This is a genomic window from Sporosarcina gallistercoris, from assembly GCF_050459885.1.
GTDB classification, from domain to species: domain Bacteria; phylum Bacillota; class Bacilli; order Bacillales_A; family Planococcaceae; genus Sporosarcina; species Sporosarcina gallistercoris_A.
Genome location: NZ_JBCMNO010000027.1, coordinates 1 through 57,671, shown reverse-complemented (window position 1 = coordinate 57,671; position 57,671 = coordinate 1). Strand labels below are relative to the sequence as shown.

Below are 57,671 nucleotides of genomic sequence, written 5' to 3'. Positions count from 1 at the left end.
CAATCGCAGTGTTTTTCGCAAGAATGGTAATACCACGCTCACGCTCAAGTTCGTTTGAGTCCATTGCGCGCTCATCTACGTGCTCATTGGAACGGAAAATGCCTGATTGCTTCAATAACTGGTCGACTAATGTTGTTTTACCATGGTCAACGTGGGCGATAATAGCTATATTTCTAAGATCATTTCGTGTGTTTGTCATCATTTCACTCCATCTGTCTTTATTCAGTTGATTAACTGTGTTATTATAGCACAAGATACTTCGAGAAAAAACGATTTACTTGATCAGGAGGCGTATTTTTTTGAAAAATGTCAAATGGGTGTTCGTTTTATACGCTTTAGGAGCCGTCCTATCCATGTTTATGATTGGAATCGCAGTCGGCGTAAAAAGTTTTTTATTGGCAATAGCATCGATCGTTTCCCTTGTTTTGATCATGGGAAATGGATTTAAAACAAAAAAGAAGTTGCGTGAACAAGGACTTCTTTAATAGATAAGTGGAGATCATTAGGTTAGCTAATGATACTTCACTTTTTTAATACAATGAATTCCTCAAGAAGCTGCGTGTGGATGCTCGCATTTGCGACTATGAATGTTTCTTGGTGAAGTAAACTTGGACGTACCCCACTCATCGTGGAGGAAATCGCACCTGCTTCGTGCGCAATAATCATTCCGCCTGCTACATCCCACGGCGACAACCTCATCGACATATAGGCATCTACTCTCCCAGCAGCCACATGAGTCAGTTCGAGAGCCGCAGATCCATAAGAGCGCGTCCCCCTGCACTTAGTGACAAGGTCAATCATCGGAGCATTATCCACATATCGATTTGGCGCAATCCAGCTCGCATTGACACCAATGATTGCTTGTTCAATTGTTGTCTCCTTCAGATTCGGAAGTCGGATGTCATTCAGAAATGCACCTTCGTCTTTCATTGCGGAGTATAGATCATCTGCCATGACATCATAAACATAACCGAGCATCCCTATTCCGTCTATGTAAATACCTAGGGAAATAGCGAAATTCCGTTTTTGATGGACAAAATTCATGGTTCCATCGATGGGGTCTAAAAACCAGATGATTCCATCCAGCGATCGGATGTCGTCTCCAAAACCTTCTTCCCCCATAATTCGGTGATCCGGGAAATCACGTCGAATGCGTTCAATGAAAAATTGTTCAATTTCGCGATCAATGTTCGTAACAAGATCATTGGCCGAGGACTTCGAGCTGATTTCAATTTCGGTAAAAAATGAATGTTTTATGTGATGACCCGCTTCTTTTATCAATGATTTCACATAACGGTCAAGTGCACCCCAGTTCATCTCAAATCCCTCCACTTCATCTCCTTCAAGTATAGCATAGCTGTACGGAGCCAAAACAAAAAAGGCTCCTGTGCATGATCTCCCTGAAGAGAACAATGACCAACAGCCTTTCCTAATAATCGCCTATAATGATTCCTTTAAAAGCCATTCAGCTTCTCCAGTTCACTGTGAATTTCAGACAACCTCTTTTTGCTCTTCGCAATTTGCTTGGAGTCCTCTTCATTCAATGCATCATGAAGGGTCGCTAGTTCATAGTCCAGCTCCAGGTTCAAAACTTTAAGGAATTCTTTTTCAACATCTGCTTTACGAATAACATGGACGACTTGTTTCATCGAAAACACCCCTTTTTTTGAAAGTATGTGCAATTTCCTGTTACCATAAGATATGCGGGAATCAGTCGGACAGCTAGATGTTTTGTCCGTTTGTCTCAATTATTCCCCAAAGTACATCCCTATAAACGTAGATAAAAGAGAGGGGTCACAAAATTGACAAAAACATTTTGGACAGAGAACGATTTTTCTGTTTTTGAAGTAGATGGATTGGACGCACGGATGACTGCGTTACAAGAAAGGATTCAGCCTAAGTTCACGAAATTAGGTGACTTATTCACGCCTTTGCTGTCTGCTCATGGTAAAGGAGAATTTTTTCCTCACGTTGCCAAGCACGCGAGACGAACAGTCAATCCGCCTTCAGATAGTTGGGTTGCATTTGCACCTGCGAAAAGAGGGTATAAAGCGCTTCCTCACTTTCAGATTGGTCTTTGGGGCACACATTTATTCATCGTTCTTGCAATTATTTACGAAAATCCGGATAAGAAAGGAATTTCAGAGCGGTTGCTGAAGGATCTGCCCCTTCTAACAGCACTTCCGGAGGATTATGTTGTATCTGGAGATCACATGAAACCGGAAGCAAAATCGATTCAAGAGATCGGCAGTGAAGAGTTGACCGCTCTTCTGGATCGTCTGCATGATGTGAAGAAAGCGGAATTTCTTGTTGGACGTCACTTGAAAAGAAATCAAGCGACTGCAATGTCAGAAAAGGAATTTTTAGCATACGTAGAAGAATCGTTCGAAAAACTTTTACCCGTTTACGATCGAGTAATTGGTTGATAACAGACAAAAAATGATTCCAGTGGATCGTCTTTCATGCGACCCATTGGAATCATCTTTTTATAAAAGTTCGATATGCATAGAACGAGCCCCGACTTCAAATACGCATTTGTCTACCCTTTAATTACCTCTCCAGTCACACCATCTTTTGAACGTTTCACCACTTTATAGCATTCATAACTGCTGGCTTCCTTAAACTCCTTGAACAAAGTCTTTTCTTCAGCCATGGAAGGAACAACTTTCTTAAACGCATTATATGCTTCTAGCAATTCATCTCGTCCGATCCCTTGCTCAAAAGCCTTTTCGACACATGTGAAAAATCCAGTTACAATCATAATTTCTTCTGTTGACCAATCTGCACGCAGCGGATAACTATACTCCATCTCTTTCCCTCCTATTTCTAGTTAGTTTGTACACAAAGGAAAAAACCTATCCGACGGAACGCCAGATAGGATTTCCTTCTTCATTATTTAGAAAGAATATGAATCGGTTTACCGAGGGCTACTTCAGCAGCTTCCATTGAAATTTCTCCCAATGTCGGGTGTGCATGAATTGTCATGGAAACATCTTCTAATGTCATTCCGCTTTCAATGGCAACTGCCATTTCCGCGATCATATCAGACGCATTCTCTCCAGCAATTTGAGCTCCAAGCAATAATCCATCTTCTTTACGCGCAACAAGTTTCACGAAGCCATCCGGAGCATTGAGTGCAAGCGCCCGTCCATTCGCACCGAACGGGAATTTACCGACTGCTACTTCAAAACCTTCTTCTTTCGCTTGACTCTCATTAAGTCCGACAGTGGCCAGTTCAGGATCTGTGAAGCAGACTGCAGGAATTGCCAAGTAATCGACTTCGGATTTTTCTCCGGCAATCGCTTCTGCAGCAATCTTGCCTTCATAAGATGCTTTATGTGCAAGCTGTAATCCAGGAACAATATCCCCGATTGCGTAAATATTTGAGATGCTTGTACGACATTGCTTGTCGACACCTATTAGACCACGTTCTTCAAACTTAACGCCGAGTTCTTCAAGGCCCATCTCATCTGTATTAGGACGGCGCCCTACAGTTACAAGCACGTAGTCAGCTTCAACGGTTTTCTCTTCACCTTTAACTTCATACGAAACTTTTACGCCTGTTTCAGTTTCTTCAGCACCTTTAGCCGTTGCTTTAACAACAACCTCAACGCCTTTTTTCTTCAATCCTTTTTTCACTAATTGCGTCATCTGCTTTTCGAAACCTGTAAGAATATCATCTGCGCCTTCGATAATCGTCACTTCAGAACCTAAGTTTGCATAGGCAGAACCAAGTTCAGTACCGATATATCCTCCGCCAATGACAACCAATTTCTTCGGTAACTCTTTCAACTCAAGGGCCCCGGTAGAATTGATCACACGTTTAGAGAATTTGAAATTCGGAATCTCAACCGGACGTGCACCTGTTGCTATAATCACATTCTTGAATTTATACGTTTGTGCAGACGTGTCGTCCATCACACGAGCAGTATTGGCATCCACAAAGTATGCTTCGCCTTTGACGATTTCGACTTTGTTCCCTTTCAGGAGTCCTTCTACGCCGCCTGTGAGCTTCTTCACAACGCTCTCTTTAAATGCCATCGCTTTAGAGAAATCGAGTTTCACGTCAGTTGCAGTAATACCCATATCGTCAGCATTTTGTGCACTTACAAAACGATGTCCGACAGAGATCAGTGCTTTTGAAGGAATACAACCTACATTCAGACAAACCCCACCAATCGTATTCTTTTCTACAATTGTTACTTTCTGTCCGAGTTGTGCAGCACGGATTGCTGCTACGTATCCTCCGGGACCTGAACCGACTACGAGCGTATCTGTTTCAATTGGAAAGTCTCCTACTACCATCGTTTACGCCTCCATTAATAAAAGTTCTGGATTTCCTAGCAAGTGTTTAAGGTGATTCAACGCTTGTTGCCCCGTTGCCCCATCGATTACTCGATGATCAAACACTAAGGATAATGCTAACATAGGTGCAGCAACGATTTCACCATTTTTTACTATTGGTTTTTCAGAAATACGACCAATACCTAGAATGGCTACTTCCGGATGATTAATAATCGGCGTGAACCATTGTCCGCCAGCTGAACCAATGTTCGTAATCGAACAAGATGCGCCTTTCATTTCAGAAGCAGCCAGTTTACCGTCCCTAGCTTTACCTCCGAGATCCGATATTTCTTTGGAAATGGCAAACATCGATTTACGATCTGCATGCTTAATGACAGGTACAAGAAGTCCTCGATCCGTATCAGCTGCAATCCCGATATTATAATAATGCTTCTGGATCAATTCTTCCGTCGCATCGTCAAGTGAAGTGTTCAATTCTGGGAATTTACGTAATGTCGAAACGAGTGCTTTCACTACGTAAGGCAAATATGTCAATTTAATATCTTGTTCAGCAGCGATTTCTTTGAATTTCTTGCGGTGTGCAACTAATTCAGTAACATCCACCTCATCCAAAAGTGTCACATGCGGCGCTGTGTGTTTAGAGTTCACCATCGCTTTAGCAATTACTTTACGGATATTCGAGAGCTTCTCGCGAGTCTCTGGGAAGTCGCCCTCAGGAGCAGCGAATGCAGCAGGTTCCTGTTGTTTCCCCTGCTGTTCTTCCTGAAATGCAGATGGAGCGCTCTCTTTTTGGGTTTCAGGTTGCATTTTTTCATTGCCGCCCGATTTAAATGATTCGATATCTTCCTTCATGACACGACCATGTTTACCCGAACCTGCAACTTGGCGGATGTCGACGCCTTCTTCTCGTGCAAATTTACGGACTGAAGGCATCGCAATGACGCGACGATTAGGATCCACGTCCTTGCTCGCTACTTCTCCTTCAGAATCAGGAGTTGCGTCAACTGCAGCGCCTTCTGAATCTTTCAGTGCTTCTTTCTTATCTACCGGCTGACCTTTTTCAGCAGTGGCTTGAACCTGGGATTCGACTTCGGATGAAGTTTCCTGTTTCTCTTCAACAGAAGGCTCTTCCTCTTCTTGCTCATCCTCATGATCCGGAGCATCAATTCGTATCAATTTATCTCCTACTACTGCTACTGTGCCTTCTTGGACAAGTATTTTTTCTATAGTCCCTGACACGGGTGAAGGGATTTCCACGACGGATTTGTCGTTTTGCACTTCAAGAAGTGTATCGTCTTCGTTAATGGTATCGCCTTCAGCAACGAACCACTTTACGATTTCGCCTTCATGAATTCCTTCTCCGATATCTGGTAAACGGAAATGATATGCCACGTGATTCATCCTCTCCTCAGTCGATTAGACTGGCTATTAAAATTCAAGTACTTTTTTTGCAGTTGCAACTATGTCATCCGCTTTTGGAAGCCAAGCGTTTTCGCCTTGTGCGAATGGATAGATCGTATCCGGTGCTGTCACACGAAGTACAGGTGCCTCGAGACTTAAAACTGCGCGCTCCATAATTTCTGAAACGACATTGGCAGCAATTCCAGCTTGGCGCTGTGCTTCTTGTACAACGATTGCGCGACTCGTTTTTTCCACTGAAGCAATAATTGTTTCAACGTCTAGCGGCTGGATTGTACGCAAGTCGATGACTTCAACCGAATGTCCTTCTTTTTCAAGTGCTTCCGCTGCTTTCAAGCTCTCTTGAACCATCGCACCGTAAGTGATGATGGATAAGTCATTCCCTTCACGTTTCACGTCTGCTTTACCTAAAGGTATTGTATATTCCTCTTCTGGAACTTCTTGACGGAACGAGCGATACAATTTCATATGCTCTAAGAATATAACCGGGTTATCATCTTTGATGGCAGAGATCAGAAGACCTTTTGCGTCATATGGTGTGGAAGGGATGACTACTTTTATTCCAGGTTGTGCAGCGACAAGTCCTTCAAGGCTGTCTGCGTGCATCTCCGGTGTAGCAACCCCGCCTCCGAATGGTGAGCGGATCGTAATCGGTGCATTCAATTTCCCCGCACTTCTGAACTTCATCCGAGCTGCCTGTCCGCTGACCGAGTCCATCACTTCAAACAGGAAACCGAAAAATTGTAATTCCATTACAGGACGGTAGCCTGTCAGTGCAAGACCGATTGCAAGGCCGCCAATACCTGATTCAGCAAGTGGTGTGTCGAATACCCGTTCTTCTCCGAATTCCTTTTGAAGACCTTCAGTCGCTCGGAAAACGCCGCCGTTTTTACCGACGTCCTCACCGAACACGAGCACGTTTTCATCATTTTTCAGCTCCGTGCGCATTGCGTCGGTAATAGCTTGGATCATCGTCATTTGTGCCATCGGTTATTTCGACTCCTTTTCCGTATAGATATCAAACTGTTCTTGTACGTTATAAGGCATATCGCCCGCATACATAATGTTAAGGAAATCAGTCACTTTTTGTTTAGGAGCCTGATCCGCTTGTTTGATAGCATCTTTGATTTCTTGTTTTGCGCGTTCAATCACTTCATTTTCTTTTTCTTCGTTCCATAGTTTTTTTCCTTCTAAATACGTTCGGAAACGGACAATCGGGTCACGCTTCTCCCATTCACTGTCAATGTCAGATGTCCGGTAGCGGGTTGGATCGTCTCCTGCCATTGTATGAGGTCCATAACGGTAACACATTGTTTCAATAAGTGTCGGTCCGTCACCGTTCACCGCGCGTTCACGTGCATCTTTTGTAACCGCGTAAACTGCTAATGGATCCATGCCATCTACAAGGACACTTGGAATCCCTGCTGCGATTCCTTTTTGTGCAAGTGTTTTTGCAGCTGTTTGTACTTCACGCGGAGTTGAAATCGCAAATTGGTTGTTTTGAACAACAAAAATAGCTGGTGAACGGAATGCACCTGCGAAGTTAAGTCCTTCGTAGAAATCCCCTTGGGATGTCCCGCCGTCACCTGTATAGGTCATGACAACTGACTTGGTTCCACGTTTTTGAAAACCAAGTGCCACGCCAGCGGCTTGTACATATTGCGCCCCAATAATGATTTGTGGCGGGAAGATGTTAAGTCCATCAGGAATTTCACTTCCAAGGAAGTGACCACGTGACCAAAGGAACGCCATATGTAGTGGCAAACCATGGAAAATCAGCTGAGGAACATCACGGTAACCCGGTAAAATGAAATCATCTTTTTCCAGAGCAAAATGAGAGGCAAGTTGTGACGCCTCTTGACCAGCTGTAGGCGCGTAGAAGCCCAGTCGGCCTTGACGATTCAGCGCAATCGAGCGCTGATCAAGGATACGCGTATAGACCATGCGCTCCATCAACTCCGTCAACTCTTCGTCCGATAGCTTAGGCTCTAATTCCTTATTAACAATTTTTCCTTCTTCATTTAGGATCTGGAACATCTCAAACTTTTCTTCGATCTCGTGCAACACGCCTGTCGGATCGAACTGCTTGTTCTTTTCTGCAGCCATTTCGGCAACTCTCCTTCTTCTTAACTGTATTAGGCAAATCACTACATTCCAATGATACAAGAACTCTTTCACACTCAGTATACTGAAAGGTCAAGGAACGGTCAATGCATGAAGCATATAGATAATATGCGCCCCCATAAATGTTGTTCTGACACCTGACCGCTGTATTAGTACAACTGCTAATCTGTATTATAATAGAAGACTTTGAAATTTCTCATTCCGTTTCTGTCTGTTGTGTTTCCTTCAGCGCACTGTTAACTTCCAATGTGGATTGGTTGAACACTCGGATCGCGTCTTCAAGTTTAGTTCGTTGTTTATTGACCGCACCTGCTGCCTCTTCCAATTCTACCCGTTTTACATTCTCCTCAATCAGCAGTTCATATAAGGCGCTCTGTCTGTTCAGCAGCTCTTCATACAATTCAATGACTTCCGTGTGAAGCTCATACCTCTTCACAAGGGCCGTCTTCAACTTTGCGACCGACTTTGCGCCCTCATCGCCTGTTCCCTCTTGAAGATCTGTAAGTCGTTCAACGCTCCCCTTCGCTTCAGCAACCGCATCTTGCTCCACTACTATCAGCTGCCGCCTTTCCTCGAGGTAGGTTTCAAGTTTGGAAACCCCACTTTCAACAAGTTCGCGCTCTTCTATACCGAAATCCACCGTCTTTCCAAAAAGGATCTGCTCTTTCTTCTCCAGACTTGCCAATTGGTTTTCAGACTCCGACACTTTTTTTTCGTAAGTTTGAATGTCAGCTAAAATACTTCCTAACTCTTTTTGCATCTGGTCTTTCTCCCCTGTACAACCACTTGCAAAAAGCAGAATACACATCGGAATTATCAAAAATATCTTTTGCACCCTGTCCCTCCTGTCATTTTTCTAAAGAGCAGCATTAAATACTTTCACCTGTTTCACACTTCCATTATACTAAGTTCAGGCAATAAAACGAAAAGGAGACACCTATCATGATTTTAATGCACGATATTATACGCGAAGGCCATCCAACTCTTCGAGAACGCTCTGAGGAGGTCACATTCCCTTTATCTGGAGATGATAAACTGCTCGCTTCTGAATTACTAGAATATGTTATCAATAGTCAGGACGATGCCATTGCAGAAAAATATGGATTGCGTGCTGGAATCGGATTGGCCGCTCCACAAGTGAATCAGCCTAAGCGAATGTTCGCTTTGCATATTGAACAAGAGAATGAGAAAGATCTTAGTTTCGTAGCGATCAATCCTAGAATCGTCAGTCACTCAGTAGAGCAAACCTATTTATCCACAGGTGAAGGATGTCTGTCTGTCGATCGCGAAGTGGAAGGGTTCGTACCTAGATATGCACGCATTACAATAAAAGCATTCGACGCTGAAGGCAACGAATTCAAAAAGCGGTTAAAGGGATTACCAGCAATTGCATTCCAACATGAGCTTGATCATTTGAATGGGGTAATGTTTTACGATCACATTGATACGAAAGATCCATATAAAGAAATTCCGGGTGCCTTCCCTTTTGAATAGAGAGTGATTCCCACTTGACAGAAAGTTCAAAATACGATACACTCTTCTAACAAGGAGTGATATCGCCATGTACAGGCGCCTGAAACGTAAATTGTTGAAACGGCTGAATGGCATCCTCGGGAAAAAGTCAATCGCATAACGTTGATACGCCCACCCTTCATAAGGTGGGCTTTTCTTTATTTTCCACGAATGACGTGGTACTATTAAAAGTATCAGTCCAAAAATCGAACGTTTAAAAAAAGGAGAGCACAACATGATCTTTAAAGTTTATTACCAAGAAACAAAGGTACAAGTACCGGTCCGCGAAAATACAAAGACGATGTACGTAGAAGCAGAAACTCAGCGCGAAGTGCGTAAAAAGTTGCAAGATCGCAACTACAACATCGAATTCATCCAGCAACTTGAAGGGGAGCATCTCGAATACGAGCAGGCTTCTGAGTACTTCGAGCTTGAGCAGGTGTAATTCATGAAATCTATAAAAAATAATGAAACTGCTGTTTTTGCCTTAGGCGGACTAGGTGAAATCGGTAAGAATACGTATGCCGTTCAATTCCAGGATGAAATCATCTTGATTGACGCAGGCATCAAATTCCCAGAAGATGATTTACTTGGAATCGACTATGTCATCCCTGATTACACATACTTAAAACGCAATGCCGATAAAATTAAAGGGCTGTTCATCACGCATGGTCACGAAGACCATATCGGCGGTATCCCTTACTTATTGAAACAAGTGAATATGCCGGTTTACGGTGGTAAATTGGCTCTTGGCTTGTTACGCAACAAGCTGGAAGAACATGGTCTTGTCCGTTCGACTAAGCTTATCGAGTACGGTGAAGACGATGTTTTCAAATTCCGAAAAACATCGGTTTCCTTTTTCCGGACAACACACAGTATTCCTGATGCATATGGTGTCGTTGTTAAGACCCCTTCGGGTAATATCGTACACACAGGTGATTTCAAATTCGACTTCACCCCTGTCGGAGAACCTGCTAATCTAGCTAAAATGGCGAAAATCGGCAGCGAAGGTGTCCTTTGCCTCCTCTCTGATAGTACAAATGCTGAAGTTCCAAACTTCACGATGTCTGAACGTAAAGTCGGAGATAGTCTGAACGAAATCTTCAGAAAAGTGGACGGACGTGTTATTTTCGCAACTTTCGCGTCGAATATCCACCGTTTGCAGCAAGTGATAGAAGCTGCACAAATCCACGGTCGGAAAGTCGCTGTCTTTGGACGAAGCATGGATAACGCAATTACAATCGGCCGTGAACTTGGCTACATTGATGCACCAAAAGATCTTTTCGTTGATACTCAGAGCATTAATCGTCTGCCAGCAAACGAAGTGATGATTTTGTGTACAGGCAGTCAAGGTGAACCGATGGCTGCATTATCCAGAATCGCTAACGGTACCCATCGTCAAGTTCAGATCCAACCGGGCGATACGGTGATTTTCTCGTCTTCTCCTATCCCAGGTAATACGTTAAGCGTCAATAAGACGATTAACGCTTTGTTCCGCGCAGGAGCTGAAGTCATTCACGGCGCTCTTAACAATATCCATACATCTGGTCACGGATCACAGGAAGAACAAAAACTGATGCTGCGTCTGATTCAGCCGAAATTCTTCATGCCGATCCACGGTGAATACCGAATGCTGAAAATGCATGAAGAACTTGCCATCGCCTGTGATGTCGAGCCGGATAATGTCTTCATTATGTCTAACGGCGATGTCCTGGCACTTACTGAAGACACTGCACGCCCTGCAGGACGTGTTCCTTCAGGTGACATTTACATTGATGGAAGCGGGATCGGTGATATTGGAAATGTCGTTCTCCGTGATCGCAAAAACCTTTCTGAAGACGGCCTGGTCATTGTTGTCGCAACGATTGACAAGAAACGTAATCGCGTAGTTTCAGGTCCGGATCTGATTTCACGAGGATTTGTCTACATGCGGGAATCCGGTGCAATGATCAATGAAGCACAATACATGCTCACGCGCCAAATGCATCGCAAACTGTCGACTGGTCCAGCTGATATCGGCATACTGAAAAGCGAAATCATCGATTCACTCAGCTCTTATCTATACGATAAGACAAAGCGTCGTCCTATGATTCTGCCGGTCATTTTGGAAGTATAAAAAAACAGCCTCGCCGATTGCGTGAAACAATCGGCGAAGGCTGTTTTTATTAATGGAGTACTTTTTTCTCAAAACGATGAATATCAACATCCGACCCAATAACTATCAAGACATCGTTCAATTGAATCTCTTCTATAGCTTGAGGTGAAACTAAAATATGATCTTCCCGCTTAATCGCAACAATATTGACTCCGTATTTTGCACGGATATCCAAGTCGATCAGCGTTGCACCGGACAGTTTTTGATTGGCTCGAATTTCCACGATTGAATACTCATCGGATAGTTCCAAGTAATCGAGAATATCGTTCGATACCATTCGATTCGCAATACGACGTCCCATATCACGCTCCGGATGAATGACGTGGTCTGCTCCGATTTTACGCAAGACTTTTTCATGATAATCATTTTGAGCTTTCACAGTAATCGTCTGTACACCGAGTTCTTTCAGGATCAATGTTGTTAAAATACTGGCTTGGATATTCTCTCCGATCGCCACGACAACATGTTCGAAATTCCGAATCCCAAGTGATCGTAAAGACGATTCGTCAGTTGTATCCGCCGCTACCGCTTGTGTTGCGATTTGAGCAAATTCATCCACTCTGTCCTGAGATTTATCAATCGCCATAACCGAAGCATCTAATTCAATTAGTTCGTTCACGATACTCCCGCCAAAGCGGCCAAGGCCGATGACGACAAATTCCTGTTTCATTTCTCATCTCTCCGATTCACGTAAGAATGCGTTAAGTTTACCACAGCAATGGAACTCTCTCAAATATGGAGAAAACCCGACGCTCCTCGTAAAGGACGCCGGGTTTTAACAGTTACTTCTTCATTTCATCGAGAACGCGATTCACGCGCTTTTCAAGCATTTTCATACCGCTGCCGCCAGCTTGGAAGTGGCGAAGCTGACCATCTTTATCGAAAACGTAATAAGCAGGAACGTATTGGTTTTCGAACGCATCATTCAGTTTAAGCTCGCTATCCACGTAAATCGGCTGTGTGATATCGTGCTCTGCAGCCACTGCTTTAATATTCTCCAAATCCACGTCATCTTCTGATCGTGGCATGTGGACAGCGACAACATTCAATTCATCTTTGTACTTATCACGGAACGCGTTCACATCAGGCATCGCTTCTTTACACATATGACAGCTCACTGACCAAAAGTGAATGAGTGTCGGTTTTTCTCCGACCAGTTCAGTTTTAGTAACCTCACCGTTCAACCATGCAGTAGCGCCAGTTAATTCCGGCATCTGATCTCGTAATTTCATGCGTGAGTTCCTCCTCTTGGATAAAAATCCCCGCTGCTGAAACTTAGCGGGGAACTTCAATCGATTTTCAGTATATGGGATTACAGAGTTTCTTGACCGGGACGCCAGTTCGCTGGGCAAAGACCGCCAGTCTGGAGCGCTTGAAGTACACGAAGTGTTTCGTCTACATCACGGCCGATGTTGTTGTGGAATACTGTTTGGTATTGCATTTCGCCTTCTGGGTTGATGATGAAAAGACCACGTAAAGCAATCCCTTCTTCTTCAATCAAAACGCCATAGTTTCGAGCAACTTCATGGTTTGTATCAGCAGCGAGCGGATAGTTCAGATCCCCAAGACCATTGTCTTTACGATCTGTGTTGATCCAAGCTTTATGAGTGTGGACCGTATCTGTAGATACTCCGATAACTTCTGCATCGAGGTCTTCAAATTCTTCATACCGATCGGACATTGCAGTGATCTCTGTAGGACACACGAATGTGAAGTCCATTGGATAGAAGAACAATACCGTCCATTTATCGTTTTTCATGTTTTCTTCAAGGCTTACTTTACCGAATGACTTGTCCGTCATTACAGCTTCCATTTCGAATCTTGGCGCTTGTTTACCAACCATGCGTTCTACCATTCAAAATCCCTCCAATTATCTTCTAGGCGGAATTCTCATCCGCTCAATTCCTCTTTAGCTTATCAAATGCTCATCAGAATATCAATTGGAATGACTCATAGATAAGAATCATTATTGAAAAATGTCATGTAATTGAGAAGAGATCGATTATCACTCTTCATTCCCTGTACACATGGACGGTTTTAAAGGTCTGTCGCCACAATAGTCGCAAGATGGATCTTCACAGGATGCTTCCCGCCATTCATCACAGGCAGCGCAGTAGACGGAATCGAATTCTTCATTATAGACGAGTGAGCCCATGCAACGCACGCAGTGATCCGCCATTTCCTCCCATTCGATCATCGTTTCATTATTATATAAAAATACACGGGAACTGCCATCCGTTACCGTTTTCATCTCATTATTTTGTGCAGTCTTCATCAAATTATTCCAGTGCCGGTCTTCCGGGTCAAAATAAAACAGCATTTTCTCGCCCAATCGGAGTCCCCCATTTCTTTGGTATTATTCTACTACGCAATAGAAGATAACACAATGAAAGCCCGTTATCTATCACTAGTAAATGCTCGTTCAGGACAGAGTTCAACCGCTTAAGATAAGACGCAAAAGTAACCCTTGATTTCCTGTCATGGTTTTGTATAATGAAAGATGCTAAAAGTAAACTTGAAGTTCAGTTATACTAAACTTTCATGAGAGTAGGATGACACATGCAGATCGGCAGCAAAATCAAACGGCTGCGTCTACAAAGCGGGCTCACTCAAGAAGAGCTTGGTGAACGCACCGATTTGACGAAAGGCTACATTTCTCAATTAGAAAGGGATTTGAATTCCCCTTCTATCGAAACGCTTTTCTCCTTGCTCGAAGTTCTCGGTACAACTCCAAAAGATTTTTTTGACGAAACAAAGAAGAGTGATCCCGTCGTTTATTCACCTGAAGACCAAACAACGTACATAAACGATGAGTTACATTACAAACTCCGCTGGCTCATTCCTAGATCCAATGAAAACGAAATGGAACCCGTACATATTACGTTCTCTCAAAAAGGAGAGCTGAAACAGTTCGCCCCTTCCCTTTCTGAGACTTTCATCTATGTTTTAGCAGGAACCGTTGAAATAGAGATCGGGACACATATTTATACAGCTAGTGAAGGGGATGCTGTGTATTATTCTGCAGAAGACCAGCACCGTATCTCAAATGCACACGAAGGAATCAGCGAGCTCTTACTCGTCGCTACAGAATCTTACTTATAAAAAAGGGGGACCTTCATTGTCCACGCAACCAATCATTCGATTTGAGAATGTCAGCAAACGCTTCGGCGAAGACACAACTGTTTTAGATGGTGTTTCTTTTGAAATGGAACGCGGAAAATTCTATACACTTCTCGGCCCTTCCGGCTGTGGGAAAACCACAATCCTGCGACTGATCGCTGGTTTTTCAGAGCCTTCTGAAGGGACGATTTACTTTAACGGAAAATCCGTCAACCAAACACCTGCCAACGAACGACAAGTGAACACCGTTTTCCAGGATTACGCACTGTTCCCACATTTGAATGTCTATGAAAATGTCGCGTTCGGTTTACGCATCAAGAAAGTGAAAAAACCTGAAGTCGATCGTCGTGTAAAAGAAGCGCTCAAATTCGTCAACCTGGATGGGTATGAAAACCGGGAGATCACAGAGATGTCAGGTGGTCAGCGCCAACGCGTGGCAATCGCACGCGCGATCATCAACGATCCAGAGGTCATTTTGCTGGATGAACCTCTTTCTGCACTGGACTTGAAATTGCGTTCCGCAATGCAATATGAACTGCGTGAGCTGCAACAACGGCTTGGTAAGACATTCATTTTTGTCACCCATGACCAGGAAGAAGCACTGGCGATGTCCGACGAAATCTTCGTCATGAATTCCGGCCAGATTCAGCAATCCGGCACTCCAATCGATATATATGATGAACCCATCAACCGGTTCGTAGCTGATTTCATAGGTGAATCCAATATCGTCTCTGGCGTCATGATTGAAGACTATCTCGTAGAATTCAACGGTAAACGTTTTGAATGCGCGGATGCCGGACTGCAGCCCAATGAGAAAGTTGACATCGTACTTCGTCCTGAAGACATTGAAATCACTCCGGTGAATTCCGGTAAACTGACAGTAACTGTAGACACTTCCCTTTTCCGGGGTGTCCACTATGAAATTTCAACCTATGACCAAGATGGCAACGAATGGCTCGTCCATTCAACGAAAAAAGCTGAGGTTGGTATGCAGATCGGACTGGATTTCATACCGGAAAATATTCACGTCATGCGTCTGAACGAATCAGAGGAAGACTACGATGCACGTCTTGAAGCTTATGGTGCGGCGGATGAAGACTAATCGCACTGGGCTTCGTCTATCTATGGTCCCTTACTCCCTTTGGATACTGCTCTTCGTCATCGCACCGATCGGACTGATCGTGTACTACTCATTTTTTGATCTGAGCGGCGATTTCACTTTGGATAATTATAAGAACTTTTTCACTTCCGTCTATTTGAAACTGACTGTGAGCTCATTCTGGTATGCGTTTCTCATTACATTCTTCTCGTTGCTGATATCTTATCCGACAGCTTATTTCTTAACGAAATTGAAACATAAGCAATTATGGCTGTTACTGATCATCATCCCTTCGTGGATTAACCTTTTACTGAAGACCTATGCATTCATCGGTCTAATGGGGTTGTATGGACCGGTTAATGCTTTGCTTGAAACAGTAGGCATAGGAAAGCAGCAGATTTTGTTCACAGATTTCAGTTTCGTGTTCGTATCTGTTTATATCTTCATTCCATTTATGATTTTACCGATTTTCAATGCTCTTGATAAATTGAATCCTGCACTGACAGACGCCTCACGTGATTTAGGTGCAAATGCTTGGACGACTTTTAGACGTGTTATCTGGCCACTTACATTGAATGGAGTGAAGTCAGGGGTTCAAGTCGTATTCATCCCTGCTCTTTCATTGTTCATGATCACTCGACTCATTGCAGGTAACAAAGTCATTACACTCGGTACAGCAATTGAGCAGCAGTTCCTCGTTACACAAAACTGGGGCATGGGCTCGACGATTGCAGTATTCCTGATCCTATTCATGGTAATCATTTTGCTTCTTACGACTGCGAACGAAAGGGGGATGGCTGTAAGTGGAAAGAAACGGTAAACTCCCAAAAATCTATTTGACAGCTGTCTTTCTTGTATTGTACGCACCGATTTTCTACTTGATTTTTTACTCGTTCAATTCCGGTGGCACGATGTCCCATTTCGAGTCGTTTACGTGGGAGCATTATGCTGCTGTATTTGAAGATAAGCGACTCATTGTTATCTTACTCAATACTGTGGTCGTCGCTTTACTCTCTGCCTTGATATCTACTGCTATCGGTGTAATGGGAGCGATCACGATCCATTATATGAAGAACAAAGCGATGCGGAACGCCATGCTTTCCATGAATAGTATTCTTATGGTAAGTCCTGACGTCATCATCGGTGCTTCATTCCTCATATTGTTCACGTTAGTCGGCATTAAACTCGGGTTCGCCTCTGTCCTTCTTTCTCATATTGCGTTCAGTATTCCCATTGTTGTCATTATGGTGCTGCCGAAATTGCAAGAGATGAGTCCGACGCTGATCGATGCTGCACTCGACCTAGGTGCCACTCGAAAAGAAATCATGTCGCGTGTTATTTTGCCGTTCATCAAACCAGGGATTTTTGCAGGATTCTTCCTTGCACTCACGTATTCACTGGATGACTTTGCGGTGACGTTCTTTGTAACGGGGAATGGATTCTCCACACTCTCTGTTGAAATCTATTCGATGGCCAGAACTGGTGTCACGTTAACGATCAATGCATTATCCGGTCTCATCTTTGTAATTACAGCAGGTCTGATTTTAGGCTATTACTTTATTACAAACCGGCCGAAAACACCTGCAGCGGGGGTGAAACGATGAAATCACTAGTACGCGGAGCTATCTTGATAGCAGCAACAGCAGCCATTCTGATGATCCTGAATGCACAGCTGGCTAAAAGCGGGGCACAATCCGGAGGGAATACGCTAACCGTTTACAATTGGGGGGAGTACATTGACCCCGACCTCATCAAGCAGTTTGAAAAAGAAACAGGTATCAATGTCGTCTATGAGACCTTCGATTCCAATGAAGGGATGATGGGGAAAATCGAGCAGGGCGGTACTTCTTATGACATTTCGGTTCCATCGGAGTATACGGTGGAAATGATGCGAGAAAAGGACTTACTGGTCCCTCTCGATTACGACAAGATTCCGAACATCAAAAATATCGACCCTTATTTCATGGATTTGCCATTTGATCCTGGCAATAGGTATTCCATCCCCTATTTTTGGGGTACCGTGGGGATCGCTTATAATCCTACTTTGTTGGATGGCCAGACGTTTGAAAGCTGGGATGATCTATGGGACCCTTCACTTAAACAAGAGGCTGTTCTTGTAGATAGTGCACGCGAAGTGATGGGTATGAGCTTGAATTCACTTGGCTATTCCCTCAACTCAACAAACGTTGACGAACTTCGTGAAGCTACAGATAAACTGAAAAAGTTGAGCCCGAACATTAAGGCGGTCATCGGAGATGAAGTGACACAGATGATGGTGAACAACGAAGCAGCCGTATCACTCATCTGGTCTGGTCAAGCTGCAGATATGATGTACGAAAACGAAGACATTACGTATGTAGTTCCTAAGGAAGGCTCGAACTTGTGGTTTGATAACATCGTGATTCCGAAGACTGTGAAAAACCTCGACGGGGCTTACGAATTCATCAACTTCATGCTGCGTCCTGAAGTCGCTGCACAAAATGCGGATTATGTCGGTTATTCAACACCAAATAAGGAAGCATTGAGTCTCTTAGATCCCGAAGTGGTTTCGGATGAGCGGTATTATCCTGATGAAGAAGCCAGGGACCACTTGGAAGTGTATAGAGATTTAGGGTTGGAGATGCTCGGTACGTACAATGAATTGTTTTTAGAATTCAAGATGAATATGAAGTAATCGGATATGTTGCAGCAGAAGCGGATCGACGCTTCTGCTTTTTTATTGGAATGGAGTCTTTGGTTAGTCGCGTGGCGATGATGGAGGGATTCGAAAGTTTTGCTCGGAGGAGGTTCTAAATAAGAGGAAGCGGTGGTTATGTATTATGATCGCTTTTCTCTCATTATGATCACCTTCCTCGCTTTATGAGCGTTTTTCTTCCGTTATGATCACTTTCCTCGCTTTATGAGCGTTTTTCTTCCGTTATGATCACTTTCCTCGCTTTATGAGCGTTTTTCTTCCGTTATGATCACTTCCCTCGCTTTATGGACGTTTTTCTCTCGTTATGATCACTTTTCCTCTGTTATGAGCGCCTCCCCAAGGCTAGTTCTCATCTATGGACAAGCCAGATCATTGCTCCTTCATATCTAATGATCAAAAGGAAAAATTATTGTTGCTTGAATTGTCGAGTTGTTCGAACACATTTGAGACATGCCGTATGCTAAACTTAGGCGAAGATACAACTGAATAAGAAGGAGGAACACGCGTGGCTACTAAAACGACATCATTTGCGATCTACATTCTGATGTTCAATATGTTCATCACCATGTCCGGGATCGGACTCATCATCCCGATCATGCCTGATTATTTAGGAACCTTCGGTGTTGCGGGTACTGCCCTCGGTGCACTCATTGCTGTGTTCTCATTTGCCCAATTCATATTTTCACCGGTTTCAGGTTCTCTTTCTGATAAGCATGGTCGAAAGAATATCATCATTTTCGGACTTATTCTCTATGGAGTTTCTCAACTCGCCTTCGGTCTTTCCACCGAACTCTGGATGCTCTTCGTGGCTCGATTCTTCTCAGGTATCGGCTCCGCATTCCTAATTCCCCCGATGATGGCTTTCGTTGCGGATATTACCACATTCGAAGAACGCGGCCGCGGTATGGGCTTACTCGGTGCCTCGATGTCACTCGGTTTCATGATCGGACCTGGCATCGGAGGGTTTCTTTCTAAATTCGGACTGCAGTTCCCATTCTACTTTGCTGCAGGTGCAGCGTTATTCGCTGCAGTGATGTCGATTTATATTTTGCCTAATCCCACACCCAGCACGGCTGCTGCAAACGAAGCGCGACAAACAGAGAATTTGTTTCAACAAATTGCACGCTCAACTAAAACTTCCTATTTCGTCGTCCTGCTGGTCATGTTTGTCTTTTCGTTTGGTCTTGCAAACTTCCAATCGACCATTTCTTTATATGTAGGTATTAAATACAATTACACACCACTTATGATTGCAGTGGTCATCACGGTCGGTGGATTCGTAGGCGTCATCATCCAGACGTTTGTCATCAATCGATTGTTCAAGCGCTTCGGTGAAATGCGCGTCATCCTCATTAACTTAGTCATTGCAGCGGCGGCAATGCTCAGTATTACATTTGTCAATATGTTCTGGTCAATCTTGCTGGTTGCTACGATTTTTTCAACAGCTACGGCCTTATTGAGACCCGCTGTAAATACGTTGGTTTCAAAACTCGCTGGCAACGAACAAGGATATGCAGCTGGAATGATGAATGCCTACATGAGTTTAGGGAATATGGTGGGACCTGCATTAGCAGGCTTTGTTTTCGACTGGAAAATGACAGCTCCGTATTTTCTCGGAACTGCTATACTTCTCTCCTGTTTTTTACTGGCTGCCACATGGGCAAAGAGAAATTCAGATATATTATTAACTACACGTTCATGAACTTCAAAAAATCCCAAAGTCGCAGACAACTGCACTTTGGGATTTTAATGTACCTCTATCTTTTTCTTTTTTGTTTTAGAAGTTCGGAAACACTTGTCTGTCCCGGCGACTCTTTTTTCGCCACAATTGACTTCTTTCTCACTACCGGCACAAATCTGCTGAAACGGCGCAATGTGATATCTGCAAAGAATAGGAGTAAAGATCCGAACAACAGCCAGTTGGTTATGAGTTTCAGCTCTTCTCCCCGATTCGGGAGAGACCGGAATGCTTCTTTCGGATCTTTCAATACTCGACCGCCCGTTTTTTCAGCAATAGCTGCTAACAAATCTTCGTTCGTTTCTTTCGGGCTGTATTCCTCCCCATAGGGAATCGTGACTCCTGTTTCGAAGAGTCTGTTTTGGTCATCCGTTACACTGAGGTAAACGAGACCTGAAGCGGATTCGAGGGTAATATCCGTTTTACCGGGCGCCTTCTGATCTTCGATAACTTCTATTTCTTCTCCCGTTTCTGTCACAGCAGAAACTTCGAGAAATGCTGATTCCCCACTTGTATCTGTAATCGTGAATTTCCCGCCAGCCCCTTGGGTCACTACATAGGGTGCTGAACTGTATGAAGGTAAAATCCTGGTCATTGCCGTATTCCAAAAGTCAGGATACTTTTCCCATGCAGCCAGTTCGCCAGACCACATACCTGATGAATCCGAAGTGAATGCAACGGTACGGCCAAGACCGTATTTCCATTCAGCGATGATCGGATCTTCTTTAGGGCTAGTTGCAGCAACATTAGCTGTTTGTTTAGCAGTCGTAGCGATGTAGGCATTCATCTGCGGGACACCTTCTGCAAATAAGTGATTCCATTCCTCAACATTGCCGAGTTTCATGTGGAATGGTTCGTCTTCAATATATGTCCGGGTCATCGTAATGGTTTCACGCGAAAGGATTGCAGGTACGGTGGATTCGTCAGAAACGCCATAATAGCGCCCTCCGCCTGCTTCCGCCATCCTTTCCAACAAAGATTGGTCGGCATCTGATCCGATTCCCACTGTGGATAACGTTGTATTATTATGTTTGGCTTCTTCAATAATGTCGAGATATCCACCAGGCATCGGTGATTGTCCATCCGTTAAGAGAATGACATGTTTCCGCTGGAGAGATAGCTCTGACAGATCCTCATATGCTTTTGCAACCGAAGGGAAAATATTTGTCCCGCCTGCAGATGGGACTGATAGAATTTTCTCAATAACCCCTTTTTTATCGACAAGAGGACCTACCGGAACCACTTCCCAAATACTATCATCAAAAGCAGTGAATCCGAACGTGTCTTTTTCCCGAAGCAAATCGACTGACCGAGCTGCGGCTTCGCGGGCAAGCAATAATTTCGAACCACTCATACTTCCCGATCGGTCCATAACGATAATAAGACCAAGTGATGGGAGCTCTTCTTTACCTTTCACTTCCATTTCAACAGGTAAGAGTGTTTCAATCGGTGTTTTAAAATAACCACCTAGGCCGAAACTGTCGGTCCCTCCAGTCATCATGAAACCCGTTCCGAAATTTTTCACTGACTGTTCAATCATAGCCATTTTTTCTTCTCCTACTAGCGTACCCGGCACATTATCGAAAATGATCGCCTGGTAAGGTAAATAGCCTGACAGCGTTGAAGGTAAGTCTTGCGCTTGAAGTGTTGTCACGTTCAATGTGTTCTGATCCAACAAACCTGGGATGACCGATGGATGATCTTCCGTCTCGACAACTAATACGGATGGTTGACCTTGCACAGTCACCGCCGCAAACATTCGATTATTCTCTAAAAAATGATCATTTTCAACTACGAGTTTGGCTTCATATTTCACCAATCCCGTATCGGATACAGGGAATGGATAGGTGAACTGATTTTCACCTGGGATCAGTTCGATGTTTTCTTCACTGAGCAGTCGATCATTTTGATACAAATAGAGAGTCCCTGAGGTACGTTCAGATGCATTCACTTCAATCGTCATGCGCTGCTGCTGCCCTGCGTAAGCGGTCCTTGGAATGTCTAATTTGGTCAACGCGGCATCCGGCAACGTTCGATGGCTTAGCTGCGCAATATCGATCTGCACACGGTTATCCGTAAATTTCTGCAGATAGCTCAATGCATCTCCGCGGGTTTGCAAACCATCTGACAGCAAAACGATTCGCGTTGAAGATTCTTTAGAACCGATCGAGTTCGCTAAGGTAAATGCCTTTTCAATATCTGTTTCGCCTGTTTCTTCCAATAATTCAATTTCGGGTATGCGTACGTGCTCTTTGGTCAAAGAAACATCCGTTCTGAAATCACCTGCAAATGAATAGAGTCCTGTCGCTTGGTCCACTTTTTTGGCCACTAGACTTTGCTCTATGAAGGCATTCATCTCTTCTTCTTTTCCAGAGGTGGAGGCTGAGCGATCGGCCAGGAACAAAATCTGTTCCTCGTCATTATAAAGTACTAGAAATGGGGACACTAATGCAGCAATCAAGAACAGGATGGACACACTTCGAAAAACAAAAAGAAGCACAGTCCTAGTTGTTTTCCGTTCCACTGAGCGCCATGTGAAAATCAGATAGACAACGACAGGCACTAAAACGAGTAACCATAATGGATGTTCAATACGGATATCCACGTCGTCTTTGCACCTCCCATTCTACGAGCAACAATAGCAAGAGCGGCAGAAGAAATGGCCAAATGACTGGTACCTTTTGCTCTTTACTTTGATTTGTTGCTGTAAGGCTTCCAGTTGAATAAGCATCCCCTATCGCTACACTTCTCTCAGAGGCATCAAGCTGAACAGCAAATAATTTGTCAGTCATTCCATCTGTTGCTTTGTAAATACCCGGTATTGCCGGGGCCTGTAATGTATTCGCGGACTCCGTAGTGTACAAGTAAGAGCCGGATAACTCATATACATCTGCAACTTCCGTCATCAAGACAGACTTACGTTGAAGCGGCGTGAAGACTCCTAGCGTTTCAGCATCATCCGACAAGGAGTTTAGGACACTCCAAACGAATAGTGGAAATGTAGGTTGTAACGGCCAGTCAGTTGCTTCCAAGTCAGCAAGAAAAATAATATCTCCTCTAGGCGACCGCTGGATTAGGGGATCTTCCCCGATTTTTGCGAGTACATCAAAGTCTTCAAAAGGTGGATAAATTTCTTCAACATACATATCTTTTGGCGAAGCGATTGAAAACAATGGATCATTTGTTACGGAAACTTCCCCTTTTGCTTTAGTAGACTTAACCTTTTGTCGACCGACTAAGAAAATCGGACGGTTCCCTTTGTTGATAAAATCTTCTGAATCCGTTATCCGTAAAATGGCACCTTCATCAAATTCTTCTCCGCTATCGATCGTAATCTCATCTATTGCCTGAGCAGCTTTTTTCAATAATTCATGAAGTCCAGCATCGACGACAACTTTCGTACGATCAGTGGCGAGCAACGCATAACCAGCGTTATCTGCACGATAATCATCCATACCATTCAGTTCAACGAGAAGCGCAGAAACGTCCGTCTTGATCTTTCTGAATGAAATCAATTCTTCACTTCCTGGTTCACCATGATAAGACTGCTCTGCTAGCACTTTCCCAGTGTCGGCTTCTTTTAATTGGATGGAGCCTGGCTGCGCTTTTTCCGTATCATGATGCAATTTCACAATGGCTGTTACCCCTTCTTCAAGTCGATTTGCTCCGAACCGGACGATGGAATGGTTGCTTAATTTTTGGTCATTTGTATGTACGTGCCAACGCATGTTAGTCCCCTCGTAATCCAAGGCAGTCCGATTCAATGCGTCCGTGAAGATATGAACTTCCGCTCCGTTTTCACTATATATCGATTTCACAAGCTCAATGGAAGTATCCATATGATTTTGTTCGTAACGAACGGTCAGTCCTTCTATCGCCTGCATAGCTTCAAGGGAATCGCTGTCCTGTATCGCGAATTCCGGTTCCTTCCCTGTGATCACGATGGAGACAGGGCGCCCCACTTCAGAAACCAATATTTTTTTCATCTCCACTAGACTCATCTCGAAGAGGGTGGAATCCTTAGGGGTTGCTAGCATCGTAGCAGAACTATCGATAATGAATACGAGGGGGACCCCTTCATTTTGAGTTTGCTTGGTGAATGGCCCGAGGAGCATCCATACAAACAAAAACAATGCCATCAATTGTAAGTAGAATAGAGCATTGCGTTGCAAATTACGTATGAATGGTGAGACATTCTCTTCACGGCGATCATCATCCCAAAAAAGTGTGGAAGAGATTGTTTTTGGTTCAAACCGTTTTCTGAATAGATAATAGATAACTACTGTTAAGGGAAACACAAGTGTCCACAAGTTCACCAAGCTAGTAAACCCCATCTTTCCTCCTCCTCTCTAGCGCACCCAGCCTTGTCTACGCATTTGCATCATGAATACATCTTCAGGTCCTGTTAGGGGTGTCGTCATGAGGACACCAATTCCATATTTCGCTGCACTTTCCATCATAAGCAGTTGATGTTTTTTCTGTTGAAGCTGGTAAGCGGTTTCGACTGAGTGCATCATAGTCACTTCTGAAATCCGTTCACTTTCACTATCAATGAATCGTATATCTCCCTGGTAGGAAGGGAGAAGTTCTGTTTTCGATCGGATGGCAACTACCCGCACATCCCGACATCTCGTTGAAAGCTGCTTAAACAATTTGTCTAGATTCTCATTCGGTTCCAATGCATCTGTCACCACGAATAACAACGTCGTCCCCTTAGGAACCGCATAGATCCCTTCTAATAGACCGGTTGTTTCGGACGGTTGTTCAAAACGGCTGATATACGTCGTCCAAGAACTTGCCTGTCGAGCACCTTTACGTGTGAATAGTTGTTTCTTTCCGCTAAACATTCGGCTGATGGATACCGTATCCCCGTTCTTCAATGCAATTTGTCCGAGCCCAATCGCAATTTGTTGAGCAAACTTCCATTTATTTTCAAAATCCATGGATCTGCTTGTATCCATAACTATATGGACGCGCATTTCTTGTTCATCCAAAAACTGTTTGATGAAATATGAATCCGTTCGAGCATACACGTTCCAGTCAATGTGACGGATGTCATCACCTGGATGGTATTCCTTAAAATCCGAGAACTCCAAGGAAGCGCCTGTTTTTTTAGCTACATGGCTCCCTTTATGATGACCTAAACGCCCACCATGCTGCACAAATGAGAGTCTGCCGAGACGGGCAGATAAGCTCGCTGGAAAGAAAGAAGTCATTAACCAACTGCCTCCCTCCGCATGCTAGCAAGAACCTGATCAAGGAACGTATCATTTGTAATGCCTTCCGCTTCCGCTTCATAGTTCAACTGAATACGGTGGAGCAGAGCAGGTTTCGCAACTGCACGGATGTCTCCAATAGATACGTGAATACGACCTGAAAGGAAGGCTCTCGCTTTTGCAAGACGGATCATCGCCTGTAAGCCACGCGGACCGCTTCCGAATTGGATATAATGAGACCATTCGTTCACTTTTTCCGCTTCAGCATGGGTCATGGAGATGAGTTGAATCGCATAGTCTATCATTTCTTCTGCGATAACGATTTCGCGGACAAGCCGCTGCGCTTGCAGCAGTTCATCCCGACTGATCACCTTCTGAATGGAGATGACAGCAGTTCCCGTTGTACGTTTTACAATTTCTTTCATTTCACTTGAAGAGGGATGTAGTAAATTGATTTTGCATAGGAACCGGTCCAGCTGTGCTTCAGGTAAAGGGTATGTACCTTCCATGTCAATCGGGTTTTGGGTTGCAAGTACAAAAAACGGCTTTTCCATTGGATGTGTCTTTCCCAACACGGTTACGGTCTTCTCTCCCATCGCTTCCAGTAAGGCACTTTGGGTTTTAGGAGTAGCACGATTGATTTCATCCGCCAATACGAGCTGGCTGAATAAAGGGCCTTCGTTGAAAGTGAATCTTTGACGCCCTTCTACGTCCCTTTCCAGTAAGGTTGTACCTGTAATATCCGAAGGCATAAGGTCTGGCGTGAATTGGATACGCTTGAAAGAGAGGTCCAATGCTTCACTAATCGTGCGGATCAACATTGTTTTCCCAAGTCCCGGGGCTCCTTCCAGAAGCGCGTGCCCATCCGCAAGTATAGAAAGCAGTGTGTATTCAATAGCTTGCTCCTGTCCTACGATGAACTTTTCGATTTCAGTTCGGACATCACTCAGTTTCTGGCTCATCTCTTCAAACGGCTGCAGCAGATCGCTCATAGTAAGTTCTCCTTCCAAATTGAATTATTCAATGGATGAAAAGTAATCCGTTAAAATCTTTTCAAGTTCCGGGGATAAAGGCATCTGTTCAGTACGCTTTAAATAAGCATCCTTATATTGACCAACTACTTCCTCATAAGGCCGAATCGTCCCTCGTTCATTGGTGGTCTGCTTATCTTTGGAATCGATTGCATTGCCATTTCCAAGCTTTCCATTGTCTTTAACTGCGTCTGCAGCATGACCAAGACGACTATTCGGAATGGACAACAAGTTTCTACCGCCTTGACCTTGCCCTCCTTGACCTTGACCTTGTCCTTGGCCTTGGCCCTTGCCTTGGCCCTTGCCTTGTCCTTGGCCTTGTCCTTGGCCTTGGCCTTGTCCTTGGCCTTGTCCTTGGCCTTGACCTTGGCCTCCAGGCGGTTTGGCTGATTCGGAAGAGGGTTTTCCTGTAGCAGGGTTTTGTCCAGTCGTCGCGTTTTCCTCTCCATCAGCAGATGTAGTTGCTTCTGATTCATGTCTGCCACCATTAGACTGACCAGTTGCCAATTGAGGAGTGGAAGGTGCCTTGCCTATACTGGTTAAATCCTTATAAGCTTGATCGGCTTGTTCAGCAAGAGGACTTGAAAGCTTCTCCAACTCTTCCAACTGCCGCTTTTCTTTGGAAGACAGTCCCGCTTTAGCGGCGCCACTCTCTTGGTTTTTTTTCGTCTCAAGCAGCTGCATTTGTTGCAATTTCAATTCTTTTTGAGCTTTTACGAATTCCTTTAACGCTTTTTCGGACCCTTCCGCTTTTTTCAAATCCACTGCAAGCTGTTCCAGTTTCTTTTTTACAGAAGGGGATTTTGAACGCAACAACTGTTTCTTCGTTTCTTTTACAAGATTCTTCACGACTTCTTTTTCTTTCACGATAGTTTGTGCTTCTTGTTGTGCGGGAGAGGGTACTAAAAAAAGGACAGTCAACACCATTGCTGCTGAAATTCCTGCAGCGATGACCTTCCATTCTACCGGTTTCTTTTTACGCGATGAAAACAACTTTTCTGCGGCTGGGAGTCGAGTTCCGACACGTTCCAGTAAAATTCCACTATAGGGTGAGGTTTGGATCTCTTCGTCTAAAACTGTCAGGAGCAGGTTATCCGGTATATACCGATCCAACGTGCGAATTGCTTGGGCACGCTTCACACGTTTTTTCAAAAACAATCCGGCGGTAACGAGCACTACAAGTGAAGCAGTGCTCCATGCATACACCTCGTAATATGGGAGGACAAACAATCTGGATATCGCCATCAATAGCGCTGCAGCACCAATCGCGATTGCAGCGCCACGAATAGCAAAAACAATCGCTTGCTCAAATAGCAGACTTCTTTCCACTTTATTTATTGCCCGCTTGATCAATTGCAAATATCCAGATTGTGTTCCCATAGTTGCCCGCCTCCTTATTTAGGTTTGTTCATATTCACTCGCAATCGTTTTGTAGCGATCCAGATGGACACGATGGTGACCAATCCATAAAACAGTAAGTATCCGATCCAAAGAGGAAATGTCACTAACGTCATGTCTTGCACAGACCTAGCAATTTCTGGTGCGAGCAAAGAAGCAAAGAAAATTTCAGGATTGATCGACGCCAGAATATGTCCCACAAACGATTTGGTTGCAGTTCCACTCATTGTACTATATTGATTCACCTGGATAATGATCAAAAATAAAAACGGAACGATAGCTGTGAAAAACAACATACTTCCATACGTTGCAATCATCGATACCGTTGTTCTCCGAATCAACGTTGAAAACAAGATACCCAGGCTCCCTATAGCAAGCAGTGTAACAAACAAGAATAGAAGGGACTTCAAAAATAATATAGGTGAAATACCTCCAAACAGAAATACCATACTGTATACCGGTAATCCTGCAACGATTAGAAGAGCTAAAAATAAAACGGATGACAACAGCTTTCCTGAAACGATTTGGAACGAACTTTGCGAAGTTGTCAACAGCATTGGCAATGTTTGACGCTCGCGCTCTCCACTAATTGTTCCAGCGGTCAAACCAGGGGTAATGAAGAGTACGAGCCCTAATTGGATAAATGTTAAAAAACTAAACAATACGACACTTTCCGAAGGTTTGAAATAGATAGTTCCAGCCAAACTGGTAGTTACATAGATAAAACCGAAAACAAAAATACACATGGCAAGCAAATAGAGCAATATACCAGTAAAACTTTTAGAGCTTCTAAACCGGAGCTTCACTTCTTTAGCAAGAACAGGATTATTGAGTCTGCTTTTCATCAAGCTCCACTCCCTTCGTAATCTCCATGAATACATCCTCAAGATTCACGGAATTCTCCGCAAACGAAACAATTTGAATACCTGATAGGACAGCTTCTTTTAACAATTGATGTTGCTGATCGTCATTTCCTTTGAACGTAAATGACAGCACCCCTGCATGGATATCTTCAGAAATCGCGGAGACAAATGGACTTTCTTCAAAGTACGCAATCGCTTCACTACTACCTCCAGCAATTCTTACAGAAATCATTTTATCCCCTAGTAATTGAGCCTGAATTTCCAAAACAGAACCGTGAGCGATCAATTTGCCATTATCAATCACACCGATTTCATCACACATCTCCGCTAGTTCTGGTAAAATGTGCGATGAAATCAAGATTGTTTTCCCAAGATTTTTCAAAGAACGCAGGATGTCTCGCATTTCAACACGTGCTCGAGGATCCAGCCCGGATGCAGGTTCGTCTAATATAAGGACTTTAGGGTCATGTATAAGACTTCTTGCAAGGCATAACCGCTGTTTCATGCCTCGGGAAAGGGAGTCTACGTATGCATCCCGTTTGTCCGTTAAGTTGACTAGTTCCAAAAGTTCCGAAATGAGTTGTTTTCTTTTTTCTACGGGTATTCCATAGCTCGCTCCGTAGAAGTCTAAATACTCATGTGCTTTCAACTGATCATAGATACCAAAAAAGTCAGGCATGTAACCAATGAGTTTTCTGATTTCTTCAGGTTTCTTAGTAATATCGACACCATTGATGATGACGGTTCCAGAAGTAGGCTGTAAGAGAGTGGCTAATATGAGAAAAGTCGTCGACTTCCCTGCGCCGTTCGCTCCTACAAATCCAAAGACGGTTCCTTCCTCAAGGGACAATGTCAACTGATCCAGAGCTTTAAATTGACCATACTTTTTTGTCAGATTGGAGATTTCTATCATTTTGCAACCTCCCCTGTTAAACGGAGTTCTGGCGGATGGACCGAATCTCCCATTGGTGAATTCGTGAAATTCAGCTTGATTGTTACTTTACCATCTTTCGATACATAATCACTTGCTGGTTCAACAGTTAATGACGATTTCCCTTCCAATGATTCATAACTACCTGTTTTCGTATTGAGAAGGCTTACGTCATACCAGTTAACATCCGCTCCAAACAATTGGAGTTTTGTCCAGTTGCCAACTTCTTCAGTAAAGTCTTTTGGCAATTGCCACGTTTGACTGTATTCTTTTTCTGAGAAGATATACTCTTTACTCACTTTATCCAATTCTTCAGCAGGATTTCCTGATGATGAGATAAGTTGCATTTCCATCAAGTCGTCATCGACAGTAATCGTTCCTTTTAGCTTCGCCACAATATCGATCGGTTGAAGCAGCATCGTGAGAGGAGAGTTTTCAGCTTTCCGATCCTTCAATGATAATTCCATAATTTGTGTATCGGCAGTCGCTGATAACGTCGGTTTCAGCGAATCATTCATATGAATAGAGGAAAAGTTTGAAAGGCCTTCCTTTCTCATTTTTATAAGGTCTTCATGATTGTTCGCCACGGGATTCATATATCCATATTGAGAAGAATTCCGTGCTCCCAAGGCAGTTGCTTTCACTTCTTTTTTTACGGTTAAAGTTTCTCCAGCACGGATCGAACCAAGTTCAATAGTTTTACTTCCCGACAAAATGGATACATCATTCACTGAAAAGGGGAAGTTATTCGTGATGGTTCCAGTCAATTGCTTATCTTCAAGCTTCAGGTTTGTGTCAAAACTACCAACCGCTTCAAGTTCTGTTTGACCAAAGATCGATGCAACATTCCAAAACCCTAAATTTCTGAATGTCAACACTTCTTCTGTTGCCCCTTTTTCTAAAACAGCATTTTCGTGTGCCGGAATCGTACTTCCGAAAATCGGATTCATCGTTGAATTCGTAGTGACTGTTGTCGGCTTTTGAATTGAAAAAGCAAATTCACCCGACTTGTCGGTTAGGAGGGATTCAGCGAAATAACCCGATAGTGAATTGTCGGGTGCAATGAGATAGACAGCGGAATGCTGTAACTGGGAATTCCCCAAACGGTCCTTTCCTCCATAAGCAAAAATTGCGAAAGAGACGACTACCGCAATTACAGGAATGATCCACCATGCGTGTTCCCTCTTATCTTTCTTCCTCAATAGGAAATAGAGAATTGGGATCACTAAAATAATGTAAACAATAATTATGCCGAACAACAGAGGTGTAAATACTCGAAAGGATGGGAAAATTTCATTTGTTTCACCGACAGTAAATAGTAAATCCTGCGTCGGAGGAGTGTAATACATTGGAGTAGTCCGCTGGTTCAATTCCTGTCCACTCTTGTTCAACAAATCTGTCCAAAATGCTTTAACACCCGTAGAAGTCCGGAACGATTCACTTCCTATGGAGAAGGATGTCTGCAGAACCATACCTGAGCCTACACGACGAGTGGCCGCTAGAATAGTGTCCTCATGCTGTAGCAGAATGTTCCCTTCGGGTAACAGTTCCGCTTTGAATCCGGGTACAGAATCCTTGAATTTGTCATTGAATAACGACGGTTTAAACTCTTTACTTTCCTTCATATCGAGGGGAAGCAGTGAACTGAAATTGCCTGCTTCTGCTGATACATTCTGAGATCCCCCAATTAATAATGTCCCTCCTGCTTGAACCCATTCCAGCACAGCTTCTTGCTGTTTTTGAGAGAGATCAGCAATGGAGAACCCATCGACAGCGATAATATCCACTGCATCCCATCCCCCTTTTTCAGCAGGTAATGGAGGCTGATCTTGCTTCGTTAAGTTGAGAAGTTGCGTTCCTTCTTGGCCTTTTAAGTTTAGATCTTTGAATGAAGACAACCGATCGATATTATCCGCCAGTCCTGCAATGAAAAGAGTTTGCTCTGGTAAAGTTGCTGATGTAATGAGCTGCGTTCCGGAATGCTTGATTTCTTCTCCCGATCTCCATCCATTTTCGTAGAAAAAGATGTTTTTTTTGACAGGATAGCCATACATCGCAGGATCTTGGAACGAGTCGACAATCATGGTAACTGTCTGTCTCTCTCCTTCGCCGACTGCTAGTGAGATAGACTGTCCAAGGCCACCGGATTGACCTTCCGCAGTATTCACAATCAGGTCTCCCGTAAAAGCAGTTCCTTTGTTTTCAACTGTAAAAACGATAGGTGCACCTTTTCCCTCTTTAGTTTTTTGGTCCAACCCCGTTTTAACGGACACATGCAAGTCAGGTGCAGCAAACGAAGTTGTCATCGGCCAAAGCATAATGATTCCGACAAGTACTGCGAACGTTGCAAATGACTTCCACAATGTTTTTTTCAAATAGCCCGCCTCGCTTTCTGAATTGTTTTTCTTTTGATATCGATAATTAGTACGTTTTAGTTTCTAGAAAGTTCCATCATTCAAGTAATCTGGAATCATTCTTCAAAGTCAACGCATGGGCTTCAATCACTTTTGAAAAGGCATCCACTTGCTTCAGTTCAAAGCTGGACTCATAACCGATCAAGTAAGTATCTCTCGTCAATTCAAATTCCGCTTCACTATTCAGCAATGGAATCTTGTTCACTTGCTCATCCCCGCGTAAAGTGATTGAAGGTAAGATGGCATAACCAATACCATTCAAGACCAGCTGGCGGCATGTTTCCATCTGGTCCACCGTCAGTTGTCTCCCTGGATTTTTGGAAAAGTGTTTCTGCCACCATTGTTGAATTTCCGTGTAATAATTGGAATCACTTTTAAATTGTATGTAAGGTCGTTCCGTATCTTTCAATTGCTCAAGTGAAGTGATTTCCTTATCCACTAAATACAGCTGGTCCCGGAATAAATAGGTGCGTCTGCTGTTCCATTCGACTTCTCCTCTTACAATCCCGACATGCGCTTCCCCTTCGTAGAGCGCTTTCAAGATTTCCGATGTCCAGCCTGTCATAAGTGAAATTTTAGCGTCGGGATATAGTTTTACGTAATCTTTGAGGACTTCCGGGAGCCACGTTTGTCCAACTATGGATGCACATGCGATTTTAAGAGTTCCGTGCACCCTGTCCGCAAGTCCTGCAATTTGCTCGATGGTTTCTTCTTTCCGCTGGACCGTTTCTTTAGCAAACTCGATCACCAGTTCTCCAGCAGCAGTAGGGACAAGCCCTTTCTGCGATCGGACAAATAATTTAGCTCCCCAGGCTTTTTCAATGGATTGAAGTCTTTGTGACAATGCGGGCTGGGAGATGAATAACCGGTCTGCCGCTTTTCTCATATTTCCTTCTTCCGCTAAAACTTTCATTATTTCCGTTGTGTTCATAGAAGTTTATCCACATCCTTATCAAGAAGCCATTGCTTCGTCACTTGTTGTTCTGTTTTTATCTAAAAAGAAAGAGACTCTTATAAAGAGCCTCTTCATTTCTGTTAATAGCTAACTCACCTGGAACTATATACATATTTCTTAAACTGTTTCAACATCACACGACGTGTTAAAATTCCAGCAAAGGTACCTTCTTCATCCGTCACACATAAAAACGTATGGTTAATGAGTAAATCCAATCCTTTCTGAAAACGGTCCGTCGTTCTGATTATTGGTAAGTCCGTTTGCATGATCTCATCTACCTTCAGATCCGATAGACGTTCGTACTCGATTCTCTCCAACCCTAGGATTGCATCTGTAATCATTCCAATGCCTAACAAACCTCTTAGTTTATATTTTGCATCGAGGACAGGAATTGCTGAATACCCGGTCTTTGTAAGAACGAGTAAAGCATGCTCCGCATTATTTCCAACCTGTACATGCGCAACTTTCTCAGAAGAAATCAGATAGTCGGATATTGGCATGACTAGAAAGTCATTATTATTCAAAGCAACCAATTTAAATCGCTCCTCCAGCAGCAATTTACTTCAAGCTATGCTGCACTTCTACTATATCATAGAGCAACCAATAAAATGAAGAACCCGTGAATGAATCCTTTAAATATTCCCAGTTCCATAAAAAAACCTCTTTCTCATGAGAAAGAGGCCCAGTAATAAAAAATAACGATTAAAGTGAAGACAGCTGATACGAGAATGACCCACAAAATCGGATTTAGCGTGAACGGATGATCTTCAATCGGCTCCGCTATACTTCGATCCTGTCTGTTGAGTACTCCATCGGGGTTATAATCCGGCTTTTTTCGAATCGATAGTATGCCGATTATAACGATAACTGCAACAACAACTCCAATTGGAATCGCCCAAATATCAAACAATTTTCACCCTCCTCAACAGGCTTCTATTTTTTTGCTGCCTGTTGAAGTAGGATGTGCATGTTTGGAACAAACTAACCGTTAAAATGGATATTGGTTCAGCCATTGACCGCCATCTAACGTAACGATTTCCCCATTCATGTAGGAAGCTTTATCAGACATGATGAATGCTGCAAGTTCAGCGATTTCTTCGGGTTTCCCTACACGGCCAAGTGGTACGGATTGAATCGTACGCTGAACTGCTTTCTCCGATTGGAACAACTTTTCTGCTCCACCTGTACGTTCAATAGGACCCGGAGCGATTCCGTTTACACGCACCCCATACTTCCTACCCCATTCAACAGCAAGCGTCCTTGTTAGCGACATGACACCCGCTTTCGCAGCAGCAGAGTGGACTACACCAGGACCAGCATCCCATGCATATGTTGCTAACATATTCAATATCGCACCTTTTTGCTGCTTTTCTTTCCAGTAGTTCATAACTGCACTTGAACAGTAGAACGTTCCATTTAACACGATATCGATCACTGACTTCCAACCATTTGGAGATAGGTCTTCTGCCTGAACAATGAAGTTACCTGCCGCATTATTGACCAGTCCATCAATCTTGCCGAATGTTTTGTCTGCATAGTGAATAAGTGCTTCGATGGTTTCAATCTCACGCACGTCCATTTGAAACGGATACGCATTTTCTCCAATTTCCTCTTTGGCTGCATTCAACTTCTCCAAATCTCTTCCTGTAATAATTACATTTGCCCCGTCTTGAGCAAATTTCTTCGCCATATATTTCCCCATACCATTCGAACCGCCTGTAACGATAATGACCTTTTTCCCGTCCATTTTGTTTTCCCCCTTGTAAAATGAATGAATACTCATTCAAAATTGTATCATAACTCTGATAATTTTACATCCTCTTCTTCTATCTGTGTATTAAATCCAGACGTGGCAACAACTAGTTTCTAAGTCTTTATCGGTTTTGGTGTACTTATTTCACATTTACTAGTACAATACTGTCAAATTGATGTTTTTCAAAATAGATGGGAGGTTTGCGAATTGGCAGAAGCCAAGTCACTGCGGGAACTAGCAATAGCCATTTACACCGTTAACCGGCATGCAAAAACGGCTCCGGATAATCGACTACTTTATCAACTGAAGAAAGTAGCAATCGCGAAACTTCTCGAAACGGGTGGTGCAGAAAAAGTCGGTCTGCATTTTGTAGAAAATCCAAGACATAGCAAACAGCATTCCACAGTCCTCGTACGTTGTGGGGAATTCCTCTTTCACACTCTCCCTGAAAAAGAAGACTTCGCACAGTTGCCTCATCTAGGCGAGCAAGATATGGAGTTCAGGAATCCCCAAGAACGAATGAGTTTAAAGGCCGCTCGTGATCTCCTAACTAACTTCACGGGGATTCTGCAAGAGAACACTCCGAAGCCTCCAGTAAAAAAAACTCAACAGACCAAGACTAGAAGGGTTTCAAATACTGAAGTTTTTCGTTCTTCCTATTTGGATGGTAAACATTAAATGGACAGGCCACTTTTCTGGCCTGTCCATTTTTTATTGATAGTGTTTGAACAAGACTTGGGTACCTTTGTCTCCGTATCCTTTATCCATTAAATCTTCGTATAGGCGCATCGCTAATTGTAACCCTGGCAAATCCAAGTTCATCCTTCGTGCCTCATCAAGTGCAATTCGAAGATCCTTAAGGAAATGCTTTGTATAAAAACCAGGCTCGAAATTTCCAGCCAACATACGGGGACCAAGATTTGAAAGCGACCAAGAACCTGCAGCGCCCGGAGAAATGGACTCCAATACGCGTTCAGGATCCAATCCTGCCTGTTCAGCATAGGAGAGCGCTTCACATACACCGATCATGTTGGTTGCAATGGCGAGCTGATTACTCATTTTTGTATGTTGGCCTGCCCCCGCACCGCCCTGACGGACAATGCGGCTTCCGAATATCGAGAAAATCGGTCTGACTTTTTCGAATATGGATTCTTCTCCGCCACACATGATGGAGAGGGTGCCGTTTTTAGCTCCTACATCTCCACCGGAAACGGGTGCATCAAGCGCAGCCATTCCTTTTTCGGAAGCAGCTTTTTCAATTTCCTTTGCAAGTGCCGGACTGGAAGTTGTCATATCCACTACGATTTGTCCGTTCGTTCCGTTAGCGAGAATTCCGTTATCATTCAAATAGATTTCTTTGACATCAGCAGGCATTCCGACCATCGTAAAGATCAGATCCGCTTTCTGTACAGCCTCAGCGACCGAAGGAGCCCACTTAGCTCCTTCAGTAAGCAATGGTTCCGCTTTTTCTTTTGTGCGCGTATAGACTGTTACTGGGTACCCAGCTTGAAGCAGATGACTGACGATACTCGCCCCCATCACACCTGTACCGATAAATGAAATAGTTTTCACCTTTACATTCCCCCCTGAAAAATTCAGTTCTCCACTTATATAATACCCTAAAACTCTCTATGCCCCTTCTTAAAACAAAAAAGAGACGGCCCTGGGAAAGGACCGTCTTCAAAAGGGGGAAATGAGAATGTTGCTGTGTTCAATCATAATATGCCCCTTTTTCAGAGTTCTAAACATATTCAGCCAAATTTTTTATTTTTTATTTCTACAGTTTTTTCAAAGTAATCCTTTTCTATTTCGGAGCCTGTTTCGTCATACGCATATATATTCAACAAATGATCCAATTCCACACTCAATTTGACCGTCTCATTGGAGGACATGCCTCTTTCTTCCGCAGTCTTCAAGAGTTCCTTGCGAATGTGTTCAATTTTATATTCCAAATTATCCATGGACAGCCCTCCCGACGTTTTTTTCAAATCTTAATATATAGTATCATAAAGTATTCGCATATGTGTCAAAACCTTTCGACAATTCACGACAAATACCTGTCAAACAATAATCATTTGTACATTCTTTCATTTCATGATACTTTACCTGTATTGCTTTTCTTAAGTATACTAGTTTTAAACAGTTTCAGGAGGAGTTGAATCATATGGAAGAAATGGAAGAGTTGAATATCGCAGAAGTTGGAACCATCATTGAATTCAGAGACGGGTTACAAGGAATTGTAGAAAAAGTGAACGATAACTCTGTTATTGTAAACTTGACGTATATGGAAAACTTTGAGGATCTGGGTCTTGAAGAAAAAACAGTCGTCAACCATAAACGCTATACGATTGTTCATAAAAAAGAAAATTGAAACTTTTCTTTTATGACTTTCGTCAAATTGAACAAGGAGGAGATTGACGTATGAAAAACAGAAAATTACTTTACACTGCACTATCTGCCTCACTATTACTAGCCGCTTGTGGAACTGATACTAGCGATGAGGACAACGGCAAGCAGCCGGTTGAAAATACTGACCAAGCTGGAGAACCCAACACAGAGGGTTCAGATGCCACTGAAAGCGAGACGGATAGCACAGAAGGTACAGACACTAAGGATGAGGGTACTACAAAAGAAGAAGATGGTACAAACGAACAGGCAACAGAAGAGGATACTACGAATGATACCGAATCTGAAGCTGACGGCGCTGAAACTGAAGACGCGAGTGAACTGGAGGGCGCAGTTGAAACGGAAAGCGATGAGCAAGACTTCAAAATCCAAGTGCTCCCTGGTTATGAATTGACGAGCGAAGAACCAGGCCGTGACATTCTCTATCTAAAAGAACATGAGGATAAGTATATGGTCATCGGAACAATGCAAGCTTCTGAAACTAATTTTGACGATGCTGTCGGTAATATGAAAGAAACTCTTGCAGCGACTAGTACAGGCGCAACTCCGGTTGAATTGACAGATTCGGGACAACTTCCCACTGACAAAGATTTAGAAAAGTTACAAGCCTATCGTGTAACGAATGATGGCGGTCCGATTACAGCAATGATCTTTCAAAAAGGCGATATGGTTGTACGCGTCATGATGTACGACGATAACGAGGAAAGTTATTATGAAGAGTTCTTGAAGATGGCTGAAACGATCGAAACAAAATAATCACAAAAAAGACTGAACAGCGTAATGATGCTGTTCAGTCTTTTTTCAGGATAAATCTCTTATTGAGACACCTAACTTTTGAAGTAATCGAGTCGCCTGTTCCTGCTCCTCACAAGTTAAAGAAGAAAGCAAATTTTTAATATTTTCCGCATGGCCAGGAAACAAGGAATCCATTAACTCTGTACCCTGTGTCGTAATTTCAACATATGTTACCCGTTTGTCGATAGAATTGACTTCGCGCTGTAAATAACCGTTCGACTCCAATTTGTTAATGACATACGTCATCGAACCGCTCCGCATAAGAATCTTTTCTCCTATTTTCTGGATAGGCTGTTTCCCTTTATGGTACAACAACTCGAGAACCGCAAACTCTGTCGGATTTAATCCTTTAGATGAGATTAGTCGATTCGTCTCTTCATGCAGCACTTTATTTGCTCTTGATAGGACAACGAATAACTTAAGTGCCCGTTCGCTTGCATTCCTCATAATCATTCACCTGCTGTTTTCCAATTTGATCTATGAAGTTAGTATAATCGGTTCACTAACAATCCGTCAAAAAAAAACTGAATGATTTAAGATTAGTTAGCAGAATATTGCTCAGTCATCGCACAGCTCCCTAAATAATGCTGTGGGAATACTAAAGTGAATGTTGTTCCTACACCATACTCACTTGACACGGCTACAGTCCCACCTAAATCCTCCATTGTTTTCAGCACGAAGGGAAGTCCTAAGCCGGTCCCTTCAGGCTTTGATGTGAAAAAAGGCATAAACATATTTTTTATTTGCAAGGGTGACATGCCCTTTCCTGTATCCGTCACAGAAAGAGTAAAAGATGTCCCTTCCGCCTTCTCCAGTTTCAAAGTCAAGTTTCCTCCAGGTCCCATCGCTTCGAAAGCATTCTTGAAAATATTCAAGAGGACTTGTTTAATCTTATCCGAATTGGAATAGATCATTGAATTGCAAAAGGAAGCATCATGCCAGTCAATATGAATCGATTCGAACATTGCTTTCGGTTTCATAATCTCCAGCACTTTTGTTATTAAGACACCTAATGAGAATTCAGAGATTTTTTCTTCCGATGGTTTCGACAGCATAAGCATTTCGTTCAGTATGGCTTCCATCCGCTGCAGTTCATCGTCCACTACGGATAAATATTTCGCAGTATCCCCTGTCGCAGTCACTTCCATCAGCTGTACAAACCCTTTTAATGTTGTCATCGGATTCCGGATTTCATGAGCAATACTCGCAGCCATCTGCCCCACTGTGGATAATGACCCGGAGTGATCCAGCTTCCTCCGCAGCATTTCCATTTCAGTACAATCCCGTATTTCAACGATATACAAATCACTTTCACGACTATAGTTCACACAAATTTCTAAAAACTGGATATTATTCGGTTCATTCTCGAACCGTTCGGTTATTTTAAGTTCCCCATATGTTTTCAGTGTGCTCATATGTGCTTCAAATTGAGCTTCGCTATTGCTTTTTTGGGTATTGAATTTCCTATACAATGATTGAATATGCTTGCCTATGACTGCACTTCTTGTAAGGTTGAATAAATCGCTCACTCGATTATTGACATCTATGATATGGCCGTCGTTGTTTACAATCATCGTCAACTTCGAGGCATGCATAAAACAATCTGCATAAGCAGGCAATGGAAGTGGAAGATCGGTACATGCTGCCGGCATCACGAAAGTCAGGACAGCTTGTTTGGTTTCTTCCGAATAAAAAACATGCACTTTACTTAAGCACTCGATATTCCCTTCCGAAATCATCACAAGATTGTCCAGCAAACCCACTTTTGTTTCTGTACAGCCTTTCTTGAAGTCATTCCAGCTGCGTAAACCATTTCTTTTAAGCAGCGATAAAAAGTTGTCATTCTCCCCCAACGAAAACTTTTTAGAGAATAAGAAATTTGCCTGAGCAATGACACCATCCATATTGACCAAAATACAAGGGCGACTATTATCGGAAACGAAAAGTGATTTATAATCATTCCCATTTTCTAATTGTTCAATCATCCTTTACCCTCCCAAGACTGTTTAGACAAGATATGAGATAGCACCATATGTTATAACTTCAATAAATTAACGATTCACTCTATACAATTCAGATTATTCCATATCCGCGAGATATCTTATATAGGTCTTAGGAATCATATTATTAAAATTTTCTTCCATTAGTGATTTTCCAATGAAAGAAATAACCATTATACAGAAAGTTCGAAATTTTATCTGACACTAAACTAATACGGGTTATCCAATAATTACACGTTCTTTCGGATAACGGAACGACGTCTTATTCACTTTCCCCCCTAATGTAAATAAGAAAGAAATTAGTCCCACTCGACCGATGAACATAAGTGCCATGATAATGATCTTTCCAGGGATGGATAAATCCGAAGTTATTCCAAGTGACATACCGCACGTACCAAATGCAGAAGTGATTTCAAATAATAAGGAGACTGCGGGAACTCCTGGCTCCGTCACTAACAAGATAAGAAGAGCCGTCATAACCATAAACCCAGCTAGTAAAATGACCGCGTATGAGCGAAAAATGTCGACAAGTTTGATACGGCGTTTAAAAATGTGAATAACATCTTTTCCTTTTGCAAAATTAATGAGAAAGAGAACCGCAATTGCAAATGTCGTTGTCCGAATTCCCCCGCCTACAGAACTAGGGGAAGCTCCGATAAACATTAGCGAGCTGATCACAATATCTGTTGCATCACTGAAGCTCGTAATATCATAAGTCGTTAACCCTGCAGATCTTGCTGAAACTGAGTGAAATAGAGATGAAAAGATCTTTTCATGCCAGACCATCCCTTTGAAGGAATTAAAAGACTCTAATACATAGATGAGCAACGCCCCAACAACTAACAGAATCCCGAAAGTGGCAGTCGTGATTTTGGTGAATAATGAAAAACGGAAATGTGGAACTTTTTTTGAAAAGAAACTTTTCACTTCAACAAGAACCGGAAAACCGATGGCACCTAGTATAATAAGGACCATGATGACAGATTGAACAAAGTAATCATTGAAATAAGGAAGCAAGGATGCATCCGTAATATCAAAGCCGGCATTCGTAGTTGCAGAAACTGATAAAAACATACCATTTAAAAGGGCTTCTGAAAATGTATCATATAAAGGCATAATATAAATTGTCAAAATGATTCCGCCTATTAGTTCAATCAGGAAAATGATTCGTACAATTTGCTTGATGAGCTGTACGACACCTGCTAATGTGTACTGATTGTGATCCACCATAATCAGCTGCCGTTCCCGGAGACCAATCCGTTTCTTCACAAGCAGCCAAAAAAATGTCCCTATCGACATGATTCCGATTCCGCCTAGTTGCAGGACCAGCATAAGCATACATAATCCGAATACGGAATACGTCCCCGCAATACTGATGGGAGTGAGTCCAGTTACACTCACTGCACTGACTGAAGTGAATAAACTGTCGATAAATGAAATTTCCACACCTGGCTTGTAAACACCTGGCAAGTTCAATAATAAAAAAGAGAATGCGATGGCTAGAAAATAGTAAAACACGATTAATTGGGCAGGTGTGAACTTGCGTAATGTGTCACGGTTAAGTTTCATGTAGTATCCGATCCTTTCTTTCAGGAGGACATAATCATACCATATCCGAAATTGTCCTGTCAGAGAATTTCTGCACCTTCCTAGCATCGTCACTGAATTCCAGTTCCAATCTTCAGAATATCAATTTGCAGTCAGGCTGAGCAACCAAATGAGCATCCCATTAAGCAAAAAAAACGCCCAGTGCGAGGTACGTGATTCGCGCTGGACAGTTTTAAAAGTTATTTCGAAGTTTTCCTTTGGCTTGAAATTCCTGTCAAATACCCGCCAATTGCAATCGAAGCGAGGACCACCCAGAAAATAAGCTTCCATGTAAGCGAGTGCGGAAATTCTGTATCGATAATTTGCACATTTGGATGAGCGAGCGTCAACACAGCTAGCTTTACACCTACCCAGCCCACAATCAGGAACGCAGCCGTTTCAAGTGATGGGAATTTCGCAAGCAAGGTCACAAATTGACGTGCAGCGAAACGCATGATGATAAGACCGATAATACCACCTGCTAGCATAACTGTGAATTGACCTCCGTTAATGCCGCCAATGTGGAAGTTACCTAGTTCGGGGAGTGTGACTGCCAATGCTACAGCTGCAAGCATCGAATCCAAGGCAAATGCGATATCTGCCAGTTCCACTTTCAATACAGTGAACCAGAAACCGGACTCTTTGCGTTTTTTCTTCTTCGAGTCATCACTCTTATGATGTTTTTGGTCGTAAATATTTTTAATCGAAATATACAATAGATAGATCGCACCTAATGCTTGAATCTGCCAATAGTTGACAAGATACGTGATGAAGAATAGGGCGGTAAATCGGAAAACAAAAGCTCCTAACAGCCCATAGAACAACGCTTTCTGCTGTTGCACTTTCGGTAAGTGCTTCACCATGACCGCCATAACTACTGCGTTATCTGCTGCGAGTAACCCTTCCAGTATGATAAGTACAAGCAGGACCCACGCGTATTCCAAGAAAATCGTTTCCAAAAAAATTCCTCCTTTTTTTCAATCAAAAAAACCCTCACCTAATAAAAGGCAAAGGTCTCGCTAAGTCGGAATTTGTAAAAAAATCCAGCTATCATAACCGATGGCGCTGTATCACCATGTATTGACGACTATGAAATAGGTTTCCCTATAGCTACTCCCCTTTGACAAACGTCAAAGACATTCAGTTGTTGGGTACTTTCTCCCTTTATTATACTAATCAACAGCTGTTCTGTAAACTAAACATCCAATTATTTTAACACGTTCCATCCGGATGTTTCAGTTTCGTCACATTCCGAACCATTCAGGAGAATCCCATGGAGCATCCGCTGTCTTTTTCATAACAAACATTCCTTTGCAGATACTCACACTATATGAAAAAGCAGTGCATGCTATGAATGATTGTCCTAAACGAATCCTGCAAAAAAAGCAGAGGGGTCGTCCCTCTGCTTTTTGAGTATTGAATAGGGGTCGAATTAGTTATCAACAGTATTTTTCGGCCGAGCCCGCCTTCTTGTTTCTTTATCGAACAAGCTATAAATGATAGGGACGATGAAGAGAGTCAAGAATGTTGAGCTGATCAATCCGCCAATGACGGCAATCCCCATTGGTTGGTTAATTTCCGTCCCTTCCCCGATACCGAGAGCCAGTGGCAACAAGCCGAGTATTGTTGTAAGGGCGGTCATGAGAATTGGACGTACCCGGTTTTTCACGGATATGACGATTGCGTCATAGGAGCTCATACCTTTTTCCTTTTGCTGATTAATATAATCAACGAGGACAATTCCATTGTTAACTACGATCCCTACTAATACGAGAATCCCGATGATCGAGGTAACACTAATCGGTGTACTTGTCGCGAACAACCCTATTGCTACCCCAATTATCATCAATGGAACTGAGAACATGATAACGAATGGGTATTTAAACGACTCGAACTGTGCGGCCATTACAATGTAAACGAGAACGACTGCAAGTATGAGGGCCAATAACATATCGTTTGCTGCGCTCTCAAAGAGTTCCCGGTCCCCGCTGTAGGACATCTTCACATCATCCGGCAACTTGAGGTCGTCAATGGTGCTGTTTACGGATTTCGTAATTTCGCCAAGTGATTTGTCATTTTCGTACTTCACATCATAGGAAACGGAGTGCGCCTGGTCGACACGTTGAATAGCGACTGGCCCTTCCGCAATATCGATTTTCGCTATCTGCCCGAGTTTAACAAATTGTCCTGTAGGCGTACGGAGCTTAATCTTCCGAAGCGCACCGGTATCCTCATAGAACTTTTTGTCATACTGGACGTTCACTGTTAACACTTGATCATTTTCATCGACAATCTGAGTCGCAAACGTGCCTCGTGTAACGTCAGTAATGGTTTGTGCTACTTGATATGGTGCTAATCCGAAATCAGCAGCTAGTTTTTGGTCGACGGTCACTTGGACTTCTTCGACCGTATCCATGAGGTTATTGGACACTTCAGTAACTCCATCCAACTTTCCAAGTGCCTCATCTATTTTTTCTGTCGCTTCATTTAGACGCTTTTCGTTTGTATCCTCTATTGAAAATGATAGCGTATTAGGACTGGAACCTGCAGCGGCTTGAACATTGAAGCTGACTTCCGCAGTATCCCCAATCGCTTTGTTCACTTTCGGTTTCACATCATCCATGAAGTCGAACACAGAACGATTTCGATCCTCCAGTGGTTTCAGCTTCACATACATCTCCGCTGTATCCGCTTGGGATCCCCCTTGAGCCATGGACTGTTGGGTTCCTCCAACGAGACTGACGTAAACTTCTACATCTTTTTGGTCTTTCAACACATCTTCTACCTTTTTCACAGCAGCATTTGTCGTTTCTAGTGAAGAACCATTCGGAAGCTCTACGTTGATGCTGAAGAACCCTTCATCTGTAGAGGGTAAAAATTCCGTTCCCACTTTAAACAGTCCAAATGCACTGACGCCAAGCAACACTACTGTCATGGCGAGAATGAGGAATCGATGTGCCAATGACCATTTTATCGACTTTTCAAATGTATTGAGTGTTTTCGAGCGACGACGACGGGCTTCTACATTGCGGCGAGGTTTACGGAGCATTCGGCTCGCCATCATCGGCACCACAGTTAAAGCGACCACTAAGGAGGCAAATAAGCTGAACGAGATGGTCAACGCAAATTGAGTAAAGATTTGGCCGATCAACCCCGAGATGAAAATAACAGGAACAAAGACGGCCAGTGTCGTCAATGTGGATGCAATGATGGCTCCACTGACTTCTTTCGCCCCTTCGCTAGCTGCAACTTTCCGATCTTTCCCCATAGCAAGGTGCCGTTCAATGTTTTCAATAACGACAATCGCATTATCGACAAGCATCCCGATTCCGAGTGCCAAGGCACCTAACGTCATGATATTGAGGGAAAAGTCAGCGAAGAACATGAGAACAAATGTGACAATCACTGAATAAGGAATGGCAACCCCTATTATAATTGGACTTCTTATCCCCTTCAGGAAGAAGAACAATACGATCATGGCGAAGATACCGCCAAGAATGAGCGATTGGCCGATGTTATTAATGGCCAATTTTACGTAATCGCCTTGGTCGAACAATATGTCTGCATCTACGCCTTTAAATTGTTTCTCGTCCAATAGACGATCTAAAGATTGTTTAAAAGACTTGGAAACTTCAGCGGTATTCGCGCCTGATTCCTGGAGGACGGAGAGCAATACAGCTTGTTGGTCATTTGCCCGAGTGAGCGTACCGCTATCGGCTTCTGCGAGGTTGACCTTCGCAACGTCTTTTACAAACAACCGTTTACCAGTCACAGGATTCGGACCGATAATGACGTTTTTCACGTCGTCCGCTGAATTGAGCGTGCTGATAATTCTTGTGGTCAGCTGTTTGCCACCTGATGCACTCACGGGCTCACCAGGCATGGTGACGTTTGAAGCTTGGACTGCTTGTAATACGTCCGCTTGGGTCAGTCCGTTCTTTTCCAGCTTACTTTCGTCCAAAACGATTTGAATTTCTTCAACTAGTTTACCGGAAACACTAACACTAGCAACGCCTTCTGTCTGACGCAATTCAGTTTCCAACTCTTCTGCAATTTTCCGGATATCGATATCTTCCGAAGCCGTTTTAAGAGAAAGTTGAATAACTGGGAATTGGGAAGGGTCAAACTTCATGAAGCGAGGCTTGTCCGCTCCCTCAGGTACAGGTACTTGATCAATCCGCTGTAAAATATCGAGCTGGACGTCGTCGATATTAGCTGACCAGTCAAACATCATGAAGACAAGTGTTGCGCCTTCTTGAGAAGTCGATTGCAAAGACTTCAATCCAGGTGCTGTGGATAAGCTCTCTTCCAATGGCTTTGTCAGTTTTTCACTGACTTCCGTTGGGGAAGCGCCTCCATAATTCGCTACTACTACCGCTACTGGAGGATTCAAGTCCGGAATAAGTGTTACGGGTATCTTAAAAAAAGATACGGCTCCAAGTATGATGATTAAAAACATCGTGACGATCGTGAATACTGGGCGTTTAATCGAAAAATCGCTAATTTTCATGTGTACGTCCCCTTTGTCTGAATTACAGTACTTTCATCATATGCAATGCAACGCTTGAGTTCAAACAGAACGTTTGCAAATTTTGAGATAGTAAAAAAACCCGTACACAAATATGTAACGGGTTTTTGAAATAATCTCTTTCCTTATAACAAACTGTATAATCTGATATCAGGGAACTTGTCGCCGAACCAACGCATTGCAAAATCGTTTTCAAAAAGGAACACGAAGTTATCAAAACGGTCTTTCACGAGCATTGAACGCGGCCCTGTCATAGATTCTTTAACATCCGATTCGTTTTCGATCCAGCGTGCAACTTTTGAACCGATATGCTGCATTTGGACTTCCACATTGTACTCGTTTTTCATCCGATGCTCAAATACTTCAAATTGCAATTGACCTACTGCACCCAGAATTACTTCTTCTGTATGAAGCGTTTTGTAATACTGGATAGCCCCTTCTTGGACCAACTGCAAGATCCCCTTGTGGAAGTGCTTCGACTTCATGACGTTTTTCGCAGTCACTTTAACGAATAATTCTGGATTGAACTGCGGCAACGCTTCAAATTGGTAGGTGGATTTGCCTCCAACGACAGTATCCCCAATTTGGTAGTTTCCTGTATCATACAACCCTATGATATCTCCAGCTACTGCTTCATTTACCGTTTCGCGATCATCTGCAAGGAACTGGGTAGTCTGAGATAGCTTAACCGTTTTGCCAATACGAGGAATGTTAACAGTCATCCCTCTTTCAAATGCCCCAGATACAATTCGTACGAATGCAATACGATCCCGGTGTGCAGGGTTCATATTCGCTTGGATCTTGAAGATGAATCCCGAGAATTCCTCCATCATTGGATCCACATATTGTTCGTTCTCTGTAATACGCGGTTGCGGAGACGGAGCAAAGTTTAAAAACGTCTCCAAAAATGTCTGAACACCAAAGTTCGTCAAAGCACTGCCGAAGAAAACAGGTGTCAGTTCCCCCTTAGAAATACGGGCTTCATCAAAAGAATTCCCTGCCTCTTCCAATAGCAGAGCATCTTCCACCGCTTGCTTATAATAAGACGTTTCCGTCATAGGATGTGGATTGACCAATTCACCATTGTCATCCAGTTCAAGAAACTTATGCTCCCCATCCACTCTCGCTTGTTCGATGCGATTGTTATAGCGATCGTAAATTCCGATGAATTCTTTCCCCATTCCGATCGGCCAGTTCATTGCATAGGATTGGATGCCGAGTACTTCTTCAAGTTCTTCCATCAACTCAAGCGGCTCTTTACCTTGCCGGTCCATTTTGTTAATGAATGTGAAAATAGGAATACCGCGCATGCGACATACTTTGAAGAGCTTGATGGTTTGGGGCTCAATTCCTTTAGCCGAGTCGACCATCATGACTGCTGCATCTACCGCCATCAATGTACGGTACGTGTCTTCACTGAAGTCTTCATGCCCTGGTGTATCCAGTATATTGACCCGTTTCCCATCGTAATCGAACTGCAAAACAGATGAAGTGACGGAGATACCCCGTTGCTTTTCAATTTCCATCCAGTCGGACGTTGCGTATTTCCCGCTTTTCTTCCCTTTGACCGTTCCAGCATCACGTATAGCCCCACCGAAATAGAGGAGTTTTTCTGTCATCGTCGTCTTCCCGGCATCCGGGTGAGAAATGATGGCGAATGTTCGTCGCGAAGCAATTTCATCTTGCATATTTTTAGTCATTTCCTTATTCTCCTTCGTATACGAGCCGGCATTCAGTTGCCGATCAAGCCTTTGCCAAATTTCTTTTCCGCTTCATCCAAAGCAATCACTGCATCTGAATGTGGATATTTTGTTGAACCGATAATTTGAAAGTCTTCATGCCCTTTGCCTGCAAATATGATGATATCCCCTTCGTCCGCAACTTCGACAGCGTGCCGTACAGCCGCATCCCGATCCCCGATACAAGCAAACCGTTTGTGCGTCATACCTGCCGCAAGTTCTGAAGTAATGGAATCGTATGGCTCATCACGCGGGTCATCTGTTGTTAGAATCACATAGTCTGCAGCGGATGCTTTTTCAGCCATAACAGGCCGTTTTTTCCGATCCCTGTTTCCTCCAGTCCCGATGACAAAGATAAGCTTGGAATCTGCCGACTTATATGGAAGAACAGCATCAATCGCTTTCTCAATCGCATCTGCTGAATGGGCATAATCCACGTAAATTGTCAGCGGCAGTTCCGTTTCCACTCGTTCCATACGTCCCTTAATAGGTGCAAGATAACGGAGTGGGGCTAAAATGTCAGGCATAGCAAGTCCTTTTGCATACAATGCGGTAATCGCTGCGAGCGCATTCGAGACACTAAACTCACCGATCATACGCATTTCCACGTCCCATTCCCCTTCAGGAGAGAGAAGTTTAAACGAGGTGCCATCTGTTCTAAGATCGATATCTACAGCTGTAAACATTGCATCCGTATGGATTCCATAAGTTAGGACAGGATAAGATGTCATCTCTTTCATTTTAGTATGCCATGGATCATCCGCGTTCAGCACTGCCACTTTTTGTTGTTGCAAGTCTTGGCCAAGCTGGGCGAAAAGCAGGCCTTTCGCATTTCCGTAATTCTCCATCGTACCATGGAAATCCAGATGGTCATGCGTCAAGTTCGTAAAGATCGCGATGTCGAATTCCGTTCCAGCTAACCGTCCTTCAATGAGACCGTGAGAAGAAACTTCCATTGTCATCGTTTCGCATCCTTCTTCTGCTGCACGGGCAATCATTTTCTGGGTGGTCAACACGTCTGGGGTCGTATTTTCAGTTTCATACAATACACCATCCAAGTTGAATCCGATTGTACCCGAAACAGCGGAGCGTTCCCCCGCGCCCATTAAAATTCCATGAATGACATTACTGACACTCGTTTTTCCATTCGTCCCAGTGACGCCAATCATCTTCATCTTTTTCGATGGATAGCCACACCAGGCAGAAGCAAGCAATCTGATTGCTCTTGAAGTGCTTTCCACGTAAACAACTGCCACTTTTTCCAAGTCCACATCGATAGGTTTAGATGCAATGATGACGCGAGCGCCAGACTCAACTGCGGATTTGACATATCTATGCCCATCTACAGTATATCCTTCGATACAGACAAAAAGTCCTCCTGCACTGATCGCGCGCGAGTCCGATGCCAAATCTGTTACTTCTTCAGGTAGTTCGCCTAGCACACGTTTAACTGGCAAAGACGCCAATAATTGATTTGTATTCATTAGTACTCCTCCGTTCAGCCGTACCTTACAGCGGTTCCGTTTTTCTGCTCAACCTGCTGCTGTTTTTTAGGCAATACATTCATTATACTTTTTTTTCAGGGCTACGTCATGGTTGAATTGACGATTCAATAGAAAAACCGCTGATTTAACGAATCAGCGGTTTGATGAATTTAAGCTTATTGCCATATGGAGGAAAAGCGGCCCGCATCGGAATTGTCGTACTGCGATTCATCATCGCTTTTTCATGGGTGAATACATCAAAGCTTGCTTTCCCATGATAATTCCCTTGTCCAGAGCTCCCCACCCCGCCAAACGGCAAGTGTATATTGCCTACATGAGAGATCGTGTCATTGATACATCCGCCGCCAAATGGAAGATGGTCTGTGAAGTATTCTGCAGCCTCTTCATTTTCAGTGAACATATATCCGGCAAGCGGTTTCGGCATTTTGCGGATTTGATGTAAGAGAGTACCTAGGTTTCCGTATTCCAATACAGGCAAAATCGGTCCGAATAATTCATCCTCCATAGAAGGGCTATCAAAACGAATTCCATCCAATACAGTCGGTTCGATGAATAAGTCCGCTTTGTTCGTGCTTCCTCCTGAACGGATAGCATGTTGTTCCTTATCAAGAATTCCTTGAAGACGATCGAATTGTTTTTCATTGATAATCCGGCCATAATCTTTGCTGGAAAAAGCATCCTTTCCGTAAAATCGTCGAATTGCTTTTTCAATCTCTATTAATAGAGGTTCCTTAATGGTTCTGTGTGCAACTACATAGTCAGGTGCGACACACGTTTGACCTGCATTCGAGAATTTCCCCCACACAATCCGTTCGGCAGCGATTTTCAAATTAGCCGTCTGATCGACAATTGCAGGACTCTTACCACCTAGTTCGAGCGTAACCGGCGTCAGACGGTCAGAGGCCGCTTTCATAACAATTTTGCCTACCGCTACACTGCCCGTAAAGAATATCGAATCAAACGGAGCATGAATCAGTGCTGAGGTTTCTTCCTTCGCACCTTCAACGACACGGACGTATTCCGGCGGGAACTGTTCTTCTAGAATTTTCCTAACAACGGCAGCCGTATTCGGGGCAGCTTCAGATGGTTTTGCGACGATACAGTTTCCTGCCGCTATTGCTCCAACAATTGGTTCCATGACCAATTGAAATGGATAATTGAACGGCCCAATCACTAATACCGATCCAAATGGCTCCCGGATGACATAACTTTTCCCCGGTTGCAAATAGAGTGGCGTTTTAGCTGTTTGCGGCTCCATCCATTCATCTATATGCTTTAACATATGACCAATACTTGAAAGAACAAAGCCGATTTCAGTGACATATGACTCAAAAGGATTTTTCCGCAAATCCCGGTAGAGAGCTTCTTCTATTTCTTGCTCATGTTTTTGAATCGCTTCTTTCAAGCGGACGAGCATTTCTTTCCTGAATTCAACAGAACGCGTTGCCCCTGAAAAGTAAAAATCATGTTGTCGCTCAATCATTGTTTCTACGTCTTTAGGTGTAAAGTTCATAAGCGTTCCTCCTCTTAGGCGGTTTCTTCTATCTTAACGGCCTTGCGAGTGATACGCAAAAATCCAAACCGGTCATTATCAAAAAGCCGATAAAATGTCAATCACCCAAAAGGATCTGTTTTTGCAGCCATTAATTCCGACAAAGTACGCAGGTTAGCAACTGCTGTCGAATCATATACTAACTTCATCGGGCAGTTCTTCAAAACCGGAATACCGCGACAGGACTATCGAAGCCTTTTTTCAGATCTACGTTTTACGCCAAACAAGGTTAGGGTAAAGAGTGTATAACAAGCAAGCAACCACATTCTTTAAGGGAGGATTTATCATGACAACAACTGATACTTGGTGGGAGACAATTTTTGAAGGCAATTTGGCAGCAGGGTTGAATAAGGAACGAATGAGGGAATTGGATGAAGAACACTTCCTATATTTTAAAGACGAAGAAATGGCCCAAGAGGTCATCAACTGATTTTGAAAACGCATCATATCCCACGAACTTTTCCAAATGGCATTGATACATAAAACAGCTTTTCTTTTGCGGACCGCGAAAAGAAAAGCTGTTTTTGTTCGCCTAAAATTGGGCTCTCCTGTCACTTCCATAATCCTCATAACTCTCCGATTTCACTAAAAAACTCTATATTTCTAATAACTTTATCGAGCAAATTAGTAATCATTTTACACCCATTTAATGGGTAGTGCAACATGTTCGCTCAATAATCCAGATAGATAAGAACCTTTTGTGACATACTCACTTCACCATTGTAATCTTGTTTTCACGGTACTATCATAAAGTTCGCAAGGCAGTTGTTTTACATTTTCTTGAAAATAACAGACCGTTTTAAATTATTAGAATATAATTTAACGGCTAATCTAAATAACTGCTCCTGTTGACAATACACCTTTGAGAGGAGTTCTAACATGAAGAAAAAGTGGATAGCTTTAACGCTGTTTTCTCTTACAGCCATTTTACTAGCCGGCTGTGATAACCCACTGCTCATATTCGATCCAAAAGGTCCGCAAGCTAAGATTTTATCGGATACTATCCTGTTCTCTATTGCGATAATGGCAGGCATCCTTTTCGTCGTTTACGTGCTATATACTGTTGTTCTAGTGAAGTACCGCGCTTCAAAGCTGGATGATGATTACGAACCGCCACATGAAGAAGGCAACAAATGGTTAGAAATTATTTGGACAGCAATACCAGTTATCATCGTCATTGTCCTATCTGTGGTTACTGTATCCTCCACTAGTAAAGTGGAGCAAAAATCTGTCGCCTACGCAGATCAAAAACCTCTCGTAATATATGCTTCTTCATCCAACTGGAAATGGCATTTCAGCTATCCGGAAGAAGGAATCGAGACAGTCAATTATGTGAATTTCCCTGCCAACCGGCCGATTGAATTCCGGCTTTACTCATATGGTCCGATTACAAGTTTCTGGATTCCGCAATTAGCTGGCCAAAAATATGCAATGAGTGACATGGTCACAGCCATTCATATGTCTGCAGACGTCCCCGGTTCGTTCATGGGGAAAAACTCGAATTTCAGTGGTGAAGGTTTTGCCAAAATGGAATTTGAAGCTCAATCGCTGTCAGATGCCGATTATAAAGAATGGATAAATGACGTAAAAGCTACCGCTCCAAAACTTACAGAAGATGAGTTTGACGAATTGTTAAAAGCGGAACACGTGGGTCGCAAAACCTATTCTTCTAACCACCTTGAATTCAAACCTGCTCCTGAAGGGGAGAACAGCGGCCATCATCACGGTGGCTCTACAGAAACCGAAGATCAGCATGAAGGACACGAAGATATGGATATGGATATGGATATGGATCATGATTCGCACTAAAAGTCCGTCTTACAAAACCACTCTTCCCTTCACATACTTAACAAACGAAAGGAGTTCAACGATATGAAATGGGATGAATTTTTCGTAACCGGGGAACCGATGATCTACGCGGCGATGGCAAGCATTGTTGTGGTATCTCTCGCAATTCCGATTGCGCTCACATACTTTAAAAAATGGAACTGGCTTTGGACGAACTGGTTAACTACGGTTGACCATAAGAAAATCGGAGTCATGTACATTCTTGCTGCCCTCCTCATGCTCTTCCGCGGAGGCGTCGATGCACTCTTAATGCGTGCTCAGACAGCGATTCCTGATAACGGATTGCTGGATGGTCAGCATTACAATGAAATCTTTACAACACACGGGGTCATTATGATTCTGTTCATGGCCATGCCATTCATTATCGGATTAATGAACGTTGTAATTCCGCTGCAAATCGGAGCACGCGATGTTGCGTTCCCACGCTTGAACGCAGTCAGCTTCTGGTTATTTTTCGCAGGTGCGATGCTGTTCAATATCTCATTCGTCATCGGTGGTTCTCCGGATGCAGGATGGTCTGCGTACTTCCCGCTGGCGAGTTTGGAATTCAGTCCAACAGTCGGGAATAACTATTATGCCATCGCTCTCCAAATTGCCGGGATCGGTACTTTATTGACGGGGATCAACTTCCTAGTCACGATTTTAAAAATGCGCGCACCTGGCATGACACTTATGAAAATGCCGATGTTCACTTGGTCTGTCTTGATCACTAACGTCATTATCGTATTTGCTTTCCCTGTATTGACAGTGGCTCTTGCATTGATGACACTCGATCGACAATTCGGCACTCAATTCTTTGCCATGCAAAATGGCGGGATGGACATGCTTTGGGCGAACCTGTTCTGGGTTTGGGGTCACCCTGAAGTATATATCGTGATTTTGCCGGCCTTCGGGATATACAGCGAAATCATTTCTGCTTTCGCCCGGAAAAATCTGTACGGCTATAAATCCATGGTCGTCAGTATGGTCGCGATTTCACTTCTTTCGTTCGTTGTATGGGTTCACCACTTCTATACAATGGGCCATGGAGTTATGGTCAACAGTGTCTTCTCCATTACCACGATGGCCATCGCGATTCCAACCGGTGTGAAAATATTCAACTGGCTGTTCACTTTGCGTAAGGGGAAAATCAGCTTTACGACGCCGATGATGTATGCCCTGGCATTCATTCCGATCTTCACAATCGGCGGTGTGACAGGTGTCATGCTCGCAATGGCGAGTGCCGATTACCAGTATCACAATACGATGTTCTTAGTTGCCCACTTCCACTATGTACTGATTCCGGGTACGGTGTTTGCGGTCATAGCAGGGTTCCACTTCTGGTTCCCGAAAGTGTTCGGTTTCCGTCTGAACGAAAGACTCGGAAAGTGGGCATTCTGGTTTATTGCAGTCAGCTTTAACGTCACGTTCTTCCCGCTATTCATTCTTGGACTGAACGGAATGACACGACGTATGTATACGTATTCGGAAAGTACAGGATACGGAGCGCTGAATATGTTGTCCATGGTAGGTGCAATTGGATTGACAGTCGGGTTCATCATTCTCGTCTACAACATTTACTACAGCGTGCGTTACAGCCCACGCGATACAAATGGCGATCCTTGGGATGCACGTTCACTTGAATGGAGCACTCACAGTCCAGTTCCTGAGTACAACTTTGCGTTGATCCCTACTGTGGATCGTTTGGACGCTCACTGGTTCTCCAAGAAAGAAGGAAAGCCGCTAACGTCTGGTAAGTATGAACCGATCCACATGCCGAATAACAGCGGTGTACCAGTAATCATGGGAGCTGCATTCTTCTTCTGGGGCTTCTTCATGGTATTCAGCTGGTGGATTCCAGCTATCGTTTTCGGAGTTGTGATTTTAGGTACGTTGGCTTACCGCACATTCGAGAAAGACCATGGTCACTACATTTCTGTGGAAGAAATAGAGCAAACAGAAAATGCATTGCGAGGTGAACAGCATGAAAATTGATCACTCAGTACCTATGGAATATAGTACAGACGAAAATAAGATGAAGATCCTTGGATTCTGGATCTTCTTGGGGGCGGAAATCGCCCTCTTCTCCACTTTGTTTGCCGTGTACTTCACACTGCAAAACAATACAAAAGTGGGACCTACAGCTTCGGATCTCTTCCATCTGACGCCGGTCATGATTGAGACAATCCTTTTACTTTCAAGCAGTTTCACGATTGGATTAGGAATTCACGCAATGCGTCTTGGTTTGAAGAAACCGATGATGACATTCTTCGGGATTACGTTGGCGCTTGGCGCTGCATTCCTCGGGGTGGAAGTATATGAATTCGTCACATATGTAGGCGAAGGAGCAACGATACAGACGAGCGGGTTCCTTTCTGCGCTCTTCACTCTTCTAGGGACTCACGGATTGCACGTTACGTTCGGTCTACTGTGGGGCGGCGCGATTTTACTACAAATCAAAAAGCGCGGCTTCACACCGGAAACTGCAAATAAGTCGTTCATCTTCTCTTTGTATTGGCACTTTCTTGACGTGGTTTGGATTTTCATCTTCAGCTTCGTCTACTTGAAAGGATTGATGTAAGATGAAACAACTTTTCCCAGCTCAGCACGTCATGGGATTCTTGTTCTCCCTGCTGCTTTCACTAGTGGCGCTCGTTGCGGTCCTTTTTGACTTATCATTTGCTGCCGGTATGACGATTCTAATCGTCACCGCTTTGGTACAAGCTGGTCTGCAGCTGTTCCTATTCATGCACGTGAAGGAAAACGCAGAGAGCAAGACCTTGTATTTGAATATCCTCTATGCCTTGTTCGTAGGACTTGTCACGATTTTCGGGACGTTGTTCGCGATGCAGTGGGGATATATGTGAAATAAGTTGGTACAAAACACGAAGCAGCCTCAAGGTCATCCTATGACCCTTGAGGCTGCTTTTTATATTCGGCAATTCTAAGTGAGACGGTTCACTGTTACGACTTGCTTCTTGATTGCACATTGGAACTTCCATTATTTGTATAACAAGCAATTCATCTTTCCCTTTTAAAAAGCAAGTCTGAATTGATTTCTTGAATAGTACGAACGCCTGCTAACGCCATGGAGATTTCAAGTTCGTGAAGGATCTTATGAACTACGTTGATTACTCCTTCAGTTCCATTTGCAGCTAAGCCATATATAAGGGGTCTTCCTAGCAATACCGCATCTGCACCAAGTGCCAGTGCTTTAAATACATCGACGCCCGTTCTGATACCACTATCCAGTAAAATAGGTATACGATCTTGAACGATATTTTTAATATCCGGTAAAGCATCTAATGAAGCAATACAGTGATCCAACTGTCGCCCGCCATGATTGGAAATGATGATACCATCCATATTGTTCTCAAGCGCTAACTTGGCATCTTCAGGATGCAAGATCCCTTTCAATAAAATAGGTAAACTCGTCATCTCACGAACTTTTTTCAGCGCGTTCCAATCGAGTCCCGGCTGGTCGATGATGTCTATTTGTTTTTGTAATGCCGCTTTCCTGTCTTCTTCAGGAGAATGATCGAGTAATGATAAGAACGCTGGATCCCCTAGGTAATTCCCACACCCATCCCCTTCTTCAAGCGGGGAATACTGATTGCGCGCATCAGTTTCCCTGATTCCTAGTACCGGGGTATCTACCGTGATGACGATTGCTGAATAGCCGTTTGCTTCAGCACGTTCCACTAAACTCTTGGTCACCGTTTCCTCAAGCGAACAATACAATTGAAACCATCGTGGACTGTTTCCTAATTCATTCGCAATTTCTTCCATTGAATAGGAGGATGCGCTACTCACTATGAGCGGGACATTCACTTTTTCAGCTGCTCTGGCGGTAGCCAGTTCCCCATCTGGATGAGCAATCCGCTGTACACCAATCGGAGCGAAAAAGAGCGGCGTTGGAAGTTTCAGCTTGAACAACGTACTAGTCATGTCAATATGGGCGACATTCCGCAAGACGCGAGGACGAATCTTCCATCTTGAAAAAGCAAAAAGATTTTCTTGCATCGTCGCTTCGCTGCCTGCACCTCTTGCAATATAATCGAAGGCCTCTCGCCTCATTTTTTCGAATGCCCTTTTCTCTAATAAACTTTCAAAATTGGGTTGTATACGTGCTTCGGTGATCATTTTCCTTTCCTCCCTATGAGCAAAAAAGTAAAAAGCTTTACCAACCTCAGCATCTATTTCTGACTGGGCTGATAAAGCTCTTTTTTCAGTTAAAAACGAATAGATGGGCAATCAATACGATAATCGGCAGTGTAATAATTGTCCGTTGAATAAAGATGATAAATAACTCCACGAATGACACAGGTATATTGGAACGTAAAATCAGAATTCCAATTTCAGACATATAGACTAGCTGTGTCAATGAGAGCGCCGCCACAACAAACCGGGTGATTTCTGCGTCAATCGTTCCACCAATCACTGCTGGTAAGAACATATCAGCAAACCCTACCAACATTGTCGGTGCAGCCTCCGCAGCTTGCGGCAGCTGCATTAGTTCAAGCAATGGAACGAGTGGATACGAAATGATGTTGAACACGGGCGTAAATTCTGCAACGATGAGTGCAAGTGCACCTAGACTCATGACAAGAGGAATCAGTCCTAACCATATGTCCATCACGGTCTCGACACCCTCTTTTATCAATCCCATTGGACTCTTTGCAGTGCTCGCCTTATCCAGCGCTTGTTTCCACCCCCATTGGAGATTGGATACGCCGTCCGGCTGAATCTCATCGATTCGTTGACCGACTGGTTCGTAATAGGTGTCAGCTTTGCGTGACAATGGCGGAATTCGAGGCATAATGATCGCCGCAACCACACTTGCAATAGATACAGTAATATAAAACGGAACGAACAAATGTCCGACATTCGCAACGTTTGCAACAACTAGCGAAAAAGCTACTGAAGCAATTGAAAACGTCGTAGCAATGACAGCAGCTTCCCGTTTCGTATAGTACCCTTCATCGTATTGCTTCATGGTGACTA

Annotated in this window: 56 protein-coding genes (1 of these 56 running past the window's edge); 19 read left to right on the top strand and 37 right to left on the bottom strand. The window is 43.4% G+C overall.

Features of this window, described 5'->3' with window-relative positions; all coding sequences use genetic code 11:
- A protein-coding gene (gene typA / locus ABE021_RS15005; RefSeq protein ID WP_430289775.1) for a translational GTPase TypA crosses the window boundary here: on the bottom strand, positions 1–199 show its 5' portion. 1,634 nt of this gene lie to the left of the window's left edge; the window shows 199 of its 1,833 coding nt (coding positions 1–199); the start codon lies at positions 197–199; the stop codon falls past the left edge of the window.
- 100 nt (positions 200–299) lie between these two features.
- Here typA and ABE021_RS15000 point away from each other — a divergent pair, with 100 nt between their 5' ends.
- Entirely contained in the window at positions 300–485 is a 186-nt protein-coding gene (locus ABE021_RS15000) for a YlaF family protein (protein ID WP_430289774.1), read from the top strand.
- Between the two features lie 37 nt (positions 486–522).
- On the opposite strand, the gene ABE021_RS14995 is transcribed toward ABE021_RS15000, so the two are convergent.
- The gene (locus ABE021_RS14995) at positions 523–1,317 is read right to left on the bottom strand and encodes an inositol monophosphatase family protein (RefSeq protein WP_430289772.1); all 795 of its coding nucleotides are present in this window, start codon (positions 1,315–1,317) and stop codon (positions 523–525) included.
- A gap of 137 nt (positions 1,318–1,454) precedes the next feature.
- Positions 1,455–1,649 (bottom strand): hypothetical protein, encoded by a 195-nt coding sequence (locus ABE021_RS14990; RefSeq protein ID WP_191688411.1) that lies wholly within the window; start codon positions 1,647–1,649, stop codon positions 1,455–1,457.
- A 153-nt stretch (positions 1,650–1,802) separates the two neighbouring features.
- Here ABE021_RS14990 and ABE021_RS14985 point away from each other — a divergent pair, with 153 nt between their 5' ends.
- Complete coding sequence (locus ABE021_RS14985; RefSeq protein WP_430289770.1) at positions 1,803–2,426, top strand: YktB family protein; 624 nt, start codon at positions 1,803–1,805, stop codon at positions 2,424–2,426.
- Positions 2,427–2,539: 113 nt separating this feature from the next.
- On the opposite strand, the gene ABE021_RS14980 is transcribed toward ABE021_RS14985, so the two are convergent.
- The 6 genes from ABE021_RS14980 to ABE021_RS14955 all read right to left on the bottom strand — a co-directional run bounded on the left by ABE021_RS14980 (position 2,540) and on the right by ABE021_RS14955 (position 8,683).
- Positions 2,540–2,809: a UPF0223 family protein gene (locus ABE021_RS14980; RefSeq protein WP_430289769.1), complete on the bottom strand. Its 270-nt coding sequence runs from the start codon at positions 2,807–2,809 to the stop codon at positions 2,540–2,542.
- An 83-nt stretch (positions 2,810–2,892) separates the two neighbouring features.
- A complete protein-coding gene (gene lpdA / locus ABE021_RS14975; protein ID WP_430289768.1) occupies positions 2,893–4,305 on the bottom strand; it encodes a dihydrolipoyl dehydrogenase in 1,413 nt (470 codons plus the stop codon).
- Between the two features lie 3 nt (positions 4,306–4,308).
- The gene (locus tag ABE021_RS14970) at positions 4,309–5,697 is read right to left on the bottom strand and encodes a dihydrolipoamide acetyltransferase family protein (RefSeq protein ID WP_430289826.1); all 1,389 of its coding nucleotides are present in this window, start codon (positions 5,695–5,697) and stop codon (positions 4,309–4,311) included.
- 36 nt (positions 5,698–5,733) lie between these two features.
- Entirely contained in the window at positions 5,734–6,711 is a 978-nt protein-coding gene (locus ABE021_RS14965) for an alpha-ketoacid dehydrogenase subunit beta (protein ID WP_430289767.1), read from the bottom strand.
- Between the two features lie 3 nt (positions 6,712–6,714).
- Positions 6,715–7,830, bottom strand: coding sequence for a pyruvate dehydrogenase (acetyl-transferring) E1 component subunit alpha (gene pdhA, locus ABE021_RS14960; RefSeq protein ID WP_430289765.1), 1,116 nt, complete (start codon positions 7,828–7,830; stop codon positions 6,715–6,717).
- 214 nt (positions 7,831–8,044) lie between these two features.
- A complete protein-coding gene (locus ABE021_RS14955) occupies positions 8,045–8,683 on the bottom strand; it encodes a YkyA family protein (protein ID WP_430289763.1) in 639 nt (212 codons plus the stop codon).
- Positions 8,684–8,790: 107 nt separating this feature from the next.
- Between ABE021_RS14955 and def the strand changes: the two genes are divergently transcribed.
- The 3 genes from def (at position 8,791) to rnjA (ending at position 11,476) form a co-directional block, all read left to right on the top strand.
- Positions 8,791–9,342, top strand: a complete 552-nt coding sequence (def, locus tag ABE021_RS14950; protein ID WP_430289762.1) for a peptide deformylase — start codon at positions 8,791–8,793, stop codon at positions 9,340–9,342.
- 253 nt (positions 9,343–9,595) lie between these two features.
- A complete protein-coding gene (locus tag ABE021_RS14945) occupies positions 9,596–9,805 on the top strand; it encodes a DNA-dependent RNA polymerase subunit epsilon (protein ID WP_430289759.1) in 210 nt (69 codons plus the stop codon).
- A gap of 3 nt (positions 9,806–9,808) precedes the next feature.
- Positions 9,809–11,476: a ribonuclease J1 gene (gene rnjA / locus ABE021_RS14940; RefSeq protein ID WP_430289758.1), complete on the top strand. Its 1,668-nt coding sequence runs from the start codon at positions 9,809–9,811 to the stop codon at positions 11,474–11,476.
- 49 nt (positions 11,477–11,525) lie between these two features.
- Here the strand turns inward: rnjA and ABE021_RS14935 are convergent, their stop codons facing one another.
- From ABE021_RS14935 to ABE021_RS14920, 4 genes are all read right to left on the bottom strand, one after another.
- Entirely contained in the window at positions 11,526–12,185 is a 660-nt protein-coding gene (locus ABE021_RS14935; protein ID WP_191688421.1) for a potassium channel family protein, read from the bottom strand.
- 112 nt (positions 12,186–12,297) lie between these two features.
- Positions 12,298–12,747 carry a redoxin domain-containing protein gene (locus ABE021_RS14930; RefSeq protein ID WP_430289756.1) on the bottom strand — a complete coding sequence of 150 codons (450 nt, stop codon included), beginning with the start codon at positions 12,745–12,747 and terminating at the stop codon, positions 12,298–12,300.
- A gap of 80 nt (positions 12,748–12,827) precedes the next feature.
- Positions 12,828–13,370 carry a peroxiredoxin gene (locus ABE021_RS14925; protein ID WP_430289753.1) on the bottom strand — a complete coding sequence of 181 codons (543 nt, stop codon included), beginning with the start codon at positions 13,368–13,370 and terminating at the stop codon, positions 12,828–12,830.
- 150 nt (positions 13,371–13,520) lie between these two features.
- Entirely contained in the window at positions 13,521–13,847 is a 327-nt protein-coding gene (locus tag ABE021_RS14920) for a hypothetical protein (protein WP_430289752.1), read from the bottom strand.
- A gap of 227 nt (positions 13,848–14,074) precedes the next feature.
- Here ABE021_RS14920 and ABE021_RS14915 point away from each other — a divergent pair, with 227 nt between their 5' ends.
- The 6 genes from ABE021_RS14915 to ABE021_RS14890 all read left to right on the top strand — a co-directional run bounded on the left by ABE021_RS14915 (position 14,075) and on the right by ABE021_RS14890 (position 20,131).
- On the top strand, positions 14,075–14,617 hold the full coding sequence (locus tag ABE021_RS14915; RefSeq protein WP_430289750.1) for a helix-turn-helix domain-containing protein: 543 nt from the start codon (positions 14,075–14,077) through the stop codon (positions 14,615–14,617).
- A 16-nt stretch (positions 14,618–14,633) separates the two neighbouring features.
- A complete protein-coding gene (locus tag ABE021_RS14910; RefSeq protein WP_191688426.1) occupies positions 14,634–15,737 on the top strand; it encodes an ABC transporter ATP-binding protein in 1,104 nt (367 codons plus the stop codon).
- On the top strand, positions 15,727–16,554 hold the full coding sequence (locus ABE021_RS14905) for an ABC transporter permease (RefSeq protein WP_430289748.1): 828 nt from the start codon (positions 15,727–15,729) through the stop codon (positions 16,552–16,554). Before ABE021_RS14910 ends, ABE021_RS14905 begins: the two co-directional genes overlap by 11 nt.
- A complete protein-coding gene (locus tag ABE021_RS14900; protein ID WP_430289747.1) occupies positions 16,538–17,338 on the top strand; it encodes an ABC transporter permease in 801 nt (266 codons plus the stop codon). Before ABE021_RS14905 ends, ABE021_RS14900 begins: the two co-directional genes overlap by 17 nt.
- The gene (locus ABE021_RS14895; RefSeq protein WP_430289744.1) at positions 17,335–18,408 is read left to right on the top strand and encodes an ABC transporter substrate-binding protein; all 1,074 of its coding nucleotides are present in this window, start codon (positions 17,335–17,337) and stop codon (positions 18,406–18,408) included. The genes ABE021_RS14900 and ABE021_RS14895 overlap by 4 nt, the downstream gene beginning before the upstream one ends.
- A 526-nt stretch (positions 18,409–18,934) precedes the next feature.
- Positions 18,935–20,131 carry an MFS transporter gene (locus ABE021_RS14890; protein WP_430289743.1) on the top strand — a complete coding sequence of 399 codons (1,197 nt, stop codon included), beginning with the start codon at positions 18,935–18,937 and terminating at the stop codon, positions 20,129–20,131.
- A 55-nt stretch (positions 20,132–20,186) separates the two neighbouring features.
- Here the strand turns inward: ABE021_RS14890 and ABE021_RS14885 are convergent, their stop codons facing one another.
- The 12 genes from ABE021_RS14885 to fadH all read right to left on the bottom strand — a co-directional run bounded on the left by ABE021_RS14885 (position 20,187) and on the right by fadH (position 34,722).
- Positions 20,187–22,772 carry a VWA domain-containing protein gene (locus ABE021_RS14885; RefSeq protein ID WP_430289742.1) on the bottom strand — a complete coding sequence of 862 codons (2,586 nt, stop codon included), beginning with the start codon at positions 22,770–22,772 and terminating at the stop codon, positions 20,187–20,189.
- Positions 22,756–24,501: a BatA domain-containing protein gene (locus tag ABE021_RS14880; protein ID WP_430289740.1), complete on the bottom strand. Its 1,746-nt coding sequence runs from the start codon at positions 24,499–24,501 to the stop codon at positions 22,756–22,758. The genes ABE021_RS14885 and ABE021_RS14880 overlap by 17 nt, the downstream gene beginning before the upstream one ends.
- A 15-nt stretch (positions 24,502–24,516) precedes the next feature.
- Entirely contained in the window at positions 24,517–25,383 is an 867-nt protein-coding gene (locus ABE021_RS14875) for a DUF58 domain-containing protein (protein ID WP_430289739.1), read from the bottom strand.
- Positions 25,383–26,375 (bottom strand): AAA family ATPase, encoded by a 993-nt coding sequence (locus ABE021_RS14870; protein ID WP_430289738.1) that lies wholly within the window; start codon positions 26,373–26,375, stop codon positions 25,383–25,385. Before ABE021_RS14870 ends, ABE021_RS14875 begins: the two co-directional genes overlap by 1 nt.
- Positions 26,376–26,399: 24 nt before the next feature.
- Positions 26,400–27,794, bottom strand: a complete 1,395-nt coding sequence (locus ABE021_RS14865; protein WP_430289736.1) for a hypothetical protein — start codon at positions 27,792–27,794, stop codon at positions 26,400–26,402.
- A 14-nt stretch (positions 27,795–27,808) separates the two neighbouring features.
- Entirely contained in the window at positions 27,809–28,657 is an 849-nt protein-coding gene (locus ABE021_RS14860) for an ABC transporter permease (RefSeq protein WP_430289735.1), read from the bottom strand.
- A complete protein-coding gene (locus ABE021_RS14855) occupies positions 28,638–29,588 on the bottom strand; it encodes an ATP-binding cassette domain-containing protein (protein ID WP_430289734.1) in 951 nt (316 codons plus the stop codon). The genes ABE021_RS14860 and ABE021_RS14855 overlap by 20 nt, the downstream gene beginning before the upstream one ends.
- A complete protein-coding gene (locus tag ABE021_RS14850) occupies positions 29,585–31,981 on the bottom strand; it encodes a hypothetical protein (protein WP_430289733.1) in 2,397 nt (798 codons plus the stop codon). The genes ABE021_RS14855 and ABE021_RS14850 overlap by 4 nt, the downstream gene beginning before the upstream one ends.
- A gap of 76 nt (positions 31,982–32,057) precedes the next feature.
- Complete coding sequence (locus ABE021_RS14845) at positions 32,058–32,951, bottom strand: LysR family transcriptional regulator (RefSeq protein WP_191688438.1); 894 nt, start codon at positions 32,949–32,951, stop codon at positions 32,058–32,060.
- 116 nt (positions 32,952–33,067) lie between these two features.
- Positions 33,068–33,508 (bottom strand): cyclic-di-AMP-binding protein CbpB, encoded by a 441-nt coding sequence (gene cbpB / locus ABE021_RS14840; protein WP_430289732.1) that lies wholly within the window; start codon positions 33,506–33,508, stop codon positions 33,068–33,070.
- Positions 33,509–33,642: 134 nt separating this feature from the next.
- The gene (locus tag ABE021_RS14835) at positions 33,643–33,885 is read right to left on the bottom strand and encodes a hypothetical protein (protein ID WP_430289731.1); all 243 of its coding nucleotides are present in this window, start codon (positions 33,883–33,885) and stop codon (positions 33,643–33,645) included.
- Positions 33,886–33,963: 78 nt separating this feature from the next.
- Positions 33,964–34,722: a 2,4-dienoyl-CoA reductase gene (gene fadH / locus ABE021_RS14830; protein ID WP_430289729.1), complete on the bottom strand. Its 759-nt coding sequence runs from the start codon at positions 34,720–34,722 to the stop codon at positions 33,964–33,966.
- Between the two features lie 213 nt (positions 34,723–34,935).
- On the opposite strand from fadH, the gene ABE021_RS14825 reads away from it, so the two are divergent.
- Entirely contained in the window at positions 34,936–35,406 is a 471-nt protein-coding gene (locus tag ABE021_RS14825) for a YkyB family protein (RefSeq protein ID WP_430289728.1), read from the top strand.
- Between the two features lie 33 nt (positions 35,407–35,439).
- Here the strand turns inward: ABE021_RS14825 and ABE021_RS14820 are convergent, their stop codons facing one another.
- Positions 35,440–36,327, bottom strand: coding sequence for an NAD(P)-dependent oxidoreductase (locus ABE021_RS14820; RefSeq protein ID WP_430289825.1), 888 nt, complete (start codon positions 36,325–36,327; stop codon positions 35,440–35,442).
- 152 nt (positions 36,328–36,479) lie between these two features.
- Positions 36,480–36,689 carry a Spo0E family sporulation regulatory protein-aspartic acid phosphatase gene (locus ABE021_RS14815; protein ID WP_430289725.1) on the bottom strand — a complete coding sequence of 70 codons (210 nt, stop codon included), beginning with the start codon at positions 36,687–36,689 and terminating at the stop codon, positions 36,480–36,482.
- A gap of 203 nt (positions 36,690–36,892) precedes the next feature.
- Here ABE021_RS14815 and ABE021_RS14810 point away from each other — a divergent pair, with 203 nt between their 5' ends.
- Together ABE021_RS14810 and ABE021_RS14805 are read left to right on the top strand one after the other, a co-directional pair.
- Positions 36,893–37,099 (top strand): YkvS family protein, encoded by a 207-nt coding sequence (locus ABE021_RS14810; protein WP_430289723.1) that lies wholly within the window; start codon positions 36,893–36,895, stop codon positions 37,097–37,099.
- Positions 37,100–37,149: 50 nt separating this feature from the next.
- On the top strand, positions 37,150–37,890 hold the full coding sequence (locus tag ABE021_RS14805; RefSeq protein ID WP_430289722.1) for a hypothetical protein: 741 nt from the start codon (positions 37,150–37,152) through the stop codon (positions 37,888–37,890).
- A 45-nt stretch (positions 37,891–37,935) separates the two neighbouring features.
- Here the strand turns inward: ABE021_RS14805 and ABE021_RS14800 are convergent, their stop codons facing one another.
- From ABE021_RS14800 to ABE021_RS14765, 8 genes are all read right to left on the bottom strand, one after another.
- Complete coding sequence (locus tag ABE021_RS14800; RefSeq protein WP_430289721.1) at positions 37,936–38,376, bottom strand: MarR family winged helix-turn-helix transcriptional regulator; 441 nt, start codon at positions 38,374–38,376, stop codon at positions 37,936–37,938.
- Positions 38,377–38,468: 92 nt separating this feature from the next.
- Positions 38,469–39,914, bottom strand: coding sequence for an ATP-binding protein (locus tag ABE021_RS14795; RefSeq protein ID WP_430289720.1), 1,446 nt, complete (start codon positions 39,912–39,914; stop codon positions 38,469–38,471).
- Between the two features lie 234 nt (positions 39,915–40,148).
- Positions 40,149–41,498, bottom strand: coding sequence for a TrkH family potassium uptake protein (locus tag ABE021_RS14790; RefSeq protein WP_430289718.1), 1,350 nt, complete (start codon positions 41,496–41,498; stop codon positions 40,149–40,151).
- 218 nt (positions 41,499–41,716) lie between these two features.
- On the bottom strand, positions 41,717–42,475 hold the full coding sequence (locus ABE021_RS14785) for a TerC family protein (RefSeq protein ID WP_430289716.1): 759 nt from the start codon (positions 42,473–42,475) through the stop codon (positions 41,717–41,719).
- A gap of 473 nt (positions 42,476–42,948) precedes the next feature.
- On the bottom strand, positions 42,949–46,026 hold the full coding sequence (locus ABE021_RS14780) for an efflux RND transporter permease subunit (RefSeq protein ID WP_430289715.1): 3,078 nt from the start codon (positions 46,024–46,026) through the stop codon (positions 42,949–42,951).
- A 143-nt stretch (positions 46,027–46,169) separates the two neighbouring features.
- Positions 46,170–47,744, bottom strand: a complete 1,575-nt coding sequence (locus ABE021_RS14775) for a peptide chain release factor 3 (protein ID WP_430289713.1) — start codon at positions 47,742–47,744, stop codon at positions 46,170–46,172.
- A gap of 32 nt (positions 47,745–47,776) precedes the next feature.
- A complete protein-coding gene (locus tag ABE021_RS14770; protein ID WP_430289712.1) occupies positions 47,777–49,267 on the bottom strand; it encodes a UDP-N-acetylmuramoyl-L-alanyl-D-glutamate--2,6-diaminopimelate ligase in 1,491 nt (496 codons plus the stop codon).
- Positions 49,268–49,412: 145 nt separating this feature from the next.
- Positions 49,413–50,801 carry an aldehyde dehydrogenase gene (locus tag ABE021_RS14765; RefSeq protein ID WP_430289711.1) on the bottom strand — a complete coding sequence of 463 codons (1,389 nt, stop codon included), beginning with the start codon at positions 50,799–50,801 and terminating at the stop codon, positions 49,413–49,415.
- A gap of 325 nt (positions 50,802–51,126) precedes the next feature.
- Between ABE021_RS14765 and ABE021_RS14760 the strand changes: the two genes are divergently transcribed.
- The 5 genes from ABE021_RS14760 to qoxD all read left to right on the top strand — a co-directional run bounded on the left by ABE021_RS14760 (position 51,127) and on the right by qoxD (position 55,534).
- Positions 51,127–51,270: a hypothetical protein gene (locus ABE021_RS14760; RefSeq protein ID WP_430289710.1), complete on the top strand. Its 144-nt coding sequence runs from the start codon at positions 51,127–51,129 to the stop codon at positions 51,268–51,270.
- Between the two features lie 449 nt (positions 51,271–51,719).
- Positions 51,720–52,649: a cytochrome aa3 quinol oxidase subunit II gene (gene qoxA / locus ABE021_RS14755; protein WP_430289709.1), complete on the top strand. Its 930-nt coding sequence runs from the start codon at positions 51,720–51,722 to the stop codon at positions 52,647–52,649.
- A gap of 63 nt (positions 52,650–52,712) precedes the next feature.
- Positions 52,713–54,662, top strand: coding sequence for a cytochrome aa3 quinol oxidase subunit I (gene qoxB, locus ABE021_RS14750; RefSeq protein WP_430289708.1), 1,950 nt, complete (start codon positions 52,713–52,715; stop codon positions 54,660–54,662).
- Positions 54,652–55,248, top strand: coding sequence for a cytochrome aa3 quinol oxidase subunit III (gene qoxC, locus ABE021_RS14745; RefSeq protein ID WP_430289707.1), 597 nt, complete (start codon positions 54,652–54,654; stop codon positions 55,246–55,248). The genes qoxB and qoxC overlap by 11 nt, the downstream gene beginning before the upstream one ends.
- A 1-nt stretch (position 55,249) precedes the next feature.
- On the top strand, positions 55,250–55,534 hold the full coding sequence (gene qoxD / locus ABE021_RS14740) for a cytochrome aa3 quinol oxidase subunit IV (RefSeq protein WP_430289705.1): 285 nt from the start codon (positions 55,250–55,252) through the stop codon (positions 55,532–55,534).
- 154 nt (positions 55,535–55,688) lie between these two features.
- On the opposite strand, the gene ABE021_RS14735 is transcribed toward qoxD, so the two are convergent.
- The gene (locus tag ABE021_RS14735) at positions 55,689–56,810 is read right to left on the bottom strand and encodes an alpha-hydroxy-acid oxidizing protein (RefSeq protein WP_430289704.1); all 1,122 of its coding nucleotides are present in this window, start codon (positions 56,808–56,810) and stop codon (positions 55,689–55,691) included.
- 85 nt (positions 56,811–56,895) lie between these two features.
- A partial coding sequence (locus ABE021_RS14730) for a YjiH family protein (protein WP_430289703.1) occupies positions 56,896–57,671 on the bottom strand: 776 nt, incomplete at its 5' end.

Bases quoted from the DNA above. Each gene is read 5' to 3' on its own strand.
- ABE021_RS14775 (WP_430289713.1), bottom strand. From the start codon at position 47,744: ATGACTAAAAATATGCAAGATGAAATTGCTTCGCGACGAACATTCGCC.
- qoxD (WP_430289705.1), top strand. From the start codon at position 55,250: ATGAAACAACTTTTCCCAGCTCAGCACGTCATGGGATTCTTGTTCTCC.
- pdhA (WP_430289765.1), bottom strand. From the start codon at position 7,830: ATGGCTGCAGAAAAGAACAAGCAGTTCGATCCGACAGGCGTGTTGCAC.
- ABE021_RS14860 (WP_430289735.1), bottom strand. From the start codon at position 28,657: ATGAAAAGCAGACTCAATAATCCTGTTCTTGCTAAAGAAGTGAAGCTC.
- ABE021_RS14875 (WP_430289739.1), bottom strand. From the start codon at position 25,383: ATGACTTCTTTCTTTCCAGCGAGCTTATCTGCCCGTCTCGGCAGACTC.
- ABE021_RS14795 (WP_430289720.1), bottom strand. From the start codon at position 39,914: ATGATTGAACAATTAGAAAATGGGAATGATTATAAATCACTTTTCGTT.
- ABE021_RS14855 (WP_430289734.1), bottom strand. From the start codon at position 29,588: ATGATAGAAATCTCCAATCTGACAAAAAAGTATGGTCAATTTAAAGCT.
- ABE021_RS14870 (WP_430289738.1), bottom strand. From the start codon at position 26,375: ATGAGCGATCTGCTGCAGCCGTTTGAAGAGATGAGCCAGAAACTGAGT.
- ABE021_RS14810 (WP_430289723.1), top strand. From the start codon at position 36,893: ATGGAAGAAATGGAAGAGTTGAATATCGCAGAAGTTGGAACCATCATT.
- ABE021_RS14790 (WP_430289718.1), bottom strand. From the start codon at position 41,498: ATGAAACTTAACCGTGACACATTACGCAAGTTCACACCTGCCCAATTA.
- ABE021_RS14805 (WP_430289722.1), top strand. From the start codon at position 37,150: ATGAAAAACAGAAAATTACTTTACACTGCACTATCTGCCTCACTATTA.
- ABE021_RS14880 (WP_430289740.1), bottom strand. From the start codon at position 24,501: ATGGGGTTTACTAGCTTGGTGAACTTGTGGACACTTGTGTTTCCCTTA.
- qoxB (WP_430289708.1), top strand. From the start codon at position 52,713: ATGAAATGGGATGAATTTTTCGTAACCGGGGAACCGATGATCTACGCG.
- ABE021_RS14990 (WP_191688411.1), bottom strand. From the start codon at position 1,649: ATGAAACAAGTCGTCCATGTTATTCGTAAAGCAGATGTTGAAAAAGAA.
- ABE021_RS14815 (WP_430289725.1), bottom strand. From the start codon at position 36,689: ATGGATAATTTGGAATATAAAATTGAACACATTCGCAAGGAACTCTTG.
- ABE021_RS14760 (WP_430289710.1), top strand. From the start codon at position 51,127: ATGACAACAACTGATACTTGGTGGGAGACAATTTTTGAAGGCAATTTG.
- ABE021_RS14895 (WP_430289744.1), top strand. From the start codon at position 17,335: ATGAAATCACTAGTACGCGGAGCTATCTTGATAGCAGCAACAGCAGCC.
- qoxA (WP_430289709.1), top strand. From the start codon at position 51,720: ATGAAGAAAAAGTGGATAGCTTTAACGCTGTTTTCTCTTACAGCCATT.
- ABE021_RS14930 (WP_430289756.1), bottom strand. From the start codon at position 12,747: ATGAAATTACGAGATCAGATGCCGGAATTAACTGGCGCTACTGCATGG.
- ABE021_RS14845 (WP_191688438.1), bottom strand. From the start codon at position 32,951: ATGAACACAACGGAAATAATGAAAGTTTTAGCGGAAGAAGGAAATATG.
- ABE021_RS14765 (WP_430289711.1), bottom strand. From the start codon at position 50,801: ATGAACTTTACACCTAAAGACGTAGAAACAATGATTGAGCGACAACAT.
- ABE021_RS14770 (WP_430289712.1), bottom strand. From the start codon at position 49,267: ATGAATACAAATCAATTATTGGCGTCTTTGCCAGTTAAACGTGTGCTA.
- ABE021_RS14780 (WP_430289715.1), bottom strand. From the start codon at position 46,026: ATGAAAATTAGCGATTTTTCGATTAAACGCCCAGTATTCACGATCGTC.
- qoxC (WP_430289707.1), top strand. From the start codon at position 54,652: ATGAAAATTGATCACTCAGTACCTATGGAATATAGTACAGACGAAAAT.
- ABE021_RS14915 (WP_430289750.1), top strand. From the start codon at position 14,075: ATGCAGATCGGCAGCAAAATCAAACGGCTGCGTCTACAAAGCGGGCTC.
- def (WP_430289762.1), top strand. From the start codon at position 8,791: ATGATTTTAATGCACGATATTATACGCGAAGGCCATCCAACTCTTCGA.
- lpdA (WP_430289768.1), bottom strand. From the start codon at position 4,305: ATGGTAGTAGGAGACTTTCCAATTGAAACAGATACGCTCGTAGTCGGT.
- rnjA (WP_430289758.1), top strand. From the start codon at position 9,809: ATGAAATCTATAAAAAATAATGAAACTGCTGTTTTTGCCTTAGGCGGA.
- fadH (WP_430289729.1), bottom strand. From the start codon at position 34,722: ATGGACGGGAAAAAGGTCATTATCGTTACAGGCGGTTCGAATGGTATG.
- ABE021_RS14735 (WP_430289704.1), bottom strand. From the start codon at position 56,810: ATGATCACCGAAGCACGTATACAACCCAATTTTGAAAGTTTATTAGAG.
- ABE021_RS14935 (WP_191688421.1), bottom strand. From the start codon at position 12,185: ATGAAACAGGAATTTGTCGTCATCGGCCTTGGCCGCTTTGGCGGGAGT.
- ABE021_RS14995 (WP_430289772.1), bottom strand. From the start codon at position 1,317: ATGAACTGGGGTGCACTTGACCGTTATGTGAAATCATTGATAAAAGAA.
- ABE021_RS14865 (WP_430289736.1), bottom strand. From the start codon at position 27,794: ATGGGAACACAATCTGGATATTTGCAATTGATCAAGCGGGCAATAAAT.
- ABE021_RS14980 (WP_430289769.1), bottom strand. From the start codon at position 2,809: ATGGAGTATAGTTATCCGCTGCGTGCAGATTGGTCAACAGAAGAAATT.
- ABE021_RS14905 (WP_430289748.1), top strand. From the start codon at position 15,727: ATGAAGACTAATCGCACTGGGCTTCGTCTATCTATGGTCCCTTACTCC.
- ABE021_RS14925 (WP_430289753.1), bottom strand. From the start codon at position 13,370: ATGGTAGAACGCATGGTTGGTAAACAAGCGCCAAGATTCGAAATGGAA.
- ABE021_RS14800 (WP_430289721.1), bottom strand. From the start codon at position 38,376: ATGAGGAATGCAAGCGAACGGGCACTTAAGTTATTCGTTGTCCTATCA.
- ABE021_RS14965 (WP_430289767.1), bottom strand. From the start codon at position 6,711: ATGGCACAAATGACGATGATCCAAGCTATTACCGACGCAATGCGCACG.
- ABE021_RS14945 (WP_430289759.1), top strand. From the start codon at position 9,596: ATGATCTTTAAAGTTTATTACCAAGAAACAAAGGTACAAGTACCGGTC.